At 59.6% G+C, this 45,072-nt stretch carries 41 protein-coding genes and 5 pseudogenes; 31 read left to right on the forward strand and 15 right to left on the reverse strand.

Translation table 11 applies throughout. The annotated features are described in order from the left end of the window. Window positions 1-325: 325 nt before the first annotated feature. Complete coding sequence (locus EOA79_RS05435) at window positions 326-1,234, reverse strand: hydrogen peroxide-inducible genes activator (RefSeq protein ID WP_095825776.1); 909 nt, start codon at window positions 1,232-1,234, stop codon at window positions 326-328. Window positions 1,235-1,386: 152 nt separating this feature from the next. On the opposite strand from EOA79_RS05435, the pseudogene katG reads away from it, so the two are divergent. Next, window positions 1,387-3,585: pseudogene (gene katG / locus EOA79_RS05440) on the forward strand (catalase/peroxidase HPI). A gap of 127 nt (window positions 3,586-3,712) precedes the next feature. Here the strand turns inward: katG and EOA79_RS05445 are convergent. Continuing rightward, the gene (locus EOA79_RS05445) at window positions 3,713-4,390 is read right to left on the reverse strand and encodes an MIP family channel protein (RefSeq protein ID WP_095781890.1); all 678 of its coding nucleotides are present in this window, start codon (window positions 4,388-4,390) and stop codon (window positions 3,713-3,715) included. A gap of 331 nt (window positions 4,391-4,721) precedes the next feature. Between EOA79_RS05445 and EOA79_RS05450 the strand changes: the two genes are divergently transcribed. The 4 genes from EOA79_RS05450 (at window position 4,722) to guaA (ending at window position 8,934) form a co-directional block, all read left to right on the forward strand. Continuing rightward, window positions 4,722-6,011 carry an RsmB/NOP family class I SAM-dependent RNA methyltransferase gene (locus EOA79_RS05450; RefSeq protein ID WP_095825774.1) on the forward strand — a complete coding sequence of 430 codons (1,290 nt, stop codon included), beginning with the start codon at window positions 4,722-4,724 and terminating at the stop codon, window positions 6,009-6,011. Window positions 6,012-6,103: 92 nt separating this feature from the next. Further along, on the forward strand, window positions 6,104-6,562 hold the full coding sequence (locus EOA79_RS05455) for a PaaI family thioesterase (protein ID WP_066989431.1): 459 nt from the start codon (window positions 6,104-6,106) through the stop codon (window positions 6,560-6,562). A gap of 3 nt (window positions 6,563-6,565) precedes the next feature. Beyond that, window positions 6,566-7,204 (forward strand): 5'-methylthioadenosine/S-adenosylhomocysteine nucleosidase, encoded by a 639-nt coding sequence (locus EOA79_RS05460; RefSeq protein WP_095825773.1) that lies wholly within the window; start codon window positions 6,566-6,568, stop codon window positions 7,202-7,204. A gap of 173 nt (window positions 7,205-7,377) precedes the next feature. Then, window positions 7,378-8,934 carry a glutamine-hydrolyzing GMP synthase gene (gene guaA / locus EOA79_RS05465; protein WP_095825772.1) on the forward strand — a complete coding sequence of 519 codons (1,557 nt, stop codon included), beginning with the start codon at window positions 7,378-7,380 and terminating at the stop codon, window positions 8,932-8,934. 111 nt (window positions 8,935-9,045) lie between these two features. On the opposite strand, the gene EOA79_RS32650 is transcribed toward guaA, so the two are convergent. Next, the gene (locus tag EOA79_RS32650; RefSeq protein ID WP_164748119.1) at window positions 9,046-9,228 is read right to left on the reverse strand and encodes a hypothetical protein; all 183 of its coding nucleotides are present in this window, start codon (window positions 9,226-9,228) and stop codon (window positions 9,046-9,048) included. A 24-nt stretch (window positions 9,229-9,252) separates the two neighbouring features. Between EOA79_RS32650 and EOA79_RS05470 the strand changes: the two genes are divergently transcribed. Further along, the gene (locus tag EOA79_RS05470) at window positions 9,253-10,506 is read left to right on the forward strand and encodes a site-specific integrase (RefSeq protein WP_091595769.1); all 1,254 of its coding nucleotides are present in this window, start codon (window positions 9,253-9,255) and stop codon (window positions 10,504-10,506) included. Here EOA79_RS05470 and EOA79_RS05475 read toward each other — a convergent pair. Continuing rightward, on the reverse strand, window positions 10,487-10,741 hold the full coding sequence (locus EOA79_RS05475; protein WP_091595894.1) for an AlpA family phage regulatory protein: 255 nt from the start codon (window positions 10,739-10,741) through the stop codon (window positions 10,487-10,489). The genes EOA79_RS05470 and EOA79_RS05475 overlap by 20 nt on opposite strands. Before the next feature lie 256 nt (window positions 10,742-10,997). Here EOA79_RS05475 and EOA79_RS32655 point away from each other — a divergent pair, with 256 nt between their 5' ends. From EOA79_RS32655 to EOA79_RS05525, 9 genes and pseudogenes are all read left to right on the forward strand, one after another. Beyond that, window positions 10,998-11,135: a hypothetical protein gene (locus EOA79_RS32655; protein ID WP_164746654.1), complete on the forward strand. Its 138-nt coding sequence runs from the start codon at window positions 10,998-11,000 to the stop codon at window positions 11,133-11,135. Between the two features lie 1,245 nt (window positions 11,136-12,380). Next, a pseudogene (locus EOA79_RS05485) lies at window positions 12,381-12,575 on the forward strand (transposase); the annotation flags it as partial. An 883-nt stretch (window positions 12,576-13,458) separates the two neighbouring features. After that, window positions 13,459-14,019 (forward strand): hypothetical protein, encoded by a 561-nt coding sequence (locus EOA79_RS05490; protein WP_091595768.1) that lies wholly within the window; start codon window positions 13,459-13,461, stop codon window positions 14,017-14,019. Window positions 14,020-14,476: 457 nt separating this feature from the next. Continuing rightward, a complete protein-coding gene (locus EOA79_RS05495) occupies window positions 14,477-15,505 on the forward strand; it encodes a hypothetical protein (RefSeq protein ID WP_091595766.1) in 1,029 nt (342 codons plus the stop codon). Between the two features lie 2 nt (window positions 15,506-15,507). Then, window positions 15,508-16,440 carry a cupin-like domain-containing protein gene (locus tag EOA79_RS05500; protein ID WP_126092613.1) on the forward strand — a complete coding sequence of 311 codons (933 nt, stop codon included), beginning with the start codon at window positions 15,508-15,510 and terminating at the stop codon, window positions 16,438-16,440. Further along, the gene (locus EOA79_RS05505) at window positions 16,433-16,660 is read left to right on the forward strand and encodes a hypothetical protein (protein WP_091595762.1); all 228 of its coding nucleotides are present in this window, start codon (window positions 16,433-16,435) and stop codon (window positions 16,658-16,660) included. The genes EOA79_RS05500 and EOA79_RS05505 overlap by 8 nt, the downstream gene beginning before the upstream one ends. Window positions 16,661-16,662: 2 nt before the next feature. Then, window positions 16,663-17,424 (forward strand): hypothetical protein, encoded by a 762-nt coding sequence (locus tag EOA79_RS05510; RefSeq protein WP_091595760.1) that lies wholly within the window; start codon window positions 16,663-16,665, stop codon window positions 17,422-17,424. A 246-nt stretch (window positions 17,425-17,670) separates the two neighbouring features. Then, window positions 17,671-17,804 (forward strand): annotated as a pseudogene (locus EOA79_RS05515) (IS5/IS1182 family transposase); the annotation flags it as partial. A 411-nt stretch (window positions 17,805-18,215) separates the two neighbouring features. Continuing rightward, window positions 18,216-19,316, forward strand: a complete 1,101-nt coding sequence (locus tag EOA79_RS05525) for a DUF4238 domain-containing protein (protein ID WP_091595756.1) — start codon at window positions 18,216-18,218, stop codon at window positions 19,314-19,316. Window positions 19,317-19,879: 563 nt separating this feature from the next. Here EOA79_RS05525 and EOA79_RS34055 read toward each other — a convergent pair. The 5 genes from EOA79_RS34055 to EOA79_RS05545 form a co-directional block, all read right to left on the reverse strand. After that, complete coding sequence (locus tag EOA79_RS34055) at window positions 19,880-20,011, reverse strand: hypothetical protein (RefSeq protein ID WP_268929511.1); 132 nt, start codon at window positions 20,009-20,011, stop codon at window positions 19,880-19,882. A 297-nt stretch (window positions 20,012-20,308) separates the two neighbouring features. After that, window positions 20,309-20,845 (reverse strand): hypothetical protein, encoded by a 537-nt coding sequence (locus tag EOA79_RS05530; RefSeq protein ID WP_126043593.1) that lies wholly within the window; start codon window positions 20,843-20,845, stop codon window positions 20,309-20,311. Window positions 20,846-22,142: 1,297 nt separating this feature from the next. Beyond that, complete coding sequence (locus tag EOA79_RS05535; RefSeq protein ID WP_245479138.1) at window positions 22,143-23,507, reverse strand: tyrosine-type recombinase/integrase; 1,365 nt, start codon at window positions 23,505-23,507, stop codon at window positions 22,143-22,145. A gap of 12 nt (window positions 23,508-23,519) precedes the next feature. Beyond that, window positions 23,520-23,768, reverse strand: a complete 249-nt coding sequence (locus EOA79_RS05540; RefSeq protein WP_082048681.1) for a hypothetical protein — start codon at window positions 23,766-23,768, stop codon at window positions 23,520-23,522. A gap of 298 nt (window positions 23,769-24,066) precedes the next feature. Then, window positions 24,067-25,101 (reverse strand): hypothetical protein, encoded by a 1,035-nt coding sequence (locus EOA79_RS05545; protein ID WP_164896036.1) that lies wholly within the window; start codon window positions 25,099-25,101, stop codon window positions 24,067-24,069. Here EOA79_RS05545 and EOA79_RS05550 point away from each other — a divergent pair. From EOA79_RS05550 to EOA79_RS05565, 4 genes are all read left to right on the forward strand, one after another. Further along, a complete protein-coding gene (locus EOA79_RS05550) occupies window positions 25,079-25,558 on the forward strand; it encodes an Hsp20 family protein (protein ID WP_127213885.1) in 480 nt (159 codons plus the stop codon). The genes EOA79_RS05545 and EOA79_RS05550 overlap by 23 nt on opposite strands. A 92-nt stretch (window positions 25,559-25,650) precedes the next feature. Further along, a complete protein-coding gene (locus tag EOA79_RS05555) occupies window positions 25,651-26,157 on the forward strand; it encodes an Hsp20/alpha crystallin family protein (protein ID WP_127334677.1) in 507 nt (168 codons plus the stop codon). Window positions 26,158-26,206: 49 nt separating this feature from the next. Continuing rightward, on the forward strand, window positions 26,207-26,968 hold the full coding sequence (locus EOA79_RS05560) for an ETC complex I subunit (RefSeq protein WP_206522066.1): 762 nt from the start codon (window positions 26,207-26,209) through the stop codon (window positions 26,966-26,968). Window positions 26,969-27,074: 106 nt separating this feature from the next. Beyond that, on the forward strand, window positions 27,075-28,442 hold the full coding sequence (locus EOA79_RS05565; protein ID WP_127239601.1) for a DegQ family serine endoprotease: 1,368 nt from the start codon (window positions 27,075-27,077) through the stop codon (window positions 28,440-28,442). Window positions 28,443-29,275: 833 nt separating this feature from the next. Here the strand turns inward: EOA79_RS05565 and EOA79_RS05570 are convergent. Further along, a complete protein-coding gene (locus tag EOA79_RS05570) occupies window positions 29,276-30,058 on the reverse strand; it encodes a DUF2243 domain-containing protein (RefSeq protein WP_127325730.1) in 783 nt (260 codons plus the stop codon). A gap of 334 nt (window positions 30,059-30,392) precedes the next feature. Between EOA79_RS05570 and ctaD the strand changes: the two genes are divergently transcribed. The 3 genes and pseudogenes from ctaD to EOA79_RS05585 all read left to right on the forward strand — a co-directional run. Continuing rightward, the gene (gene ctaD, locus EOA79_RS05575; RefSeq protein ID WP_127334678.1) at window positions 30,393-32,051 is read left to right on the forward strand and encodes a cytochrome c oxidase subunit I; all 1,659 of its coding nucleotides are present in this window, start codon (window positions 30,393-30,395) and stop codon (window positions 32,049-32,051) included. 266 nt (window positions 32,052-32,317) lie between these two features. Further along, a complete protein-coding gene (locus tag EOA79_RS05580) occupies window positions 32,318-33,280 on the forward strand; it encodes a manganese catalase family protein (RefSeq protein ID WP_095825929.1) in 963 nt (320 codons plus the stop codon). A gap of 135 nt (window positions 33,281-33,415) precedes the next feature. Further along, window positions 33,416-34,049: pseudogene (locus EOA79_RS05585) on the forward strand (MBL fold metallo-hydrolase); the annotation flags it as partial. Between the two features lie 146 nt (window positions 34,050-34,195). Here the strand turns inward: EOA79_RS05585 and EOA79_RS05590 are convergent. Continuing rightward, window positions 34,196-34,399, reverse strand: coding sequence for a hypothetical protein (locus tag EOA79_RS05590; RefSeq protein WP_245479139.1), 204 nt, complete (start codon window positions 34,397-34,399; stop codon window positions 34,196-34,198). A 472-nt stretch (window positions 34,400-34,871) separates the two neighbouring features. Here EOA79_RS05590 and EOA79_RS05595 point away from each other — a divergent pair, with 472 nt between their 5' ends. Then, window positions 34,872-35,624 carry a Crp/Fnr family transcriptional regulator gene (locus EOA79_RS05595; protein WP_164746644.1) on the forward strand — a complete coding sequence of 251 codons (753 nt, stop codon included), beginning with the start codon at window positions 34,872-34,874 and terminating at the stop codon, window positions 35,622-35,624. Between the two features lie 149 nt (window positions 35,625-35,773). On the opposite strand, the gene EOA79_RS05600 is transcribed toward EOA79_RS05595, so the two are convergent. Further along, window positions 35,774-36,961: an NADH-quinone oxidoreductase subunit D gene (locus EOA79_RS05600; RefSeq protein WP_095825930.1), complete on the reverse strand. Its 1,188-nt coding sequence runs from the start codon at window positions 36,959-36,961 to the stop codon at window positions 35,774-35,776. Between the two features lie 208 nt (window positions 36,962-37,169). Between EOA79_RS05600 and EOA79_RS05605 the strand changes: the two genes are divergently transcribed. From EOA79_RS05605 to EOA79_RS05635, 8 genes and pseudogenes are all read left to right on the forward strand, one after another. Beyond that, on the forward strand, window positions 37,170-37,781 hold the full coding sequence (locus EOA79_RS05605; RefSeq protein WP_127334679.1) for an ATP-dependent Clp protease proteolytic subunit: 612 nt from the start codon (window positions 37,170-37,172) through the stop codon (window positions 37,779-37,781). A gap of 936 nt (window positions 37,782-38,717) precedes the next feature. After that, a pseudogene (locus EOA79_RS05610) lies at window positions 38,718-39,288 on the forward strand (SOS response-associated peptidase family protein). A 771-nt stretch (window positions 39,289-40,059) separates the two neighbouring features. Beyond that, complete coding sequence (locus EOA79_RS05615; protein ID WP_095802953.1) at window positions 40,060-40,569, forward strand: DUF892 family protein; 510 nt, start codon at window positions 40,060-40,062, stop codon at window positions 40,567-40,569. A 94-nt stretch (window positions 40,570-40,663) separates the two neighbouring features. Continuing rightward, window positions 40,664-40,882: a DUF768 domain-containing protein gene (locus EOA79_RS05620; protein ID WP_127213878.1), complete on the forward strand. Its 219-nt coding sequence runs from the start codon at window positions 40,664-40,666 to the stop codon at window positions 40,880-40,882. Between the two features lie 333 nt (window positions 40,883-41,215). Continuing rightward, complete coding sequence (locus EOA79_RS32665) at window positions 41,216-41,389, forward strand: hypothetical protein (protein WP_164746643.1); 174 nt, start codon at window positions 41,216-41,218, stop codon at window positions 41,387-41,389. A gap of 163 nt (window positions 41,390-41,552) precedes the next feature. Continuing rightward, entirely contained in the window at window positions 41,553-41,834 is a 282-nt protein-coding gene (locus tag EOA79_RS05625) for a hypothetical protein (RefSeq protein WP_127334680.1), read from the forward strand. A 336-nt stretch (window positions 41,835-42,170) separates the two neighbouring features. Continuing rightward, complete coding sequence (locus tag EOA79_RS05630; protein WP_127324606.1) at window positions 42,171-42,572, forward strand: hypothetical protein; 402 nt, start codon at window positions 42,171-42,173, stop codon at window positions 42,570-42,572. Next, entirely contained in the window at window positions 42,569-42,787 is a 219-nt protein-coding gene (locus EOA79_RS05635) for a hypothetical protein (RefSeq protein ID WP_095802949.1), read from the forward strand. The genes EOA79_RS05630 and EOA79_RS05635 overlap by 4 nt, the downstream gene beginning before the upstream one ends. A gap of 427 nt (window positions 42,788-43,214) precedes the next feature. On the opposite strand, the gene EOA79_RS05640 is transcribed toward EOA79_RS05635, so the two are convergent. The 3 genes from EOA79_RS05640 to EOA79_RS05650 form a co-directional block, all read right to left on the reverse strand. Continuing rightward, window positions 43,215-43,400: a DUF3606 domain-containing protein gene (locus tag EOA79_RS05640; RefSeq protein ID WP_127213874.1), complete on the reverse strand. Its 186-nt coding sequence runs from the start codon at window positions 43,398-43,400 to the stop codon at window positions 43,215-43,217. Between the two features lie 426 nt (window positions 43,401-43,826). Continuing rightward, window positions 43,827-44,384: a cytochrome b/b6 domain-containing protein gene (locus tag EOA79_RS05645; RefSeq protein WP_127213873.1), complete on the reverse strand. Its 558-nt coding sequence runs from the start codon at window positions 44,382-44,384 to the stop codon at window positions 43,827-43,829. Continuing rightward, the gene (locus EOA79_RS05650; protein ID WP_127213872.1) at window positions 44,359-44,778 is read right to left on the reverse strand and encodes a DUF305 domain-containing protein; all 420 of its coding nucleotides are present in this window, start codon (window positions 44,776-44,778) and stop codon (window positions 44,359-44,361) included. The genes EOA79_RS05645 and EOA79_RS05650 overlap by 26 nt, the downstream gene beginning before the upstream one ends. Window positions 44,779-45,072: the final 294 nt, after the last annotated feature.

The following is a 45,072-nucleotide window of genomic DNA, read 5'->3' on the forward strand; positions in this document are numbered from 1 at the left end:
GCTGACAGGCCGAGGGTTGACCCTTGGGCTTCCGGCGGCTGATGCGGTACTTTTGGCCCTGGCGCTTTTCATTTGCAGCGTAAGCTTCAGCACCGAAAGAACGACATTCCTGACCGGAATGGTTCATATTGTGGTGTTCTTTACCTACGTATTTCTCATATTTGTGCCGTGAAGGCTTGCAATCGAACGAGGGATAGAGAACTCGAGGTTGGGACCCGCACTATCGGATTTTCGAAGCGGGCAGCGTTAGCTCCGGTAAGCAGCAGAAGCTTCCGATACGGGCGTTGGCTGAGAACTGGGATTGGGCAAAGCTCAGAAACCAGGGTCAGCTCGCCAGCACCGCATGATCCAATCCCCGTATGATCTTTGCCAGTTCCACGCATTCGTCCTGGCGCACCTTGTTGCGCCGCCATGCGAGGCAGATCATGCGCTGCGGCATCGGCTCCTGGAACGGCACGATCTTGAGGTCCGGCATGACGCCGGCGGCGTTTGCCGCCATTTCCGGAACCAGCGTCACGCCCAGCCCATGCGCCACCATCTGCAAGAGCGTGGTGAGACTGGTGGCGCCATAGCTTGCCATCGCCACCGGCCGAACATTGCCGCAGACGGCCAGAGCCTGTTCGCGCAGGCAATGACCTTCCTCGAGCAGCATCAGCCGTTCCAGCGCCGGGCTTTCCGGCGGCACGGGCGGCGAGGCGAAAGCCGGATCGCCGGCGGGCACCGCAAGGAAGAAGCGGTCCGGGAAGAGCTCTTCCGTGACAAGCCCCGGATAGTCGAGCGGCAGCGCGGCGATGAAAGCGTCGAGCTTGCCCGAGACATTGTCCTCGACCAGCGATGCCGTCACCGCCTCGCGCAGTTCGAGCTGCAGGCCCGGGAAATGCTTCTTTAGTTCCGGCAGGACCCACGGCAGGAGATAGGGCGCTACGGTCGGAATGATGCCCAGCCGGAAGCGGCCTTCCATCGCAGGGCGGCCGCGCCGGGCGGTTGTCTCGACGTCACGTATATCGGCAAGAATGCGCTCGATGCGCGGCTGCAGCACAAGTGCTTCGTCCGTCATCCGCACCGCCTTGCCGCCGCGCTCGAACAGAAGACAGTTCAGCCGCTCTTCCATTTCGGCGATCTGGGCGGAGAGCGCCGGCTGGCTGACGCCGGCAAGCTTCGCGGCGCGGCCGAAATGCAGCGTCTGCGCCAGCGCGTCGAAATAAAGCATCTGTCGCACGGTGAGGCCGATCATAAGGAAAGCTTATCAAAACGAACAGGAAAGGCAATTTGTCTTTATCGCCAAGCCGGCCTAGGCTGGAATCATTCCAGATTGGCGCGGCCGCTGGCCGGCCCCGAAATCTGCGCAGAATCAATCTCGGAAAAATCAAAACCCTGGAGAGTAAGATGGACGCGAAAACCGACGACAACAGCGCTGGCAAATGCCCCGTGGCGCATGGATCCGCCGGCAGGACCAATCGGGATTGGTGGCCGAATCTGCTCGACCTTGGCGTTCTTCATCAGCAGTCGAACCTCTCGGACCCGATGGGCGAGGATTTCAACTACGCCACCGAATTCCGGAGCCTCGATCTCGATGCCGTGATCAAGGACCTGCACCATGTGATGACCGACTCGCAGGACTGGTGGCCGGCCGATTTCGGCCATTACGGACCGCTCTTCATCCGCATGGCCTGGCACAGTGCCGGCACCTATCGCATCGGCGACGGGCGTGGCGGCGCCGGTGCCGGCCAGCAGCGGTTCGCGCCGCTGAACAGCTGGCCGGACAATGCCAATCTCGACAAGGCACGCCGGCTGCTGTGGCCGGTCAAACAGAAATACGGCCGCAAGATCTCCTGGGCCGACCTGATGATCCTTGCCGGCAACGTCGCGCTGGAATCGATGGGCTTCAAGACCTTCGGCTTCGCCGGCGGCCGCGCCGACGTGTGGGAGCCGGAGCAGGACGTGGATTGGGGCTCCGAAACGAAGTGGCTGGACGACCAGCGCTATTCCGGCGACCGTGAACTGCAGGGCCATCTCGGCGCCGTTCAGATGGGCCTGATCTACGTCAACCCGGAAGGCCCGAACGGCAAGCCGGATCCGGTCGCCGCGGCCCGCGACATCCGCGAGACCTTCCGCCGTATGGCCATGAACGACGAAGAGACCGTGGCGCTGATCGCCGGCGGCCACACCTTCGGCAAGACCCATGGCGCCGGCGATGCCTCGCTGGTGGGCGTGGAGCCGGAAGGTGCCGGCATCGAAGCGCAGGGCCTCGGCTGGTCGAGCAAACATGCCACCGGCATTGCCGGCGACGCCATCACCTCGGGCCTGGAAGTCACCTGGACCACGACGCCGACCAGATGGAGCAACAATTTCTTCGACAACCTGTTCAACTTCGAATGGGAGCTGACGAAGAGCCCGGCCGGTGCCAATCAGTGGACGCCGAAGGGCGGCGCCGGCGCCGGCACGGTTCGGGACGCGCACAATCCCTCCAGGCGTCATGCTCCGGCCATGCTCACCACCGATCTCGCGCTGCGCTTCGATCCGGCCTATGAGAAGATCTCGCGTCGCTTCCACCAGTACCCGGACCAGTTCGCCGACGCTTTCGCCCGCGCCTGGTTCAAGCTCACCCATCGCGACATGGGCCCGGTGGTTCGTTATCTCGGCCCGCTCGTGCCGAAGGAAGAGCTGATCTGGCAGGATCCGATTCCGGCGATCGACCACGAACTGGTCAGCGAAGAGGATATCGCCGCGCTGAAGGCGAAGATCCTGGCCTCCGGCCTCACGGTTCCTGAACTGGTCTCAACTGCCTGGGCCTCGGCCTCGACCTTCCGCGGCTCGGACAAGCGCGGCGGCGCCAATGGCGGCCGCATCCGTCTCAGCCCGCAGAAGGACTGGGAAGTCAACCAGCCGGCCCAGCTTTCGAAGGTGCTGGCGAAGCTCGAAGCCATCCAGCAGGAGTTCAACGCGGCGCAGGCTGGTGAGAAGAAGATCTCGCTCGCCGACCTGATCGTGCTCGGCGGCGCCGCCGCGATCGAGAAGGCCGCGAAGGACGGCGGCAATGAGGTGAACGTGCCCTTCACGCCAGGCCGCATGGACGCTTCGCAGGAGCAGACCGATGTCGAATCCTTCGCGGCACTCGAGCCGAGGGCCGACGGCTTCCGCAACTATGTCCGCGGCAGGCTGCCCATGTCCGTCGAAGCGATGCTGGTCGACCGTGCGCAGCTCCTCACGCTGACGGCGCCGGAAATGACGGTGCTGGTCGGCGGCCTGTCGGTGAACACGCCGTGCTTTGAGCCGCCATAATTGGCGCCGAGCACGCTGACCAACGACTTCTTCATCAACCTGCTCAGCATGGCGACCATCTGGGATCCGGCGGCCGGCTCCGAGCCAGACTCGGATGAGGTCTATGAGGCGCGCGACCGCAAGACCAAGCAAGTCAAGTGGACCGGCACCCGCGCCGACCTGATCTTCGGCTCGCACTCGCAATTGCGTGCGCTGGCCGAGGTCTACGGCTCGGCGGATGCCAAGCAGAAGTTCGTCAAGGACTTCGTGAAGGCGTGGACGAAGGTGATGAATCTCGACCGCTTCGAACTGGTCGCAAAGTAAGCATGTCTCCCGAGAGCGGGAACCGGTTTCGGGATAAAGGCAACTAAAGCGCACGGAGCGAAACTGAAAGGTCTCATCCTCCCAAAGAGAAGGCGCGGGTTCATGCCCGCGCCTTTTGCATTACGTATCAGTCTTTTTCGAAGATGCCAGTCTTGGCGACGATGCCGGCGATCGCCCCGCCGATCAGTGGCGCGACGATGAACAGCCAGAGCTGGCCGAGCGCCGCGCCGCCCGAAAACAGCGCCGGGCCAATCGAGCGCGCCGGATTGACCGAAGTGCCCGTCACCGGGATCATGGCAAAGTGGAGCCCTGCCAGCGTTAGGCCTATCACCAGGCCGGCAAAGGCCGTCATGTGCTTGGCGTTGGTGACGCCGAGAATGACGGTGACGAAGGTGAAGGTGCCGATCAGCTCCCACAGGAAGGCCGAGCTGATGCCCCATTTCGCCTCGTCCCAGCCATTTGCGCCGAAGCCCCCGGTGTGGCCGCCGGCCTGACCGGTGACGATGATCCACAGCGCCAGCGAAGCGATGATGGCGCCGATGATCTGCGCGATCCAGTAAGGCACGACTTCCCTCGCCGGCATCCGCCCCGCAAGGAACACGCCGAGCGTCACCGCCGGATTGAGATGCGCGCCCGAGATCGGGCCGATCGCATAGGCCGCGGCGATCAGGCCGATGCCGAACGCCAGGCCGATCCCTTCCTGTCCGAGCGGCAGCGCGCCGCCGAAGCCGCCCGTGACCACGGAGGCCGTGCCTATGAACACCAACAGAAACGTGCCTAGAACTTCTGCCAGATAAGTCTTCATTGCCCTCTCCTCATAGGGATCCGCCAAAACGCGTTTTCCGCGTCGCGAATCACAGGCGAAAGAGTATTCCTGCCGGCAAAACTTGGAAAGCTGAGTGTTAAGCCAGTGGTCTTGCTTTGCATCCGCCAGTCAAGACATTAGAGAAGTTTCATGTGCGAGGCGTTTTTCTTGTTATCCGCTGACCGCCGACTGCCGCAAAAGAACCTTCCGCCTGTTGCATGGACGATGGCATGGGACAGGTCGTTTTGGCTTCACCGCAAGAGAAGTGTTTCAATCGGAGCCGGAAAGGCTCTAAGAGCAGGGCTGGAAGCAACGATAGACGGAAGCAGGAATGAGACTGGGCGGAAGGCTGGCGGCGGCCATCGAAGTGCTTGAAGACATCGGCCGGCGGCATCGGCCGGTGGCCGACGCCTTGCGCGACTGGGGCTTGTCGCACCGCTTTGCCGGTGGCGGCGACCGCGCGGCGATCGGCAACATCGTCTACGACGCGCTGCGCCGCAAGCGCTCGGCCGGCTGGCTCTTCGGCGAGGAGACGCCGCGCGCCATCGGCTTCGGCGCGTTGCTGCTGGAATGGGGCCCGACGGCGCGGTCGCTGAATGACGCTCTCGACGGCGACAAATTCGCGCCGCCGCTGCTCAGCGCCGCCGAACTGAAAGCGGCAGCCTCCGGCAGGCTCGCCGATGCGCCGGATGCCGTGCGGGCCGATGTTCCGGACTGGTGCGCGCCGCTTCTCGAGCACGCCTATGGCGATGACTGGGTCGAAGAGGGCGCGGCTCTCGCGATGCGCCCGCCGCTGGACCTCAGGGTCAATGCGCTGCAGGCAGACCGCGGCAAGGTGCTGGCGGAACTCCAGGGCACCGGTGCAGCACCTGCCGCAATCGCGCCGCACGGCATTCGCATCCCGCCGATCAATGGCGACGGCAGGCATCCGAACGTCCAGGCCGAGCCCGCCTTCCAGAAAGGCTGGTTCGAGGTGCAGGACGAGGGCTCGCAGCTTGCAGCAGCGCTCGCCGGCGCCGAGCCAGGCATGCAGGTGCTCGACTATTGCGCGGGCGCCGGGGGCAAGACCCTGGCGCTTTCGGCAGAGATGGACAATCGCGGCCAGGTCTTCGCCCATGATGCGGAAAAGGTCCGGCTGGCGCCGATCTTCGAGCGCATCCGCCGCGCGCACAGCCGCAACATCCAGGTCGTCAGCAAGCCTGCGGAACTCGCGCCGCTCACCGGTCACATGGACCTCGTGCTGATCGATGCGCCCTGCACCGGCAGCGGCACCTGGCGGCGGCGCCCGGACGCCAAGTGGCGGCTGACGGACAGACAGCTCGATGCCCGCAAAGGTGAGCAGCAGGCGATCCTCGACATGGCGCAGGCTTTCGTGAAGCCCGGCGGGCTGCTCGTCTACATCACCTGCTCGGTGTTCGATGCCGAAAACGGCGAGCAGGTCGCCGCCTTCCGCGAGCGCCACGGCGATTTTGCGCCGGTCGACCACCGCCAGCTCTGGGACGGCCGTTTCCCCGGCCACGAGGGCGCTGCGCGTATTGGCGAAGCCGGTGGCATCTCACTGTCGCCGGCGCTCAGTGGCACTGACGGGTTCTATTTCCACGCCCTGCGCAGGGCCGCATGAGGGCGGCCGGCATTTGCTGCGCTGCAACATAAAGATTGCCTGTCCTGCCTGCCTCTGCAATAAGCTTCGCCAGCAAAAATGAGGCGAAGGCCATGGCAGCCAAAATCGTACCCGCTCCCGATTATGAGGATCGCGTCAGGACTTCCTTTGCCCGCCAGAAGGCCATGGCCACCATCGGTGCGGAGCTGACGCTGGTCACGCCCGGCATCATCGAGATCGAGATGCCCTATGCCCCTTCGCTCACCCAGCAGCACGGCTTCTTGCATGCCGGCGTCATCTCGACCGCGCTGGACTCGGCCTGCGGCTATGCCGCCTTCTCGTTGATGCCGCAGAATTCCAGCGTGCTGACCATCGAATTCAAGGTCAACCTGCTCGCACCGGGGAAGGGCGAGCGCTTCCTGTTCCGCGGCTCGGTGACCAAGCCAGGCCGCACCATCATTGTTGCCGACGGCCAGGCCTATGCTTTCGCCGCCGATGGCGAGGCCAAGCTGATCGCCACCATGACCGGCACAATGATGACGGTGGTTGGCCGCGACGGCATCGAGGGGTGATCCATGGCCAGCGTTGCGCGGTTAGGGGAAAAATCCGTCCTCTTCGTCATGGCGGCCGAGGCCGAATACGGTCCGCATCTCAAAAAGCGGTTCACGCCGCTGATGACCGGCGTCGGCCCGGTCGAGGCCGCCGTGCGCCTCGGCGCCGAGCTCGCCACGTTGAAGGCCGAGAATGCGCTGCCGGATCTCGTCGTGTCGCTAGGCTCCGCGGGAAGCCGAACGCTCGAACAGACCGAAATCTACCAGGCCGTGTCGGTGAGTTACCGCGACATCGACGCTTCGCCGCTCGGCTTCGCGAAGGGCGCGACGCCGTTCCTCGACCTGCCCGTGACGGTGCCGCTGCCCTTCGTCATTCCCGGCATCAGGACCGCGACGCTGTCGACCGGAGGCGCCATCGTCACCGGGGCCGCCTATGACGCGATCGACGCCGACATGGTCGACATGGAGACCTTCGCCTGCCTGCGCGCCTGCCAGCTGTTCGGCGTGCCGCTGATCGGCCTGCGCGGTATTTCCGACGGCGCGGTCGATCTCAGGCATGTCGGCGACTGGACCGAGTATCTGCACGTCATCGACGAGAAGCTGGCGGCGGCGATAGGTCTGCTAGAGCAGGCGATTGCGTCCGGCGCGATCGGCCTTACTTAATGCATGTCGCCCAAAAGTGCGCAGCGGTTTTGGGAGAACGACATGCATCAGATGAAACTTGAAGCTCGTCGCCTGGGCCCGTTCGACGCGACGCGCTTTAGGCGTTTTGGCAAGGACCGAACGCCGCAACGCGCACCATTGCGCCGAATCGGTTCTTTCTTTAAAGGCTCGCCATGACGACACATCCCGACACCGTTCTCATCATCGACTTCGGCAGCCAGGTCACGCAGCTGATCGCGCGGCGCGTGCGCGAGGCCGGGGTCTACTGCGAGATCGTTCCGTTCCAGTCAGCCGCGGAGGGCTTCCGCCGCATCCGGCCGAAGGCCGTCATCCTGTCGGGCAGTCCGCACTCGACCGTCGACATCGGCTCGCCCCGCGCGCCCGACGAGGTCTTTTCGTCCGGCATTCCGGTGCTCGGCATCTGCTATGGCGAGCAGACGATGTGCGCTCAGCTCGGCGGCAAGGTCGAGGCCGGCCATCACCGCGAGTTCGGCCGGGCCTTCCTGGAGATCGAGGACGACTGCGCGCTGTTCGACGGTGTCTGGGCCAGGGGCACGCGTCATCAGGTCTGGATGAGCCACGGCGATCGCGTCACCGCCATTCCGGAAGGATTCAAGATCGTCGGCACCTCCACCGGCGCGCCCTTCGCAGCGATTGCCGACGAGGCACGGAAGTTTTACGCGGTGCAGTTCCATCCCGAGGTCGTCCATACCCCGGACGGCGCGAAGCTGCTGAGCAACTTCGTCCACCATATCGCCGGCCTCAGCACGGGCTGGACCATGGCTGCCTATCGCGAGCAGGCGGTCGAGGCGATCCGCAAGCAGGTCGGCAAGGGCAAGGTGATCTGCGCGCTATCAGGCGGCGTCGATTCCTCGGTCGCTGCGCTCCTGATCCACGAGGCGGTCGGCGATCAGTTGACCTGCATCCTCGTCGACCACGGCCTGATGCGGAAGGACGAGGCGAAAAGCGTGGTGGAGATGTTCCGCCAGCATTACAACCTGCCGCTGATCCTGGTCGACGCTTCCGACCGCTTCATTTCGGCGCTGGAAGGCGAGAGCGATCCGGAAAAGAAGCGCAAGACCATCGGCCGCCTGTTCATAGAGGTGTTCGAGGAAGAGGCGAAGAAACTTGGCGGCGCCGACTTCCTGGCGCAGGGCACGCTCTATCCCGACGTCATCGAAAGCGTCTCCTTCTCCGGCGGCCCGTCGGTGACGATCAAGTCGCATCACAATGTGGGCGGCCTGCCCGAACGCATGAACATGAAGCTGGTCGAGCCGCTGCGCGAGTTGTTCAAGGACGAGGTGAGGGCGCTGGGCCGAGAGCTCGGCTTGCCCGAAAGCTTCATCGGCCGCCATCCGTTCCCGGGTCCTGGCCTTGCCATACGCTGTCCGGGCGGCATCACCCGCGAGAAGCTGGAGATCCTGCGCGAGGCCGACGCCATCTACCTTGACGAGATCCGCAAGGCCGGCCTCTACGATGCCATCTGGCAGGCGTTCGCCGTGCTCTTGCCGGTGCAGACCGTCGGCGTAATGGGCGACGGCCGCACCTACGAATTCGTCTGCGCGCTGCGCGCTGTCACATCGGTCGACGGCATGACGGCCGATTTCTACCACTACGACATGAACTTCCTGGGCGCCGCCGCCACCCGCATCATCAACGAGGTGAAAGGCATCAATCGCGTCGTTTACGACGTTACGTCGAAGCCCCCGGGCACCATCGAATGGGAATAAAGGTGCATCATTAGCTAGCTTTCGGTAAGTATCGATCAGAGTTGTATAAGCCTCTGAAATAAGTGTGTTTTCCTTACTGCATCTATCGCCATCTATCGCCTGGAAGCGGAATCATTTGGCGGTAAATTTGACGGCATGCGTTTCAGCGTTCTCTTTCCTGCCATGCAATACCGTCGTCCCGCCGATTGCAAGCGCACTCACTTCTTGCCCATCAAAGCATTGAAATACAATGATCGTTCCTAACAGTTGACGGTAAAAATTAATGACGGTAAAATTGGCGGCCGAGAAACCCAAGTTGTGATCCGATCCTCTGTCATTATGTTAACAGATATTGCCCTTAAGCGGCTGAAACCGAAAGACAAAATGTACAAAGTTGCCGACCGTGACGGTATGTACGCTGCGGTGTCTCCGACTGGGCAGATTGCGTTTCGGTACGACTACCGGACCAATGGTCGGAGAGAGACTGTGACGCTGGGCCGATATGGGAACGGAGGTCTCACGCTGGCAGAGGCACGCGACCGCTGCCTTGCCGCGCGAAAAATGGTGGCAGCCGGAAAGTCGCCGGCGCAAGAAAAGCAGCGCGAGAAGCGTCGCCTGTCAGGCACGGCGAGCTTCGGGGATCAAGGCAAGCGCTGGTTAAAGGAAGCGAAGATGGCGGATAGCACCCGCTCGATGCGCAAGGCTATTTTCGATCGCGACATTTTGCCGATTTGGGAAAAAAGACTCCTAACCGAAATAACACCTGACGACTTGCGGGCGCTCTGCGCAAAGGTGAGGGATCGTGGTGCGCCGGCAACCGCCGTCCATATCCGCGATGTCGTGAAGCAGATCTATAGCTACGCCATTCTGCACGGCGAGAAGATCGCCAACCCTGCGGACGAGGTGGGACCAGCCTCAATTGCCACGTTCGAGGCGAAAGACCGCGCTCTGTCGCCTGCAGAAATCCGGATAATGCTGAAAGAGTTGGAAAACGTGCCGACGCTGCCGACGATTCGGGTCGGCCTAAAGTTCATCCTGCTCACGATGGTCCGAAAGAGTGAACTACTCGAGGCGACTTGGGACGAGGTCGATTTCGAGAACGCCGTCTGGAGCATCCCAAAAGAGCGAATGAAGCGGAAGAAGCCGCATAACGTCTACCTGTCACAGCAATCCCTCGATATCATGATCGCGCTCAAGACTTGTGCGGCGAACTCCCGATATGTGCTGCCGTCCCGCTACGATGCCGATGAGCCCATGTCGCGCGCGACGTTCAATCGGGTAACCGCGGCGATTGTCGAGCGGGCAAAGCAGCAAGACTTTCCGCTCGCGCCTTTCACAGTGCACGACCTTCGGCGCACCGGCTCAACACTCCTGAACGAGATCGGATTTAATCGCGACTGGATTGAGAAATGCCTTGCCCACGACGACAGGCGGTCCTCTCGAGGTGTCTACAACAGAGCTGAATATGAGCCGCAGCGTCGTCATATGCTGCAGGAATGGGCGGACATGGTCGATGCGTGGGCGGCAGGCAAAAAGCACACGCCCAGACTCCAGCCGCCTGCAGAGGCAGCGGTTATCCTTGATCCGATTTGACGGGTCTTGCCTTTCGTAGTCTTACGTCAGGCGCAGGCTTGGTCTTGATTTTTCCGACAGATGACGCATTCCGCCGCTCCTCGATCCACGCTTCGACTTCTGCCAAGTCCCAAACAACACAGCGGGCGGTGAGATTGAAGCGTCGTGGGAACTCGCCACGCTGTTCCATCTCATAGACGGTCGTATCAGACAGGGGAACGATTTCTCGCAGCTGCGACCGGCGAACAGTTCGCACTACTCGACGCGACGCGATGTGTGGTAGAACCAGAAGTGGATCCGGCTGCCCAATTTCGATGCCCTTGAATTTATCGACCTCGGAAGACTGCTGCCGTTTGACCATTTGCGTGACCGGGATGGATTGCCTTACTGGCCAACAATCGCGCAACTTTTCGAGGTTTCGTACAGCCCTCAATTGCGACCACGTATCCTCGCCTACTGACGTGAAGACTCAAGGGCATTTCACTGCGGATTATGTCAGGACCGCACCACCAATGGGATCCATCGAGCAGGCGCTGCATAAGGTCCGACAGGCGATCCTTGCTGCAGGCTTCTCGATGCTCGAATATCTCAAGCTGCGCGCTGACAATGACCTTGCGCCAATTGACGCGTTAATCGGCCGGCGCGGCTAGATCGCGGCGGAGGCGAAGCGCCGCGAGATCACGCTCACAGCCGAGGACGCGAAGCGCCGCCGGCTTCGCAGTTACGCCGTCGCCGATCTCACCAATCATGAGAGATTGCCGACATGGACAGCGAGACTTGGTCTTTGGTTAAACGGCAGCAGGCTCGGCGGTCGCAACGGCTACCTTGTCAAATACTGTGATGAGAAACGTTGCATCGCCAACATCTTCATCGAAGATGTGCTCGCATATTTCGAATTCCTGCGTGCCTTAGCGTGGCTGATCACGGAGGACGGCAGAACAGCCGATGCCGACCGACAAAAGGTGAAAGGCAATGAAGGCGAGCATAGTTCCTGCTCCGCTTGGTTGTTTGCGGAACCGGACCGAGTGTTGGAAAATGAAAGTTGGGGACAGTGCTCTCCGGCAGTTGATTGCAGACGCATCACAATGCGTATTACTCCGACTCAACCGCGCGGGGAAAACCAATGGCGAAGAAACCCAATGAGACTACGAGCAAGAAAGTTGCTTCGACGGCATCCAAGTTGCTTCGTTCTAACAGCTCCTCAAAGGCAGTCAAATCGGTCGCGGGATCCGCTCTTACGCAAAGGGTGAAAAAAAAGAAATAGCGCCGGTTTGACAGACATGAAGCAGTTTTGGCCTCATTCAGAAGAGCGCCAAGGAGTTTGGTTTCCGGCGAACTGGTTGTGTCCGAAAAGGTGGACTGCACGTTGGCGTCGACGCCATCCACAAACTGGAGAGCGCAGAGATTGGCGTTTTGGTTTGCCTTGATCCACCAACGGCACCGATGCTGAGAGAGGCTGCATCCGAGGGTGAGGTCGGCCCGCGCTCAAAGCAAGTTCCTAAAGTCCAGATTTAGAAGACGCCCGTCGAACGCCTGGGGGATGATAGATCTTCCGGAAGTAGGAAGACAGCCGGCTGTTTCGCCACAAAAGCTTGGCCGCAAGCGGGTTGAGGGTCAAACGGAAATGATGTTTCCAATGTCTTCAAACAGCAGAATGTCGAAGGGCCAAAACGCAAGGGAAATGGGCCCATCCGGACGGTCGACATCGAAGTGACCCGCGGACCATAGCCGAAAACAAAATAGCCTTTAAGGGCCCGCTCGACTGAATCCAGGAGCGGGCTTTTCTAATTCAGGGCGGGGTTCGAACCCACGAGACCGATGAAGGTCCACCTCCTTATCAGGGATGCGCAATCGACCGCTCTGCCACCTATCCACAACGTTGGTTCGATTGATCGATCTTCAAGCCCCGAGACATTCTCGGTGCGAATACGGCGGACTTTTGCCGCAAGCACGGCATTTCGGCAGCGACCTTCTATAAGTTCAAGGCGAAGTTTGGCGGGATGGAATTGTCCGACGCCCGTCCCCTGACGGCGCTGGAGGACGAGAACGCGCGGCTCAAGAAGCTGCCGGCGGAGCGGATGCTCGACAATGGATCTTGAAGGATGCTGCCGCAAAAATGTATGGTCCGCCCCGTCCGGGCAAGGTGTCGCGAGATCGCGAATGACCTATGGAAGGGCCGATACCCTCGAAGAGCGGCTTGGGTTGAAGCCGCTGGTTGGCCAGCGCATTGCGCCGATCATCATCTTCGCCGCCAGCATCGAACATCACCTGGAGCGGCGTTGTGGAAGCTCAAGGGCGTCAATCCAAAGGGCATTCGACCCGAGACCGACGCGAAGATGATCTCTGATTTGATCGGGATGCTTGAAACATTCGCGTCAACCGCTGCCAGCGGGAGACGAGCGCACCCTTCTTCAGACATGGTCCAATGCGGCCAGTCTTGCATTTGCGATCAGGAATGACATCGCTCATGGCGTGCCACCAACTTGGGCGAGAACGCGCAAGAGACCGTCCAGCGACTATTGGGCCGACGATCACTCTCTCGATCTCGTTCGTCACGCCTTCGCGGTTCTACTGCGCGTCACTGTTGGCGTTTCGACAGAGAAGATGCCGTTGATCGAGCTTGCGAACCCATCTTTGCTACGTGCCCTCCGCCGCGAATTATTCTGAGCGAGATGGCCTGCAAAGACTATAATCCGACCTTCAGAAATACTAAATCGGCAGCGATGGCTTCCTATTTCCCCGCGAGCGCTACACTGGTCACTTCAAGAATGGCGGCACCGTACCGCGGGCGCGCAGGCCAGGATGTCCAGTTCGACGTCACGGAAGGCCAATCGAAGACACGATCGAGGCATTCAACAATCTTGGATTTAACGATCGCACGATGACGATCAATCGTACGGCTACTCGGGCTATATCGCTCGAACTTGGACCGATTGCCCTTGGCCGCTTCCAGGTCGCATTGGTTTCGAGGTTGTGCCGGCATTCAACGAAGCTTTCTACGGCGCGCTCCACGTCGATCATATCGATCACAGCTGGAATGAGAATGACGGCCTCGCTTTTCGCATTCAAAATACACTTGGCCTTGCCGGCTTAGTGGTCGGCGGCAAAGTAGAGTTCTGCAAGATAAGCGGCACCATTCCAATCGGCGGCGCGCTGGTTACCTTGGGCGCGAAGTCGGCGACGGGGTCGACATCGCTTGATACGCCCAATGGCGACAGCACAACCTACCATGTGCGGCTCACGCAGCCGATCTACATGCTCGCCCATGTCGTCACGCCGGTGTTTTCAGGTACGGTCCCCCTGTGGTTCAAGTTGGAACTGACCAAGGGCAAGATCCCTACAACGCTGGGACAGAAGGGGTCGATCCAGATCACACCGACAGGACAGCGCCGTGACTACGTCCTTGTCGTTAGGCTCGATCAGGCCGCCTTTCTCCCGCAAGGGCTGACCGCGTCGGGCAAAGTCGACGTTAATTGGCAGGCACCGACCACGCTGCCGCCGACCGCGGCCGGCATCACGATGCCGCACCAGTAGCGAATTTCTCGCTGTAGCCGGGTTTGAGCGCAGCAAGCGATCTATTCGTCGCACTGCAATCGGCCTATGGCGAACTGAGTGCGAGGCCCTTTTGGAGGGCTTTTCCGTGTTGGCCGAAACGGTAGCTTTGGGTCAGGTCACGACTATGCCTAGCGGGGTGCCTCAACGTTCGTTTCCGACTATTTGTGCCTTAAAACTGCCAACCTGCAACGGCCCAACGCCGCCTGGCAGCTTTTGCGCCTCGTGTCGGCCATAGAGGCGAACTTTACCTCTGCCCGGAAGCAGACATTTCGGTTGACAACGCGCGCCGTCGCGGTCGCGCCATGAACAGGCATGGAATGTGGGTTCAACTGAAATGGATAGCTGGAGACTAGTATTGGCAAAAGTGCTTGCATCGCGGTGCGAACTGACGCTCTCTATTAGCTTAAGGTAAGATCAATTAGCTAAACCTAGTGCCATGGGCGATACTGACATCAACGCCGCTTTCGCGGGGGTGGACATAGCGCGATTTGCCCCGAGGGGGCATGAGCGTTTTGATGGTCCTATTCGAACGTTCTCAGACGCAGATGGGACAACTCTCTCAGCAATATCGGATCGAACGTTTCTTAGGTGGATAATCAGAGAACTCGGCGATCTGAGGGGGAAGCGCATATACGAAATTGGAACAGGAACTGGTTATCTGGTGTCAGTACTCTCCTTGCTAGCCGGCAGGGAAGGAGACGTCCCACTGATATTTGGTTGCGAGATTATTCCCGACCTCTTCGATCAATCACAGCGCGCCCTCATCGGCACTTCTGGTGTGCGCGTGCAATTAGGTGATTGGGTCGATCGACTACCCGAGCTGGGTCTCTTCGACGTCATAATAGCCACTTCTGCGTTTCGTGGCATCCCGCGACTGCTTCGCGAGGCGTTGCGGGTGCCGGGAGGCATGCTCGCTATGCCTGTAGCGATTCCGGGTGGCGGGGACTGCTTTACGATCTTCCTAGCAACCGAGAAAGGACTACTCACGGTCGGCGCTAGGATGTCCGTGTCCGTCCCTACAACCGGTTCCATTGCAGATGAGGACACATGGTACATCCCGCTTGAAAAGCTTATTGATCCGCGACCGAAGTCCTTCTTGCATATTGAAAAGGGCCGAGGCTTTGGTCACCCTGTTTTGGATTCTTTGGCATTCCGGAGCTACCTTTTTGGCGCTGAACCGAATTTCCGCGCTGTGAACCTAGGCGTCGAGCGTACATTCGACCTCACACACTACTCTTTCGGTCTCATCGATAGCGAGCGCCGCTCGGGCGCGCTTTATCACGGCCGCGACATAGTCGTGTTCGGTGATCTGGGCCTCGAATTTGCCGGCACCTTGGCAGCCCATCGGGAACGATGGCAAGCAAATGGGCAGTCGGATCTTAGCCGAGTGCACTATCATATCCCTTGGACCGCGTTCGATGCTGACCAGTTGCCAAGCGGATATGTTGCTGCCCTTGGAGGCTGAGGATGTTGCAGACGGCTCCTCCAGACTTGTCATACGTTTGTCCCGATGTGAGATTTCGGGAAATAGGTTGCATCCCCATCATCGGAATGAAGTGCGCAGCAGAGCTGATGGAAACTCCCTGGGTGTCGCGAGACGTTTCCGCTCTGGATGAACTTGCTGCCCTCCTCACACCCCAGCGTATCGCGGCACGGCATGGGACGCGCTTGGTCACGCTCGAGCATAAGGAACGATGGCGGAACCTCCGGGCGCAACAGAGATTGGGCGATTATCTCGCTGGTCTCGACACAACTGAATTTTATCTCAGGCAGAGTGACGCGTCCTTCGTCGACATCGCGCATCGATTGCCTGTTTCACCTCGATCACGCGAGCCGGCATACTTCGACAACATATGGATCGGTCCGCCAGGAACGGTGCAAACCTTTCATCAAGATAACCACAACGACTACGTCACGAACCATAATTACTTCATTCAGTTGTTTGGGTGGAAATATGTTGCAGTCTGCCACCCACGGGATACCTTCGCGCTCACGGACGGCGCCACAGTGCGAGGGCACCATTGCGATGCCTCGCCGACGGACCCCAATGTCTGGCAACGCGTGCCGTCGTTACGTCATGCAATCGTCGGTCCATGCGACCTCCTGCATATCCCTCCCAGTTACTGGCATTACGTCCAATCCCTCTCAGTTAGCATTTCGGTGTCGCGTTGGTGGTTCGATAACCACTTGGCAGAGATCATTTACAGCGTTGGGCAAGAGCGTTGGGAGCGTCCTGCAATCGTTGTGGCGGATACTAGGACATTCTTGGCTGACCTTGAAGAGTTTGGCGGCGCTTCTGCTTTGAAGCGTGTCCTTTTGCAATTGTCTCCCATCGCAAGATTTGCAATTATAACGGCGTTCAGTGAATTCTATGGCAAAGGAGTTTTCGACTATGTCTGAAGCACCGCTTTCCTTCGAACTGAGTGAAGATCAAGCTAAGGCCCTCAGGTCCCTCGCTGGAGGTAAAGGCATACGCATTTCCGGTTATGTCGATGGGACAACCCTGAAGGTCGACAACATTGCCATCAACGCAGGGATAATCGGTATCAGCAGTTCACCCTTCAAGGACGGCATGGCCCCTTTTATCGCTTGCAATGGCCCGCTCGAAGTTGAAAAATGACAATGGACTACGTCGCGCGTTTTGTTGAAACTGCCCTTGACGAACAAGGCGACATAGCAACGCGCGACTACCTTCGGCTGTTTGGCGACGCTGTTGCACGTCACGTGCCGCCATACTTCCTCGCCGACTACGGCAACAGTTTTAGGTCGCATATTGAGAACCCGGTATGGGTGCTGCAGTCGCTTGTCTCGAATGCGATCAAAGAGGGCGAGGGTTCCCGCGACTTAGCGAAGATTGCCAACGCTTGCACAAGTGCCGGGCTTGTTGACGATCTGAGCCAGCATGTCGAGGATGAGGCAGGTCATTGCCGAATGTACCTTCGTCTCGCCGATCTGGTATTTCCAGACGCATTGCCAGATAATGTGCGCGGGGCCGTTGAGACCCAGTTTCCCCCCATGCAGCACAGCCAGGTCGAGGCCGCTAGCCTCGAAACCTGGAGGGTGCTCGACTATTTGATTCAGGTGAACCTCGGTGAGGTGAGGACCCGCATTCACCAGAAGTTGTTGGAGCCCGTGCTCGAGGCATATTGCCCGCACCGTAACCTAGACATGCTGGGTCGAACGCTATGCAAGTTAAGTGGCGACGAGTGTAGCCACATCCGCTACACTGCAAGACGCATCGGAGAACTGTCCAAAGAATTTGCCTCGACTCGGGTTGAAGAACTCTTTTGGCAGAGATTGCTACAGTTCACCGCATACACAGAGCGCGAATTGGGTAGCCAGAGGGCTGGAGGGTTTGCGACGTCCCTAGTTAGGGATCGGTGATTGCTCCGTGGGGATCGTGTTGGCAGGCACGCTCTTATTCAGGTCGCCTTCGCCGTTGACCCGCGCCGTTAGATCTGTCGACCTCCTGGATGAAAATTCGCTTGCGAACCGCGGGGAGTCAACCGGACAGTTCTCAGGACGGCTGTTGGCGCCAAGCGGTCCGCGCTATGCTGGACGTGTTAGTCCGTTTCTAGACCGGCCAACCCGAAAACAAATAGTCCGCTTGCGGCCCAGAAGCCGACGCATCTGGCCGCCGACAGCGCCTACGGATCGGCAGCGAACCTCGCCTGGTTGGTCAAGGAACGGGAGATCGCGCAGCATATCCCCGTGTTCGATAAAACCGCACGGATGGCACTTTCTCGCGCGCCGACTTCATGTTCAGCGGAACTACTGGTTCGCCCTGAGCGAGGATCGACCGCTATTCTTTTTCGCCGGCCTTCGGACGCCTTGGCATGGTATCGGAAGGTTACTCGGGTCTAGCCGGCGCGGCCGTCTTGTCCCGTTCCTGCCCGCTCCTTCGCTGCGCTCCCGTGTTGGGGACAAGCCAGCCCTGCACGCCGTCTCCTTTGGAGCCGTCCTCCCGGGACAGCGCGTCGGCCGCATCCAAGTCTGACGCTTCGTGAAACGAACGCCACCCTGCGACGGCGTTCGTCACGTCTCTTCGATTGAGTGCCAGGAAGGGCGGGCCTGAGACGTACATTCCCGCTGGAAGCTCTGTGTGATAGCAACGGCTTGGCGCGGGTGTTTGAGCGCCCCCACGGCAGTGCCGGAATGGCGGATCGCTCAATTGCATGGCGGAGAACAAGAACCAGCACTTTGTTCCCCGGGTACATCTATCGCCCTTCAGCGTGTGTGCCGAAGGCAAAGCCATTCACCTGTTTAACCTTGATCGCAACCAATCATTCTTCGATGCCCCGGTGAAGAATCAGTGTTCCAGGGATTACTTCTACGGGCAGGACCCAAGGCTCGAAACCGCAATCCAGACCGTCGAGGGACACTATGGCGACTGCGTTTCGTCGTTGCTCAAGCCACGTGCGGTCATCAAGGATCTTCATGCCACAATCCTCAGGCGTTTCGCCTACCTGCAGCATGTCCGCACAGAAGCCGCCGCGCGTCGATCCGCGGAGTTTGCTTTCGCTGCCACGTCAGTCAAAGGTGCGGACTTCGAACAACCGTCTTTCAAGGAGGCCGTCAAAAGTGCGGTGATCTCGGCGATGCATCACTACGCCAAAACGATGAGCGTCGTAGACGATCTAAAGGTGCGGGTTGTTCGCAACCTTACCTCGGTGCCGTTTCTCACATCAGATGACCCTGCTGCTCTCGCCAACCGCTGGCATCAACAGCACAGGCATGCGCAGCACAGATCTTTTGGAATCTCCAGCGCAGGTGCGCTTCTCTTCCTGCCGCTTTCGCCAACGCTGTTGGCTGTTCTCCTGGATGGCGACGTCTATCAAGCCGAGCACGTCGGTGGCTGGATCGATGTGTCAAATACGGCGGACATTCTTGCGTGCAACCACCAGCAGGTACTGAACTGCGCGGCAAATCTGTACTTTGGCGAGCGTAGCTCTGGGGATGATGTGCAAGCTATAGCGATCTCAGTTGCGCATCTGCGACCCCCGAGTCGGTTTGACGTGGTTATGGCGGTAGCCGACGGCAGAACCGAAACTCATACTCACTACGCAGTCGTAGATGCCCCCGACGCTCGGGAGCATGACGACGTGCTTATCCACGTGAGAACTGTCAGGCCGGTTCCGCCAACGTGGCCCTCGTTCCTGAAGTTTCGAAACAATCGTTTCGTCTTCACCAACGATACGGGCGCAGGCTTCCGCCGTCGGAGGACTGCGACGTCAAGTCTTTGGGGTAGTCCGCCTTGGCGGAAGGTTCGAGGCTAAGGAGACCAATGCTATTCTGGCGCTTCGCCATCATTCTCACCTGGCGGCGTTTTCGGGTTGTTCGGTTTCATCGAAGACCAAGAAGAGGGTGTCGTCATCCTCGTTCATGGCCCTTTCCGCCAATCCTTTTGCCAATCGCAAAGGCAACGCGTTGGCCGATGGCGGGATGCTGGTCCCCGAGTGGGTCATAGAACGGAGGTACGGCGTCGGCTTTGACTTTACAGCTTAGCGTGTGAAGCACGAAGAGCAGCCGCTATCGTTTGCGGGAGTGGCGTCCCATGCGAACTGGGACAGATTGGTTAGGTTAGTCTCCTACGGGCTAAGCCCACCCGACGTCGTCCTTTCTGGAAAGTCTCAAAAACAGATCGAACCAGAATCGATATTCGGCATCTTCACGATTGCCAGACACTTCCAAGGGACACTAGGCGACCGACGTGGTAGCGTCCTTGCCGTGCCTTCGATCTCGGCTTCCATCGCCTCGTCGTCGGATAGGAGTGCCCAATCTTTAACAATGTCATACTGGCTTCGCACATCGATGCCCTCCGTCTTGCCGAGAAGCAGCCTTAGGTACCCCGACGCCTCCCGACCTTCAACACAATGACAATGGCCATCACCAGCCCCGACGCGGCCAAGACGCCGTAAAACCCTTCGGCCGTTATTGCAAAGCCCCAGAAGTCGATTGTGATCTTGTCCATTGGTTCGGTTGCCTTCACCAGATTCCAGGTTCAAACGACAGACTGAACCGTCTGCGCTCGTGTTGCGTTTTACGGCGCAAGCATGAGGCACCCTTGCAGGCGTCAATTGCAAAAGCGCCATCTTAGAAAATTATACCTACAAAATGCGTCGTTTCAGTCCCGGCTGGGGCCGAAATCTGTCCTTCGCGAACCGGTCGCGCGCTGCCTTGGCGTCAATTGCCGTTATTGGGCAGTTTTTGTAGCCTCAACCCCATTTTTTCAGCTCGGCAAGGAAGCGATCCTGCTCCTCCAAGGCTTTCAGCATCGTTCCATGACAGTGGAATCCGTCATGCGCCGCAATTCTCGCTGAATGGACGATTCGTGAAGACCCAGCGCCGTCCTCAGCGCCAGTGAGTCTAAAACACCATGTACCTCTTTCCTGAGGGGCGTATCGAGGTATCCAGCCGCGGCCTTTTGGAGAGCAGATGCTTCCGAAAAATTGTACATACTCGCCGTCTCTTTGGCTTTCCGCATAAGGTACTCGCTAGCCGAGTCGGAGATCGATGACGTCGTGCGCGAGGGCGCTCTCGCCGTCCTTGCAGCTCTCGTTGCCGCCGCTTCGTTCATGAATTTCTGTCTGTTCAGCTTCCAGCGCCCCTGCCATCGACGGATCAAGGTAACGTCTGTCTCCCTCCGCGAGCTGGACATATCATTGAGGACCCGCCTCATGGCTGAAGTCGCCTTCATGGAAGGATTATCCAGCAAGATACTTGCGACCTTGGCAAGGGCCTGATCGTTGTTCTTGACGCCGCTGCCAATTGGGCGGCCGACGCGGCGCTTCTGAATCTCTTCCATTGCTTTGCCTCCAGTTGGTGTCGGTCTGCCCCGTGCGCTCTTTGATATTGTAGCAACGGATGGATTCTCAAGCGATTTAAATAGCTCCGATCAGTTTAAAAGCGCGGAAAATTCCCGCTCGTGAATCCAAAAGCGCGGAAAATTCAGCGACACGTAATTTTCCGCGCTTTTACGGCTTACGGAGAGGCTGAGCGCGAAAAATTCCAGCCGGTGCGGCGTTTGGCAATCGGCGTTTTCATCCGAAAACGGCCCCGCATTATTCCTCTAAAGCTTAGAACTGCCGGCCATAGCGCGGGCGAGCGGCACTGCTGAGGTAAGCAACTCAGCTCCCACCTTGCAGGACCTGGATGACGGACTGCCCGCAGGTGCTGCCCCATCTGCTTTGGACCGCATCTGCGAAATTCTCACGTATCCTGCCTGTGCGCATGTAAGCATAGGGTAGCGCCTGGGCTCGATTGGCCACCACACTAAGAACCACCGTCGGCATGGCGACCGCAGGCTGATGTCCCAAACGCCACTCCAAAAGGATCATCCTCTCATGGATCCCAATGCCATCATTGCGTCCCTGCCAGTCGCCGGGGCTGATCGATCTGTGCTCATCGAAGTCGCTAATGCCGCGTTCGAGCCCGTCATTGAGCGGATTGAACCGAATATTAGGAACGACCCGAAGCCTTTGGGATGCTGATAACTACATCGACAATAGCCTTCTCGGCGTCTCTCCCACAAGTCCGTGGGAAACGGCTCAGGAATTCTTTGCGGCTCTCGCACGCAAGGAAACCTTGTTCACCCATACTTGGCAGCTGGTCGGCAGAGAAGCTCCCCTTGCTGAAGCCTTGGAAGCACACAAGAATCGGACGTTGGCGTGACGCTGGTAACGGGGTCTGGCGGCGGCGGCAAATCTCGAGCTCCAAGCCATTCTGGACCAAATCGCCGCCGATCAGTCTGCGACTAGGATCAGGCTTGTCTCACCGACAATGGAGATCACCAAGGTGTCTCTAGAAGAGCTTGGTTCCGGTGACCTGCTCCTCGTCGTCGATGATGCTCATGACAGCGACAAGTCTCCAGCCATTGTTCAATTACGCCGCGGCCAACGTGGGTCGTGTAAAATTGCTCATTGTCTTCCGACGATATGGAGTTGAGCATATCCGGGCCCAGGCAAGCAGCTATTCCTTTTCTGGAGACCGTCTGAGCGTCATCGACGTGCCGCCTCTTTCCAAGGAGGAGTCGGAGTCGCTTGCCCGCCAGGTGCTTGAACACCTAGGTGGACCTATGGAGCTTGCGGCCAGCATTGCTCATCTCACCCAAGATTGCTCGCTCGCCACAGTGGTCGGGGGCTCAGACCTGCATGAAGCCCCATCTTGTGCAGCGTCCTTTGCTTAGGCGCGGAACCATACGGAGCGATACGGGAAGATTTCTGATTTTGGCCCACGAGAAAGCCAATGAAATCAACGGTCCCGGCACATCCTCCGGGCCCACCATTGTCGTTATTTATCAATAGTTTATGGGGTGGTTCGCCACGAGGTTCGCCAATGGGTTCGCCAAGCATCGGCTTACGCGTCACCAAGCGTACGACTCGATCCATCCCCTGCACCGCCAGCCGAACCTGCGACGCCTCGCGCGAATAGAGCTCGGCATGATCGATATCGTCGTGACCGAGCACGTCCATGAGCTGCCTGGTCGAGGCCTCGGCCTCTGCCAGATAGACACCAAGCGACTTCCTCAGTCCATGCAGGGTCAACCCCTTCGGCAGACCCGCAAGCTTGCACCAATGCGCCATCATTCCTGTCAGCGACTTGGCGGAGAACGGCTCACCATAGCCGTTGACCAGAACGGTCTCGCCGCGCCTGTCGGCCGCATCCAGGATCTCAGACAACATCGGTGTGATCGGCACGAAAAGCCGCTTGCCGCCAGTTCGTCCCTTGTTCTTGCCCTGAACGATATCAAACCCGTCAAAGTGACGTTCGACACCATCGATGAAGACACGGCGGGTGACCCTCTGATCCCAGCGCAGGCCCGCGACATCGCCGCGACGGTTGCCCAGCCAAAGCGCCAAGCCGTAGCAAGTGCGTGCCGCGGTGCCGAGTTGCCAACGGTTTTCGAATTGCGCCATCGCTTCGCGCGACCAAGCTTTCCAACCGGCATAGGCGGGACGCCATTCGACCGCCGCTGTGGGATCGATTTCGATCCAGTCTTGCCGCAGCGCGACATAGACCAGCTTGCGTATGCCCACCAAAAGGTGCTTGGCCTTATGTGGGGTGGCGATGAAGCGGCCAAGAAGCTCTTCAATATGGATACGTCGAAGGTTTTTTACCGCTACATCCCGCCAGATGAGCGGGTGATCTGCGACCACCCGGAGTTCTAGGAACTCCTCGATCAGCTGCGTGTTCTTGCGCTTGCTGGCTTCGTCAAGCGCCAGCCATTTGACCGAGATTTTCAACCGCTGAAAGGCCGCTCCAAACGTGCCGGGCAGGGCGGCTCCGGGCATACGGACGACGGGAGCCTTTGGGACTTTCCGGCCCTCGACCGCTGCTTGATAGGCCTCCTTGAAACCCGCCTGATTGGGGGCTGGCAGACTAACCACACGCTCCTTCGTCCGATAGCGCCAGCGAACTTTGCCATGGCGGTCGGTGTAGGAGGAGAGGCCGGGATATTTGTCGGTCATGGCAGAACGAATCTATTCCCTGCGATGATTCCCTTGCAACAGGAAGTCGACGATATTTTCTTCATCGTCTCCAGGTAGTTCGCCAAAGGCCGCTTCGAGTTTGAGCCGGTCCCAAATCACGCGACCGTCAACTTTCTTCGGCTTCGGCATGCGGCGGTCAGCAACCATCTGGTCGAATTTGGTTATGCCCACGCCAACATATCGGGCGGCTTCTTCGCGTGAGAGGCCGCGAGGAGGGTAGGAGAGGCTGTCGCTTTTCACCGCTTCATCCAAGGTTCTACGAATAAGACCGGCCTCGGTTAGCCCCCACTCATCGTAGAAGGAAGAGAGCTGATCAGTCCGTTCGGCAAATCGCGGTCGCGACCTGTAAATAGGATGGTCGCCTTCGGCCACTGCTTCGCCGATTGTCAAAGTCGGGGGTTGGTAGCGGTAGAGCGCTACAAACGTTCCCCACATCTTGAACCGGTGCCCTTTGCATACCGTGTGGCGTCATAGCGGACGACTGGCGGTCGGCCCGCCAAGGCCTTGAGTTGAGCATTTGGGACTGGCCTCGTTGAGACTAGACCCGCCATAAAAGAATCTGAATTTCTTGCGTTTTCGCTGCCGCCGCTGTTGTCCCCGCCACAAGTGTGACGGACAAGACATCGTTGAACTTATGCTGGGCGAGCGTTCGGTTTTTCTGCAGCTCTACGACCGGGCTGAGCTTCTCAATCAGCGTCTTCGCCTTGCCCTTGGTGGCAGCGACACGGCTCGTATCATTCTGGATCGTGTTGAGTTGTTCGAGGAACCAGACCACAAACTCGCCGGTGAAGAAGACCGATTGCTTCTCCACTGGCTTATTATGCTCACGACTCAGAAAGGCGAACTGTTGTTTGGCCTTGAAGGGATCTCCAATAGGGGCTTCCACATTTCCTTCCCGAATGCAAATTCGCCCGGCAAGAGCTTCGAAATGGGCTGGCGCCTTGAGCACGCCTATTCGGCCAAGCGAGGCAAGGTAGTCCGCCTGCAGCGACAGGAAATGCTCTTGTCGGAGGCGACCAACCCATTTGAGATCGCTGCCTTCGACTTTCTGCTTCAGGTCCTCAATCTTCAAGGCCTGTGGGAATTTTAGGTCCCAATCGATTTCGTACAGACGCGAACCAATTGCTATCGGGTTTGGCCCGGAGGTTCCCTTTAGAGAGTGAGCTAGGGTGCCGCGAAGCAACAGAACCGACTTGGCGGCTGGGGGCTTGTCACCCCGATCGACCAGGTCACAAATCGGGCTCATTACAGCCAAGATCGACTTGCCGACGACGACACTCTTGGCGGACTTGGGCAATGTTCCTTCGAAGTAGATGTCGCCCGATATCGGGTTCGCGCCGTCGGACCCCTTGAAACCCGGATCGCTTGAAATACGAGTTGCACCGTACAACTCGGCGAACGCGTTGGATGGCGGATCGAAGTAGTCGCCTGGCATGTCAGCGAAGGGACTCGGACCGGATCTCGCCGGTGCTTGCTTGGAAAAGGCTTTGGAAACCTGCTCGGCGAGGGCTCCGGCCAGCAGTTCCTTAAGGTAGTCCTCTACCTTGGCTATGAGAACCACTCTCGATTTCACTCCACTTTTTCGGTCGGGCATCGGCTTCGACCGAATGCTGAACGCGCTTGAGGCCGCGAGCCGCGGCGAAACCATCGACAGCTGGCCTCCATATGACATCGCCAAGCTCGGCGAGGACGATTACCGCATCACCATGGCGGTAGCTGGCTTCAGCCAGGACGATCTGACCCTAACCCAGGAGCAGAACACGCTCATGGCGTCCGGTCACAAGGCGGGCGAGGAGAATGGCCAGTATCTTCATCGAGGCATTGCCAGTCGCGCGTTCCAGCGCCGTTTCGAGCTGGCCGACCACGTGAAGGTGGTGAACGCCAGCCTGGTCAACGGTCTGCTGACGATCGATCTCAAGCGCGAAGTTCCTGAAGAGATGAAGCCGCGCCAGATCGAAATCGCGACGAGCGGCAAGGCGACGCCGAACTCCTCGCCGAAGCAGATCGAGGCTGAGAAGCCGGCCGCCTAGGGCATTCCGCGAGCGCACTCGCGCGCGGGCGCCGGGTCATGAGCCCGGCGCCGAATGGTGCATTGTCACAACGAACGAAAGGAGAAGAAAAAATGAGCGTTCGAGATCTGATCCCTTGGGGCCGCGACAACGGCAATCAGGCGACCTTATTCCGCGCTGGCGACCGTGATCCGTTGCTGGCGCTGCATCGTGAGGTGAACCGGCTGTTCGATGATGTCTTCCGCGGCTTCGGTTCGACCCTACCTGCCTTCAGTGGCGCTTCCGCCTTCGGCGGCGGTTGGCCAAGCGTCGAGATTTCCGACGGCGAGACGGAGGTCAAGGTGACGGCCGAGGTGCCCGGTCTTGAGGAGAAGGACATCGAAGTCCTGCTCGACGACGGCGTACTCACGCTGAACGGCGAGAAGCGTTCCGAAACGGAGGACAGGGACAGGCAGTTCTCCGAGCGCTTCTATGGCCGCTTCGAGCGCCGTCTCCCGCTCGGCTACGAGGTCAAGAAAGACAAGGTCGATGCCCGCTTCAGCAATGGTGTGCTGACCGTGACCTTGCCCAAGAGCGAGAAGGCGCAGTCGCAGGGAAAGCGCATCGCCATCAAGAGCTGACGCGTGGCAGGCGCCGGCGGCCGGCTGTAGGGCCCCGCCGGCAGCATCCATGCCAGACAGGGAGGATGAACGATGGAAAGAGGTTGACAGATCCACCAGAGCACCAATCCCGCGGGGGTGGTCGTCGAACGACAACCGGCAGAAGCCCCTTTCGATGGGACGCTCGACCTTCCCGGGCGACGCCGTCGCACGGATCTACAAGCCGTCCCGCGCGGCGACGACTTCCGGCACGGCCCGCACGCGCGGCTGGCGTCTCGTTTTCGAGCGGCGCACCGCGCCCTTTGTCGAGCCGCTAATGGGCTACACCGGGAGCCGCGATACGCTGACCCAGGTCGAGTTGAACTTCCCGACGCTGGAGTCGGCCGTTCGCTACGCCGAGCGACAGGGGTTGTCCTATGTCGTTCAGAATGCGACGGAGCAGGCTGATGATGGGGCGACCAGGCCTGCCAAGCCCGGAAGGTCGACCTACGGCTTTTCCAACATGACACTCGACCGGCTCGGACTTGGCGCGCTTCAGGAGAGCTACGGGTGCGCCCTCGACGGCGCTGCAAACCGCAACGATCCATCCGGTCCGGAAAGCTGGACGTCGCCGATGGGCGTGGCCCGCGATCCGAAGCTGACGCTGGAGGCCAAGCGCTCGATCCTGATGAACTGGGCTTGGACGGAGTATCTGATCGATCTGGCGACCAATGAGGGCATGCCTGAAAACGACCGCCCCTCGCGCCTCGACGAGGTCCAGCAGGCGCTGCTCGCGCTCGAACGGGAGGTTGCGGCTGACCAAGCCAATTCAGGCATGCGCAAGGCGGCATGAGGTGTGCCTACGAGCGGGTCTGGAGCAAGTTCCGGGCCCGCTTTTTCAACCCCGCGGGCGTAGCCCCGCAGACAGGAGTGACAACACCAGGTCAGGGAGGCAAACAATGCTCGCTCTCACATCGAACCTCCGCGTCGTCGCCGTTGCGATGGGGGCCATTTTCTTCAGCCTCGCTCCCGTTGCTGCGCAAACGGCGGCACCGGCTGAAGCATCCAGCCTGCCGACGCTTGCGCCCATGCTGGAGCGCGTCACACCGGCCGTCGTCAATATCGCGGTCGTTTCCAAAGCCCCCAAGGAAGACAATCCGCTTTACAGCGACCCTAATTACCGGCGCTTCTTCGGGCCGGAGCAGCTGCCGCAGGCCAGGATGAGCGCCGGCTCTGGCGTGATCGTCGATCCGGCGAAGGGCTATGTCCTGACCAACAATCACGTCGCTGGGGACGGCAGCGAAATCTCGGTCACCCTCAAGGACGGCCGGCAATTCCCGGCGAAGCTGATCGGCAGCGACAAGGACACCGATATCGCGCTGCTTCAGATTGACGCTAAAAACCTCACGGCGATACAGACAGGCGATTCAGACGCCCTGAAGGTCGGCGACTATGTCGTGGCAATTGGCAATCCCTTCGGTCTCGGCCAGACCGTGACCTCCGGCATCGTCAGCGCGCTTGGCCGCAGTGGACTCAACATCGAGGGTTACGAGGATTTCATCCAGACCGACGCCTCGATCAATCCGGGCAATTCCGGCGGCGCCCTGGTTACTCTGGACGGCAAGCTGATCGGCATCAACACGGCTATCCTCAGTCCAGCCGGCGGCAATGTCGGCATCGGCTTCGCCGTGCCGAGTAACATGGTTGTTTCCGTGATGAAGCAGTTGATCGCCCACGGCGAGGTGCGGCGCGGAAAGGTGGGGATCGGCATCCAGGATTTGACGCCGGACCTCGCAAAGGCGCTGCAACTCGGAGACCTCCGCGGCGCGGTGATCGCCAATGTCGAACCCGGCTCGTCGGCAGAGAAGGCTGGATTGCAGGTCGGCGATGTCGTCACCGCGATCGACGGACATCCCGTGCAAGGCACGACCGACCTCAGAAACCGGATCGGCCTCACCCCTGCCGGAAGCACTGTCAAATTTGCCGTCAAACGCGCTAATGGCGAAGTCACAATCGACGTGACGATCGCTGCACAGGAAAGCGCGTCGGAGACGCTGGCAGGCACCCTCCTGCAGGGCGCCAAGATGAGTGACGCTTCGGCCGAGGAAGCCCAGCGGGCAGGCGCGGACGGGGTCGTCATCGAGAGCATCGAACCCGCTAGCCCGGCGGCGAGAGCGGGGTTGCGGACCGGCGACATGATCGTGGCGGTCAACCGCAAGCCGGTCTCTTCCGTGTCCGATTTGCGCAGTGCGATCGCTGGCCAGCGCGCAATACTGGCCTTGGAGCTGGTCCGTGACGGGGGGCGTCTTCTGCTGGTTGTGCGATAAACTCCGGAGCCCGCTCGACCTTCCCTCGAGAGCGGGCTCTTCCAATTTCTGGCCGTCGGGATGTTCGCTGCCTACATCACCGAGCATGGGGTGATGACGGACGGCGAGTCCCTTCGACCAACGCTCTCGCCATCAAGCGCGTTGGGAACCGGCAAGTAGGCGTTCGCCATCAGCGATCCCCCGCTAACGGAACGCTTGACGCCGTTCTCCTGCTCGATTCCCCTGATCGAGCGCAGCGATCATGTCGAAGGCAACCAAAAGAACGGCCCACCCCTGATGCCATGCAGGAGCGGGCCTGCGGAGGATAGGGGCTCCGCGCGGCAGCGCACGGCAAACAGCGGAGGGCATAGTGCCGCCGGGCCCCAAACTTACCCGAATGCGAGGTGTTCCTCGGCGTCGGAACATTTTCTTTGTGATCCGGTTTCTCGGGCAGGACCGCCCCCGTTTGAGGTCGCATGGCGTAGCGTGTGCTCGCCAACTTCACCTGGCCGGTCATGTCTCAGGCAGCACACATCATCGCGAAGACGCTCGGCACAGGCCGCCGGGCAGCGTTGGGAACGTCGTGCCGGCTATCCGCGCCATGATTGCTGCACCGGGCTTCCCGGGCTCTCGCTTGACGCCCAGCGGTTCGAGTCGCATTCCCAGCATGTAGTCTAGGCAGCGGCGGCGGCAAATAGCTTCTTCGTCACGCGATTGCGAATGGCGCCTTAGTTCGAGTATGCGATGGAATCCTTGTTTTTTACGGGGGCGGGCGCATGCTTACCGCCTCTTTCTCGACCGCCACGAAATGATTGGCGCCTCATCCTTTTCTACTCGCCGAGCTGCGCCCCGCATCAGACCTTGACGGCAGACCAGGCCAGGCAGCCCGCGGCGACCGGCGTTGTGCTGACGAGAACGGCTCCTTCCGCGTGAAGCGTTATGAGGCCGGCCCAAGAGACCTCGTCGACCACCCAGATTGTCCCACCTTTATCTGTCGATTTTAGGTTCGTCCGCGCCTCGAGTACGGCTCGCATCATTTGGGCCGGGCTTAGACCTTCCCGGAAGACGACGATCGTGTGGGTTGCACCCTCGAAGCGCTGGCCTGCGCCCGCAGTCAGCCCAGCTAGCATGGCAACGCTCATCAAAGCAGCCGCCGCGCCCCGTGCTGGTCCTCCCCGATTGGGCATCAGGAGAACGAGCACCAAAGGCAAGATGCCAAAAATAACCAGCCATCCGATGTCCCATGCCAGGGGCACTTCGCTCGCCATCCTGATCCGGTGAAGGCCGAGCAGCCAATGAATGATGACCGCGTCAACGATGTGCCAGATGCCGAACCCGGCCAAGGCGAGCCGTAGAATTTCGCTCGTCGTGCCGGGGCGCGCGCCAGATGCACGAGCCGCCACGAGCAACACCGTGCCCAAAATGCACAACAGATACATGAGCAGGTGAAAGAGGCCGTCCGCCAGAATTTGGAAGCGCAAGTCTGATCCTGCCGGTTCGCGAAGGCCGGACAGGAGGTGGTGCCACTGCAGGATCTGATGCAGAACGATGCCGTCGAAAAAGCCGGCCAGCGCAAAGCCAACGAGCAGCCACCCGACAACGGCCTTCCGATTGATTGCTGGCCAGTTCAAGCGCATGACTGGCGCCCTACCTCAAAGTGGCCGGACGAGGGGTGACCGGCAACCTCGGTCTGAGGTCGTCGACTGGCGCAGCCGGAATGTCTTCGGTGAGCCCGTGGACGCCATAGCTCGCCTCAATCCAGAACGCACAGATTAGGCCTCCGACCACAGCCAGGAGTACTAGCACTGCCGCAATAGTTTCGAGCATCAGACGTCGCTCCCTGTTCAGCCCGTTTGCCCGAACATCCCGGGGTTGGAGTTGTTCCCTTGGCTTGGAGATTACGGCTGATCATCAGGAACAATACCGTCAATGCGAGGTTGGGACGCGCTTGCCTGCTCAAAGGAGATCACTATGCCAGCCTCATCGGCGAAAGCCGATACTCCGGCTCCGGCGCACAAGCCGGCAGGAGTCACCCGATGGGTGTTCTCAACTAATCACAAGGACATCGGGACACTTTATCTGATTTTCGCGATCCTTGCGGGCATCATTGGCATACTCCTGTCAGTCGCTATGCGCATCGAACTTCAGGAACCGGGTATACAGATCTTTCCTGGCTTGGCCTCGTTTGTATACGGCCTCGAGGGTGCCACGGCCATTGATGCAGGCAAGCAGCTCTACAACGTATTCACGACAGCACACGCCCTTATCATGATCTTCTTCGCGGTGATGCCCGGTCTGATCGGCGGCTTTGCCAACTGGATGATACCGCTCATGATCGGGGCTCCTGATATGGCTTTCCCGCGGATGAACAACATTTCTTTCTGGCTGCTGCCGCCTGCCTTCATTTTGCTCTTGATGTCGCTGTTCATGCCCAGCGTACCAGGAGGCTATGGTGCAGGAACGGGATGGTTCCTCTACCCAACGCTGTCGACGTCGGGCCATCCTGGGCCTGCCGTTGACCTGGTCATTCTGTCGCTGCACATTGCCGGGGCCTCATCCATCCTCGGGGCGATCAATTTCATCACCACGATCTTCAACATGCGTGCGCCCGGCATGACGCTCCACAAGATGCCTCTCTTCGCGTGGTCGGTTCTGATTACAGCATTCCTTCTTCTCCTCGCGCTCCCCGTTCTGGCAGGCGCGATCACGATGTTGCTGACCGACCGGAACTTCGGCACTGCCTTCTTCCTCCCGGACCAGGGCGGCAATTTGCTCCTCTACCAGCATCTTTTCTGGTTCTTCGGTCATCCGGAAGTCTACATCATGATCCTCCCGGCATTCGGCATTGTGAGCCAGGTAATATCCACCTTTTCGCGCAAACCGATCTTCGGCTATCTCGGCATGGTCTATGCGATCGTGGCGATCGGCGCGATAGGGTTTGTCGTCTGGGCGCACCACATGTACACCAGCGGCATTGGCCTGGACACGCAGCGCTATTTTACCTTCGCGACAATGGTGATTGCGGTGCCGACAGGTATTAAGGTCTTCTCCTGGATCGCCACGATGTGGGGCGGATCGATTCGCCTGCAAACGCCCATGCTCTGGGCGTTGGGATTCATTTTTCTGTTCACAATCGGTGGGGTAACAGGCGTTCAGCTGGCCAATGCTGCGCTCGACCGTGAATTGCACGACACTTACTTCGTCGTCGCGCATTTCCACTACATACTCTCACTGGGAGCTCTCTTTGGGATCTTCGCGGGCTGGTATTACTGGTTCCCGAAGATGACCGGGTATATGTATAACACTCTACTGGCGGGAGTGCATTTCTGGACGACTTTTGTCGGCGTCAATCTGGTCTTCTTCCCGCATCACTTTCTAGGTTTGGCGGGCATGCCGCGCCGCTACATAGACTATCCCGATGCATTTGCAGGCTGGAATATGGTCTCTTCCTATGGGGCCTACATATCTGCCGCGAGCGTACTGTTCTTCCTGGCCGGAGTGGTCGACGCCTTCTACAGACGAAGGGAGGCCGGCGATAATCCTTGGGGTCCGGGAGCCACGACCCTGGAGTGGATGTTGCCTTCGCCACCGCCGTTCCATCAATGGGACAGGCTCCCGATCATTAAATAGCCCGGGTCGGCGATTTCGGCGCCCATGCGTGACGATCCCTGCAGCCAATGCCCTGGCTCTCGTGGCCCTCAATCAGCATCCAACACGACGGGGTTGGTGTTGGCCCGGGAGAGTACCGGGCCCCTAGCGAGCCGTTCCTGATCCCCGGTCGGGCTCGCGGATAATTCATCGCCATGCACGAACTTGATAGCCAAACAGAACGACCAGCGCCAAGGAACATTTCTGATCCAAGGATGTTCGGGGAACCCCAACCCTGGAGAAACCTCATGTTCATGCACAATAAGCGACTGCAATACACCGTCCGTGTGTCGGAGCCGAATCCGAAACTGGCATGCATGATAATGGAGCAGTTCGGCGGAGCCGATGGCGAGTTGGCCGCCGCTATGCGCTATTTCGTCCAAGGGCTGGGCGAGGATGATGTCGGTCGAAAAGACATGTTGCTCGACATCGCAACCGAAGAACTAAGCCACCTCGAGGTGGTCGGGTCAATTGTCACAATGCTGAACAAGGGACTCAAGGCACACCTTGCCGAGGGACAGATGAAGGAAGCTGAGCTGTATTTGATGGTTGGCGCCAGCGGCACAACGGCCAAGGAGTCAATCCTGTTTGGCGGCGGACCCGCATTGTGCGACTCGGCCGGAGTGCCTTGGACCGCCGCCTATATCGATTCTCGCGGCGAACCAACGGTGGACCTGCGCTCCAACATCGCGGCCGAAGCTCGTGCCAAGATCGTGTACGAGCGACTGATCAACATCACCGATGATCCCGGCGTCAAGGATGCCCTCGGTTTTCTGATGACGCGCGAAGTCGCCCACCAGAAGTCCTTCGAGAAAGCGCTGTACGCGATAGAGAACAACTTCCCGACGGGCAAACTCCCGGGCATCGAGAAGTATGCCAGCATGTACGTCAACACCTCGCAGGGCGAAGGAGACGCCACGGGACCATGGAACTCGGGAGGCGAATGGGACCGCATCGACAATCTCGAAGAGGTGATGCCCGCCGACGGGGGCGACGGGATGGCGACTGTCAAGCTAAATGCCAAGGACAAGAAGGTCGCGGCCAATCTGGCGGAGCGGACACTCTCGGACCCGGCTTCCGATCCGATGACCGGCGCCGATCTTGGAGCAGGACCGGGGGCGGGCCGCACCAAGAACGGTGACATGGGCGGCGCCGCCAACATCCAGGAGGCGCCGGCGCAGGCAGCGGCCGCTACTCGCAAAACCAGGTAGTCTCTGCAGGTTTGGGCGCCCTCAAGACAGTATTCGCGTGCGCAAAGCGAAACTACCTGTCGCGACCGAACACGGCGGTTCCCTGCGCCGTCGGGGCGACGACTCTGAGACAAAGTGACAAGGCAACGCGGCCTAATGACAATTCAAATACCCCTCTCCAAGATCGATCGCGCCGGACGTGAGGACCGCGGCGATGGGGCCTGGAGTATCGCGCCCGATCTTGCCTACCTTCGCCTTTCGATCGTGAATGCGGTGTTCTTTGGTATGCCCGGCCCCGCGACTCCAGTTGGGTGCTGATTGATACCGGTCTGCCAACCTCTCGAGGCGCCATTGTCGCGGTCGCGGAGGCGCGTTTCGGCAAAAACGCCTGACCGGCGGCAATCCTCCTGACGCATGGTCACTTCGACCACGTGGGAACGGTCGTTGAACTGTCGCGGATGTGGGGGGCTCCGGTCTATGCGCACACGCTCGAACATCCCTATCTGAACGGAACAGCGTCCTACCCCCGCCTGACCCGTGGGCGGGCGGAGGTCTGATGGCGTTGCTCTCACCGCTTTTCCCATGCGGGCCGGTCGATCTCGGGGACCGTTTGAACGCGCTCCCTGACGATGGCTCGGTTCCGGGAATGCCAGATTGGCAGTGGCTCCACACTCCAGGGCACGCGCCGGGACATATTTCCCTTTGGCGCAAGACGGACCGCTCACTGATCGTAGGTGATGCGTTCATCACAACCGGGCAGGAGTCCGCCTATGAGGTAGCGACGCAGCAGCGAGCCCGCAACCGCGAAAAATGGTAGGGTTTATCGCGAGCGATAGAAAACCTGTCCGTCGGAGCGGGCAACAATTGTTGTACAGCACTGTCCTTCGAGTATTCGCGCTGTCGGCTGAAAGGATGCGTCGCCAGGTGGTGCTCGCGCTACCGTCCTAACGGCTTGTGAGACAGCTCAATCAACTGCCGCTCATCGGTGACGCCGGCCATGTAGCTGGCAACTATCCGCAAAGCGCGGCGCTCTCGCTCCGCGGCAGTTTCCTTTGCCACCGAACCGCGCTCGAGAATCTGGCAAAGAAATTCAACATCGACAGGTGTGAACGCGCCTTTCGCCAGTCTTGCTGAAGCCATGGCCTTCTCCTCCTCCCAAGCGGGCCGCCCGACCACGCCGGGCAGGCGGTGCCTTCGACACGACGGCACCTTGGAAGCAGAGGGGCCGCCGGGCTCCGAACCTGCGATCCTAAAAGCTGTTCCTTCGTTATCAGCAAAAATCATTCCAAGAGGTCGGACTCGGCCATGGCGTTGGGCCACGTTGGGGGCCACAGAACATGCACTATTTTCCTCGGAGCCCGAACCATTGACACATGTGTAAGGGCCTATCGCAACGCAGTTTGCTGACTCTATCGTCCCTCGCGATCCGACGACCATCGACCCACACCCCCGGCCCGTTGGGCGGTCGTCTTTTCGGGCTGGGAAGCCGACACAAAGGCGTCAACGGACCAGACTCCATCGGCGGCCCAGGGTCTTGAGGCGCAATAAACTTGGGGAACAAAGAGCCATGCTCACGCACGGGAACATTGGGGCCCGATAGAGGTTGGGGCTTATGTCGATCAGCTCAGTGTTGCCAGCTTCTTGCTCTGACCTGATTATTCGCAAGCTCCAGATCATCTCTGATCTTGCCTCAGCCGATATTGCTACTTTGAGAGATATCGCGGTTCAGGAGCGCGACTACCGGGCAGGAGACGATATCGTGCGCGAGGGCGACCGACCCTCTCATTCCTTCGCTGTTCTGGACGGCCTGGTGTCATCTGCGAAGTTCACCGGCGAGGGGAAGCGGCAGATCACATCGATCTTTGTTCCGGGAGACCTCCCGGATCTCCACGGAATTCATCTTTCGGTTATGGATTGCACCTTCGCGCCACTAACGCCGGCCCGAGTGGGGTTCATGCGCCACGATGCGCTGCGTGCCATCTGCACCAAACACCCGTCCATCGCCAACGTGTTCTGGCGCTCAACGCTGATCGATGCAGCGATATATAGAGAGTGGGTCACCAATGTCGGAAGGCGGGAGGCCTATGTTCGCATGGCTCACCTCCTGTGTGAGCTCATCGTCCGTCTCCATGCAGTCGGCCAAATTCAGGACCACGTGGCGGAATTTCCGGTCAGCCAGGCCGTGCTTGGCGACGCACTGGGTCTGTCCACCGTTCACGTCAACCGAGTGCTTCAGGAACTTCGCCGCGATGGCCTGATATCCACCTCGGGCTCAAGGCTCAAAGTTGTCGACTGGAATGAACTCGTGCGTGCAGGGGACTTTTACACCACCTACCTGCACGAAAAGAACGTGACGCCGCTATGAGTCCCCGCGAGGGGATTGACCGAGGTGCTAAGCATCTCGAGAGCATGGTGATCTTTGCGACGGAGAGCTGCCTCGAGGGGCTTATGGATTCGGTAGTCTACCTGGTTTCCCGTGAGAGCGCGGGCAACTTGACCGGCCGACCTTGGGGGCTAACGATCTACGTCCCCCAGTACTATGTCCAGAGAGCCCAGGATGGCGGTAACGTCAGCCAGCATATGGCCGCGGCAAAGCAGATCCATAGCCTGAAGATGCGCGAAGCTCGGGGCTCTCAGCTTGCACCGGTAAGGTTTGTTAGTCCCGTCAGATACCAGGTAGACGCCGAACTCTCCTTTCGGAGCTTCCACAGCAGCATACACTTCTCCGGTCGGGACCCGAAATCCCTCGGTGTAGAGCTTGAAATGGTGTATCAGCGCCTCCATCGACCGCTTCATGGCCGCACGTTTCGGCGGCACGATCTTACCGTCCGCGTTGGAAACCGGACCCGGCCCTTCTTTAGCCAGCAGATCCACGCACTGGCGCATTATCCTCGCTGACTGACGCATCTCCTCCATGCGCACGAGGTATCGATCGTAGCAGTCGCCGTTCTTACCAATCGGAATATCGAAATCCATTTCGGAATAGCACTCGTAGGGCTGGGCCTTGCGCAGGTCCCAAGCAGCACCGGAGCCACGCACCATTACCCCGGAGAACCCCCAACCCCAAGCATCCGATTCCGAAATCTGCCCGATATCCACGTTGCGGAGCTTGAAGATCCGATTGTCCGTCAGCAGCCTGTCTAGGTCATCCACTGATTTCAGAAACGGATCGATCCACTTGCCGATATCCGAGATAAGCTCGTCGGGCAGATCCTGGTGTACGCCGCCTGGTCGGAAAAAAGCTGCATGCATCCGTGAGCCGCTTGCGCGCTCATAGAAGACCATCAGCTTCTCGCGCTCGATGAAGCCCCAGAGCGGCGGCGTAAGCGCCCCGACATCCATGGCTTGGGTGGTGACGTTGAGCAGATGCGAAAGGATGCGCGAAATTTCGCTATACAGGACCCGGATCAGTTGCCCACGCCTCGGCACCGTCAAACCCGTGAGCTTCTCGATCGCCAGACACCAGGCATGTTCCTGGTTCATCGGCGCCACGTAGTCGAGCCGGTCGAAATACGGCAGGGCCTGCAGGTAGGTCTTCGTCTCAATCAGCTTTTCGGTGCCACGATGAAGCAGTCCGATATGCGGATCAACCCGGTCGACTACTTCGCCGTCGAGCTCCAGCACTAGCCGCAGCACACCGTGAGCGGCCGGGTGCTGAGGGCCGAAATTGATATTGAAGCTTCGGACGGAATTCTCTGCCAAGCGGCCGTTCCTCAGCGCGGGAACGCACCCAACTGGGAGGCGAACCGGATGTTCCACCCACGCATTGCGTCACCAAGCAAATTCCGACTGCATTGCATTGTGCACGCGTTCCTCCTGCAATTGGTTGTGTGCCGGCTATAGACGCGGGGGCGAGCGGGAACAAATAGGCTGTCACTTGGTTCCGGCTGCACGCAAACAAGGACTGCCCATGGACAGAGCGTCCCACATCAGCGAAGAAGCCGGCACGTCGCGTGCCGCTCCCGACCTTAGTCGGCTGCTGTTCGAACCAAACCTACGAGTCCATGGCCTGATAGACCAGACCGTCGTTTCGAATGTTCTCCATGACCTGAAAGCGGTTCGTGACGGCGGGAATGATCTGTACGTTGAAATTGATACGCCTGACGGCGACGCAGATGGCGCCCGACGAATTGCCCTAGAGATCAAGCTGTTCCTGAAACACTCTGGCCGCAACGGCTTCGTCCTTGGCAAGAACACGGTCTATTCTGCCGGGATCACCGTCCTCGCAGCTTTCCCGAAGAGTTCCCGGTTTTTATGTCCGCGGGCAGTCTTGCTGGTCCACGAACGTCGGCTCGAAAAGGAACTGGTCCTGAATGGGCCAATCCGCAGTTGCCTCCAGATCGTCCGGGAACAACTTGCCTTGCTGCAGACTGCTGAGCGGCTCGAAAACGAAGGCTTTGAGGATCTTGTGGAGGGTTCGAAGATATCTCTGGAGCAGCTTCGTGATCACGCCTTAAACAACTGCTACCTGATGGCCGAAAGAGCATTGGAGTTGGGTCTTGTTGCGGACATCGCCCGATAGAATTAGGCCTCTGAACGGACTTGTCCGGCTTTGCCTTTGCCGGCCGAATAAAAACGGACGACGGCCATGACTGATAACGCAGACTTGGTAGCGCGAAGCGGCGGATGCCTTTGCGGTGCCGTGAGTGACGTTGTCACCGGCGAGCCCTTGTACGTCGGTTTGTGCCATTGCCAGGGACTGCAAGCGAACCAGCGGCACCGCGTACAGCGTGTTTGCTTCGCCTAGCTCAAGCCGATCGCGATACGCCCGCAACTTAGACGCGGCGAATAGGTTCTCAAGCCTTCTCTAATGGAACCTACCGACGGATAGTGGGTTCGGTCTCGCGGCGCGCGTTGCCAGGCGAGGCGCCGTTTGGGGATCTGTGCTGCATTCCCCGGAGCCCGTTCGGCCTCCCAGGCGAGCGGGCTCTTGCCGTCCGGGGTTGGCAAGGAGAACCAGCAAACGGGACGGCTGAATCCTGCTATGATCCGCCTGCAATCCCGCCGCGAAACCCCGTTGGAAATGGCGCAGCGCCACGTTCGGTAGCGCACGGAACGCGTAGCGCGCCAGCGGGCGTTGATCGCCAGAATGGAAGTGCGTGGCCAACCCATAGGTGAAGCCGAACACCTGTTGCGGGAGTTTGAGGCGGCCCAACGCCAACACACCGAACACCTGAGGCGTCTCCGCGATAGCTAGCCGCCGTATGGAACCTTTCGCCCGGATCCGGATTCACGGCCAGAGGGACCCTCCATGGCCGAGAGCAAGAAAGAGCGCGACGAACGCATTCAGGCGGTGAAGGGATTTTCGAGTGCGGTTTCTCATGCGCGAAACCGGTATCACCGAGGCCCAGGCGCGCGAGCTCATCGACCTGATCGGCAACGACGCGAACTCTCGACTTCGAGAGGCGCGTCTTCTGGCGAGAAAGATAGACGCGCGACAACGCTAAGGCTCAAACCCATGTGCAACGACTACGAGCAGCATATCGCTTGGGCCGAATACTGCCGCATCATGGAGTCGCTCGCCTTGCAGATCTCCAGCCATCAGAGTGAACTTGAGCTGCCGCAAGCTGACATCCGCATCAACGACCCGGCTCCGGTAATGCGCGCTGCCGGCGATGCAATCGAGCTAGCCTCGATGACATTCGGCTTCCCGCCCTCCGGTCCAAAGGGCGGGCCGGTGTTCAATTTTCGGTCGGAGGGGCGACAGTTCGCAAACAGCAGGCGCTGTCTTGTGCCGGTATCGGCCTTCTTCGAGTTCACCGGAACGAAGTACCCGAAGGCGAAGCACCGGTTCACGTCGACGGCGCCCCGTTCATGGCGATCGCGGGGCTCTGGCGCGAAGCGGCCGGCAACAAGCCGCCCACCTTCACCATGCTGACGACGGATCCCAGTCCCGACATTGCGCCCGTCAGGTCGTGGTCCTTGAGCCGGAGAACTGGTCCGCCTGGCTCAACCTGACGGAATCGGAGGGCGATCTGTTGCGACCGCTTCCAGCCGGGTCTTTGTCAGTTGAGACGGTTCGAGACTGAAGAGGCTGAACAGCCCGGCTGGTCATGCATCATGGCATGACTCCCCCAAGCACGAACATTTCCAGCATGCGGCATCGTCGGCCAGTGTCATCAATCCAACAACGTCGAGGTTGCGAGCTGGTCCTTCCCAGCTCGGGCTCACTTGAGCGAATTTGTAGACTGTCCAGTCGGCTTGGTTGTCACGCGGATCCACAGCACATTCCTGGCACCAATCATGAACCGCCCGACCCGTGACCGCAATAGCTGCTTTCGACGGTGTTTCTGCAACCGCAACTTAGTGGGATGTGACCACGTGACCGGACATTACTTCAACCATGTAGCTCTGCATGCAGCACTCGCTCCAACAGGACTTTCCAACTTGGCGCGGCCGGCCTTCTTCCGAACTGGCGGAATCCGGCGGCCGATGCATACTGTCGCGGAACTTGAAAACTTCGGCCGCCATCATTTTTGGCGGGCCCGCGTCATGTGCCTGCGTCCATAGGTTACGGGGGGAGTGCCTCAATTACGCTCCCCGTCCTACAGTGAACCGTCACTCTCGATACGGCACGTGGGTGCCCGGATCGTGATTGTACTGAGGCTCGCCGCCAGTGACTACCGGTTGGCAAAGCCCTCAGGGCGTTATGCTGGTGCCGGCGATGATCTCAGATCTCACTTCGGGGAGGTGCAGGACGAAGGGGCAAAACGGGTTCTAGCTCAATTAGGCACCTAACGTCTTTCGAGGAACAAATCGCATCAGCAGAGGTTCGGCTCGACCAACTACGGAGAAGAGCAATGTCTGAGTCGCGCGAATGGCTGATCCAATGGCTGAGGGATGCCCACGCCATGGAAGAACAAGCCGAAACGATGCTATCCGGCCAATTGAACCGGATCGAGAGCTACCCCGAACTCAGCGATAGAATCCGCATCCACCTGGAAGAGACAAGGGAACAGGCCAAGCGGTTGAAGACCTGCCTGGACGGCCTTGACGAGGGCTCTTCCATGCTGAAGGACGCAGGCGGCAAGCTGACCGCGACGGCGCAGTCGCTCAGCGGCGTATTTGCTGGCGACGAGGTCATGAAGGGGTCCCTGGCCAGCTACACCTTCGAGCACATGGAAATCGCATCTTACACCATCCTCATCGCCGCCGCGAATGCAGAGGGCGAAGCCGAGATCGCCCGCGTCTGTGAGCAGAATCTGCGGGAAGAGGAAGCGATGGCTGAGTGGTTGAAGAGCAACCTGTCACAAGTTACGGAAAAATTCCTAACGCGGGCAGAAGCCGATCGCGACAGTGCGAAACGCTGAGTGGACGGCGGTCAGGGACGCGAAAGCTGTTCGACCGCCAGCATCGAGCACAATCGGCATCCGACCGGGAGCTCGAGAAGGAACCTAAGCTGCTATGAGCACGCGTGGGAAAAATTTCCTCGATAAATGGATGGCGGAGCATGTGCCAAATGCGACGACCGACGATCCGCTCGCAATCATCTATCTGTCCGACGCGGCCATGGAAGCTGCAGGGCGCGAAGGCATCTCGCCCGAGGAGATTGAGGATGTCGGTAGCCTGTTGAGGGTGATCCTTACAGCCATGCAACACCGGAGGGGCGGTTTGGCCGACTGAGACCAAGAGGTGCCCGAGAACTGCGATCGGCATCAGAGATCTGCCGGCGCTCCGATCGGTTCGGCCCTGACGCTCCCGCACGGAGTAGGATCTGCAGCTGAAGATGAAATGCACGATGTGCGGCGGCAAGCCGATCACGCTGACCTATTCGCCCGACACCAGCCCGAAAGACCCTCCCCGCAAAGGACGTAGCCGGCCACCAAAAATGGAACCGCCGGACTTCTCCTGACCCTCAAATTTGAATGCGGGCTGGTCTGGCGCAGATCACGATAGGGTATGCCGCATTATCGGTTCGAAGTCGTTTGGAATGGGGAGAGCCTTGGAGACGCCTGGGTGGACCTGGCCACCATCAGCGATGCGCGGAAGGAAGCGCTAAGGGCGCTACACGACATTGCGGGCGAGGAAACGGTGGTCGCCGAGCAGGACCGCAGGCTAGTCGTGTCGGTACAGGACGAAGCTGGCTTGAGTGTCTATTCCGCAACTCTGACGCTGTCGCAGTCGCACTGATGTCTCTCAGAGCAGCAAGTGACGTTTCGCAGCGGTCAATCCAATCTAATCGACTCGTGCCCGACTTTTTCGGGGTGTATTGTCTTGCGGGTGTGGCGTCTCGGGGTAGAGGGTGAACGAATGTGTGAGAGCCTTCATAGTGCTGTCCCGCTCAGGAACGTGCATGCTGGCGTACGGCATAATTGAGCCTGCCGAAATCAACATTCTAGCGAAGGCAGTGAGCGACTACTGCTCAAGTCACAAGATCGAAAGCGTTGATGAGCGCGAGAACGTCGCGCTCAAGGTGATGAGCCTTTTCGGACGCGGGATAACCGATGCTGACCAGCTGTTGGAAGAACTTGAGAAGAACCTAAAGCGAGCCCGCAATGCGACGCCGGGAGAGCCTACTGGAAAAGGCAGAGCGCCACGTCCGCGAGGGCGAGGCGATAATCGCTCGCCAGCGTGAACTCATCGACAAGCTGGTCGAGACGGTCACCCGATAGACGAGGCGCAAGAATTCTTGCGCAAGTTCATGCGGGTGCAGGCCGAGCACGTCGCCCACTGGGAGCGCTTGCTGGAAGAGACCTGGACGCGCTCTTCGAGCCCGCCGCGGGCCTACGAATGAACGTGGCAGGCTTCGGCCCGTCGCCACTCGGAGAGAGGGCTAAGGTCTTTTGGTATTTCGTGGGAACAGAACCGACATCGTGTATGTTAACCATTATCGTCGGCAACTACCAAAGGACGCCGGCGGCTGAGAGACAGCGACCTAGCGCTCCCGTCTGCATCAAGACCGGAGCGAGTCATGTCCGACCATTCCGTCAAGTATTTTTCACGCGCGCGCCTATCCGCGGATGACGTTAGGCTGATTGCTGAAGCGAGGAAGGCGATTGACCGCTCCCAGCAGAGATTGCGGGACACCAGGCCATTGACCGACCCCCACCGGCTAAGCCCGCATCTGACCCGGAACTTTGTGTCCATCGCCGAGACGGGGCACGAATGGCGCGTCATTGTCGAGGAGGCCGGTATAGGCACCGTCATTCGTTCCTTCAGGCATCGCCTGCCGGCCTTCAACTTTGCCCAATGTCAGGTGATGCGGCTTGGTCTCGACAAGATCAGCTCGGTCCACGGTGTCAGCGATGCGTCTTGCATTGCTGTTGGTCCCGAGGGGAACGTAAGACCTGTCCCCCGCCGTTCCAGCTCATGACGCTCGCTGATGACATTGAGATGGTGCGAGGGCACGTCAGGCTCGGCAGACGGCACCTTGCCCTGCAGCGGGAACGGATAGCCAAACTACAACGCCTCGAACTGCCAGCTGCCAAGGCGATTGAATTCCTCGAACTCGTTGAAAGCATGCAGGAGCTTCACGAACTGCACTTGTCGCGCTTGCTGGAAAAGGCAGCGGGGCACGATGCAGCCTAGATATCGGGGGCCCGGCCTGCGAGGGTATCGAGGGGACCATGGGCGCACAGGCCGAGCCTTTGCCCCGTTGGCAGAGGGGCAGGTCTGGATTGTACGCCACCGTTCGGCGACTGACATCAGAACCTTAGGCGTAACTAATAAAAGCCCGCCGCAGCTAATGAGCGTAAGCGACGGGCCTTAGGTTGCCACTGAGACGGCTACATTCCCGAAGGAACCGACCGACTTCTTGTTAATCACTGACCCGTGAATTCGTTCCACAATGGGACGCCTGGAGCCCTGACGGACCTGTGCGGGGTCTTTTGATGCCGAATAACTTGGCGCGAAGCCGGTAGATCAACGGCCGCACATGGGGCCCGATGAAAATGATCGACCTCGCGCTCTCCCGGCCCGATTTCGGCAATCGGCGGGCACAGACCTGGCATCCTCGTCACGGCCGTAGCTTTCTGGCCTGGCGCCCCAGGGCTTTGCGGTTGTTGCCGTGCTGTCGGATCAGTTCCCTGACTGCTCCCGGCGAAATCCGGTGTCGCTTTGCGAAGTATTCAACCTCGTAATCTTGATCCGCTGAGACTCGGTTGCCGTCACTGCCGCCGTATTTGGTCTTGTCGTCTTCCATTGGGGCATTCCTCCTGCCCGAAACACACCGGATCACAAACAAGATGTTCCGGCTGCGGAACACTTTGCGTTCGACCAAGTTGGGTTGCGGCGGCGCGCATCCTCCCAACCCCTATGCAAAGCCGCCGGGCGGAATCTCCGCTCTCCGCAGGCCCGCTCCTGCTCCCATCCGGGGGCGGGCCGTTCTGGCCGCTCCCTTAGAGCGCTAACGCTTTCGGCTGTTCCGCATACCAACCGCAACACTCGCATTGATTCAATATGCACAAGCTGCGCCAAGCGGCCCTGCAGGATTTTCGGTGAAGAACAGGAGGTCACCGCCATAACCCGCTAGTCTCGGGTCGGCGATCGATCTGCGAAGGGGCGCACACACAGCTTTGAGGGAAGATGGACTGGCTTCGGCCGGCGGGCTTTTTTCGTGAGCAGCTGTCTAGTTTCGGTTCAGCCATTGGGTCGTCATCCGTTCAAAAACCCCGTCCCGTAAAAGCAGAAGATGAACGAGCGCAGCACCAATGTGCACTAGCGTTGCTCCGCAAAACGCCCAAAAGAGCGCACTGTGCAGAGCCAGCAGCCGGGCAGTTCCAAGCCACGGAATTTTCGGAGCGAACGGGATCGGCCAATACCCGAAAAGCTTGGGTGTCGACATGAACGGCATGGGCTGATGGCCGAGCCAGCCTGTGGCGATCAACGCGATCAGAATGGCATACAATGCGAGGTGGACAGCCACCGCGGCCGGGCGCTGAGGTTGGGGTGCCTGCGTCACCAACCTAAAAGCCATCCTGCAAAGGCATAGGGCAAAAAGTGCGAGGCCAAGGGACATGTGGGTTGGCATCCATCGCATCGCAACGGCGCCGCGCTCATTCATCGGCCCTAGGGTGATGACGATTTCCCAAACCAATAGCCCGACCGTCAACCAATGCAAAAGCCGCAGGGGCCAAGCCCAAGCAGCTGCCCGGGGATCCTCATTGTTGCTGCTTGTGCTTCGCAAGCCAGTCCTTCAGTTCGGCAATTTCCTTGGTCTGAGCGTCAATGACCTTTCGGGCCATCTTTTTCGTCCAGGCGTTCTTCCCGTGCGCCAGTTCGGCCTTGGCCATGTCGATCGCGCCTTGATGATGAGGGATCATTCCACAGACGAAAGCGATATCAATGTCCTTCGCCATCATGCCGGTCATCATATCGCTCTGCATCGCGCCCATACCGGCCATCATGTCCTTGTGAGCCGCGTCCATTTCCTCGAACTGCATCCCGCCACCTTGGTGGCTCATGTCCATAGCCGCCCCTGTTTTTTTACAAGCTTCAGGCAGCCCGTCCTCCTGCGCCATCGCGGCAATTGTAAGACTGCCGAGTGCAAGGGTGGCTAGGGCAAGACGTTTGAAAGCCATTGGCGTTCTCCTACAAGCTGATGCGCGCGCAGTTTGGACAATGGAAGGTAGGTCGTCCAAACGTATCGTCAACGCGCATATCCTGCGTCGCCAGGCTAGTTCGGCCTGGTTTCCGGGGCGACCAGCGGCCGACGCATGCTCCAGCTTGCCTCCATGACATTCGGCTTTCCCCCTGTCCGGTACAAAAGGCGGCCGGTGTTCAATCTCCGGTCTGAGGGGCGACACTTCGCAAACAGCAGGCGCTGTCTTGTGCCGGCATCGGCCTTCTTCGAGCTCACCGGAACGAAGTACCCG

Source organism: Mesorhizobium sp. M1A.F.Ca.IN.020.03.2.1, assembly GCF_004023205.1.
Classification (GTDB): Bacteria; Pseudomonadota; Alphaproteobacteria; order Rhizobiales; family Rhizobiaceae; genus Mesorhizobium.

What these genes read in the sequence shown, in the direction of transcription:
- EOA79_RS05435 (WP_095825776.1), bottom strand. Translation starts at nt 1,234, where the DNA reads ATGATCGGCCTCACCGTGCGACAGATGCTTTATTTCGACGCGCTGGCG.
- EOA79_RS05445 (WP_095781890.1), bottom strand. Translation starts at nt 4,390, where the DNA reads ATGAAGACTTATCTGGCAGAAGTTCTAGGCACGTTTCTGTTGGTGTTC.
- EOA79_RS05450 (WP_095825774.1), top strand. Translation starts at nt 4,722, where the DNA reads ATGAGACTGGGCGGAAGGCTGGCGGCGGCCATCGAAGTGCTTGAAGAC.
- EOA79_RS05455 (WP_066989431.1), top strand. Translation starts at nt 6,104, where the DNA reads ATGGCAGCCAAAATCGTACCCGCTCCCGATTATGAGGATCGCGTCAGG.
- EOA79_RS05460 (WP_095825773.1), top strand. Translation starts at nt 6,566, where the DNA reads ATGGCCAGCGTTGCGCGGTTAGGGGAAAAATCCGTCCTCTTCGTCATG.
- guaA (WP_095825772.1), top strand. Translation starts at nt 7,378, where the DNA reads ATGACGACACATCCCGACACCGTTCTCATCATCGACTTCGGCAGCCAG.
- EOA79_RS05470 (WP_091595769.1), top strand. Translation starts at nt 9,253, where the DNA reads ATGTTAACAGATATTGCCCTTAAGCGGCTGAAACCGAAAGACAAAATG.
- EOA79_RS32655 (WP_164746654.1), top strand. Translation starts at nt 10,998, where the DNA reads ATGGGATCCATCGAGCAGGCGCTGCATAAGGTCCGACAGGCGATCCTT.
- EOA79_RS05495 (WP_091595766.1), top strand. Translation starts at nt 14,477, where the DNA reads ATGGGCGATACTGACATCAACGCCGCTTTCGCGGGGGTGGACATAGCG.
- EOA79_RS05500 (WP_126092613.1), top strand. Translation starts at nt 15,508, where the DNA reads ATGTTGCAGACGGCTCCTCCAGACTTGTCATACGTTTGTCCCGATGTG.
- EOA79_RS05505 (WP_091595762.1), top strand. Translation starts at nt 16,433, where the DNA reads ATGTCTGAAGCACCGCTTTCCTTCGAACTGAGTGAAGATCAAGCTAAG.
- EOA79_RS05510 (WP_091595760.1), top strand. Translation starts at nt 16,663, where the DNA reads ATGGACTACGTCGCGCGTTTTGTTGAAACTGCCCTTGACGAACAAGGC.
- EOA79_RS05525 (WP_091595756.1), top strand. Translation starts at nt 18,216, where the DNA reads ATGGCGGAGAACAAGAACCAGCACTTTGTTCCCCGGGTACATCTATCG.
- EOA79_RS34055 (WP_268929511.1), bottom strand. Translation starts at nt 20,011, where the DNA reads ATGGACAAGATCACAATCGACTTCTGGGGCTTTGCAATAACGGCCGAA.
- EOA79_RS05530 (WP_126043593.1), bottom strand. Translation starts at nt 20,845, where the DNA reads ATGGAAGAGATTCAGAAGCGCCGCGTCGGCCGCCCAATTGGCAGCGGC.
- EOA79_RS05535 (WP_245479138.1), bottom strand. Translation starts at nt 23,507, where the DNA reads ATGACCGACAAATATCCCGGCCTCTCCTCCTACACCGACCGCCATGGC.
- EOA79_RS05550 (WP_127213885.1), top strand. Translation starts at nt 25,079, where the DNA reads ATGAGAACCACTCTCGATTTCACTCCACTTTTTCGGTCGGGCATCGGC.
- EOA79_RS05555 (WP_127334677.1), top strand. Translation starts at nt 25,651, where the DNA reads ATGAGCGTTCGAGATCTGATCCCTTGGGGCCGCGACAACGGCAATCAG.
- EOA79_RS05560 (WP_206522066.1), top strand. Translation starts at nt 26,207, where the DNA reads ATGCCAGACAGGGAGGATGAACGATGGAAAGAGGTTGACAGATCCACC.
- EOA79_RS05565 (WP_127239601.1), top strand. Translation starts at nt 27,075, where the DNA reads ATGCTCGCTCTCACATCGAACCTCCGCGTCGTCGCCGTTGCGATGGGG.
- EOA79_RS05570 (WP_127325730.1), bottom strand. Translation starts at nt 30,058, where the DNA reads ATGCGCTTGAACTGGCCAGCAATCAATCGGAAGGCCGTTGTCGGGTGG.
- ctaD (WP_127334678.1), top strand. Translation starts at nt 30,393, where the DNA reads ATGCCAGCCTCATCGGCGAAAGCCGATACTCCGGCTCCGGCGCACAAG.
- EOA79_RS05580 (WP_095825929.1), top strand. Translation starts at nt 32,318, where the DNA reads ATGTTCATGCACAATAAGCGACTGCAATACACCGTCCGTGTGTCGGAG.
- EOA79_RS05590 (WP_245479139.1), bottom strand. Translation starts at nt 34,399, where the DNA reads ATGGCTTCAGCAAGACTGGCGAAAGGCGCGTTCACACCTGTCGATGTT.
- EOA79_RS05595 (WP_164746644.1), top strand. Translation starts at nt 34,872, where the DNA reads ATGTCGATCAGCTCAGTGTTGCCAGCTTCTTGCTCTGACCTGATTATT.
- EOA79_RS05605 (WP_127334679.1), top strand. Translation starts at nt 37,170, where the DNA reads ATGGACAGAGCGTCCCACATCAGCGAAGAAGCCGGCACGTCGCGTGCC.
- EOA79_RS05615 (WP_095802953.1), top strand. Translation starts at nt 40,060, where the DNA reads ATGTCTGAGTCGCGCGAATGGCTGATCCAATGGCTGAGGGATGCCCAC.
- EOA79_RS05620 (WP_127213878.1), top strand. Translation starts at nt 40,664, where the DNA reads ATGAGCACGCGTGGGAAAAATTTCCTCGATAAATGGATGGCGGAGCAT.
- EOA79_RS05625 (WP_127334680.1), top strand. Translation starts at nt 41,553, where the DNA reads ATGCTGGCGTACGGCATAATTGAGCCTGCCGAAATCAACATTCTAGCG.
- EOA79_RS05630 (WP_127324606.1), top strand. Translation starts at nt 42,171, where the DNA reads ATGTCCGACCATTCCGTCAAGTATTTTTCACGCGCGCGCCTATCCGCG.
- EOA79_RS05635 (WP_095802949.1), top strand. Translation starts at nt 42,569, where the DNA reads ATGACGCTCGCTGATGACATTGAGATGGTGCGAGGGCACGTCAGGCTC.
- EOA79_RS05640 (WP_127213874.1), bottom strand. Translation starts at nt 43,400, where the DNA reads ATGGAAGACGACAAGACCAAATACGGCGGCAGTGACGGCAACCGAGTC.
- EOA79_RS05650 (WP_127213872.1), bottom strand. Translation starts at nt 44,778, where the DNA reads ATGGCTTTCAAACGTCTTGCCCTAGCCACCCTTGCACTCGGCAGTCTT.